This is a genomic window from Streptomyces venetus (genome assembly GCF_039540295.1).
Taxonomy (GTDB): domain Bacteria; phylum Actinomycetota; class Actinomycetes; order Streptomycetales; family Streptomycetaceae; genus Streptomyces; species Streptomyces venetus.
Genome location: NZ_BAABET010000004.1, coordinates 749723 through 800314, shown reverse-complemented (window position 1 = coordinate 800314; position 50592 = coordinate 749723). Strand labels below are relative to the sequence as shown.

Annotated in this window: 28 protein-coding genes and 1 pseudogene (1 of these 29 running past the window's edge); 11 read left to right on the top strand and 18 right to left on the bottom strand. The window is 72.2% G+C overall.

What is annotated here, in order from left to right; all coding sequences use genetic code 11:
- From ABEA82_RS17105 to ABEA82_RS17095, 3 genes are all read right to left on the bottom strand, one after another.
- Window positions 1-4765, bottom strand: a 4765-nt coding sequence (locus tag ABEA82_RS17105; RefSeq protein WP_345662346.1) for a beta-ketoacyl synthase N-terminal-like domain-containing protein, incomplete at its 3' end; no start/stop codon positions are given.
- Between the two features lie 6 nt (window positions 4766-4771).
- Complete coding sequence (locus ABEA82_RS17100) at window positions 4772-13636, bottom strand: type I polyketide synthase (RefSeq protein ID WP_345662345.1); 8865 nt, start codon at window positions 13634-13636, stop codon at window positions 4772-4774.
- Window positions 13637-13932: 296 nt separating this feature from the next.
- Window positions 13933-14928, bottom strand: coding sequence for an NADPH:quinone reductase (locus ABEA82_RS17095; protein WP_345662344.1), 996 nt, complete (start codon window positions 14926-14928; stop codon window positions 13933-13935).
- A 215-nt stretch (window positions 14929-15143) separates the two neighbouring features.
- On the opposite strand from ABEA82_RS17095, the gene ABEA82_RS17090 reads away from it, so the two are divergent.
- Window positions 15144-16709, top strand: coding sequence for a class I adenylate-forming enzyme family protein (locus ABEA82_RS17090; RefSeq protein WP_345662343.1), 1566 nt, complete (start codon window positions 15144-15146; stop codon window positions 16707-16709).
- A gap of 312 nt (window positions 16710-17021) precedes the next feature.
- Here the strand turns inward: ABEA82_RS17090 and ABEA82_RS17085 are convergent, their stop codons facing one another.
- From ABEA82_RS17085 to ABEA82_RS17060, 6 genes are all read right to left on the bottom strand, one after another.
- The gene (locus ABEA82_RS17085) at window positions 17022-18209 is read right to left on the bottom strand and encodes an NAD(P)/FAD-dependent oxidoreductase (protein WP_345662342.1); all 1188 of its coding nucleotides are present in this window, start codon (window positions 18207-18209) and stop codon (window positions 17022-17024) included.
- Complete coding sequence (locus ABEA82_RS17080) at window positions 18206-18388, bottom strand: hypothetical protein (RefSeq protein ID WP_345662340.1); 183 nt, start codon at window positions 18386-18388, stop codon at window positions 18206-18208. Before ABEA82_RS17080 ends, ABEA82_RS17085 begins: the two co-directional genes overlap by 4 nt.
- Window positions 18389-18799: 411 nt before the next feature.
- Window positions 18800-20842: a CocE/NonD family hydrolase gene (locus ABEA82_RS17075; protein WP_345662339.1), complete on the bottom strand. Its 2043-nt coding sequence runs from the start codon at window positions 20840-20842 to the stop codon at window positions 18800-18802.
- A gap of 63 nt (window positions 20843-20905) precedes the next feature.
- Entirely contained in the window at window positions 20906-22201 is a 1296-nt protein-coding gene (locus ABEA82_RS17070) for an ATP-grasp domain-containing protein (protein ID WP_345662338.1), read from the bottom strand.
- Window positions 22202-22413: 212 nt separating this feature from the next.
- Window positions 22414-24807: a SpoIIE family protein phosphatase gene (locus ABEA82_RS17065; RefSeq protein WP_345662337.1), complete on the bottom strand. Its 2394-nt coding sequence runs from the start codon at window positions 24805-24807 to the stop codon at window positions 22414-22416.
- A gap of 142 nt (window positions 24808-24949) precedes the next feature.
- The gene (locus ABEA82_RS17060; protein WP_345662336.1) at window positions 24950-25567 is read right to left on the bottom strand and encodes a LysE family translocator; all 618 of its coding nucleotides are present in this window, start codon (window positions 25565-25567) and stop codon (window positions 24950-24952) included.
- Window positions 25568-25678: 111 nt separating this feature from the next.
- Here ABEA82_RS17060 and ABEA82_RS17055 point away from each other — a divergent pair, with 111 nt between their 5' ends.
- From ABEA82_RS17055 to ABEA82_RS17040, 4 genes are all read left to right on the top strand, one after another.
- Window positions 25679-26131: an Lrp/AsnC family transcriptional regulator gene (locus ABEA82_RS17055; protein ID WP_345662335.1), complete on the top strand. Its 453-nt coding sequence runs from the start codon at window positions 25679-25681 to the stop codon at window positions 26129-26131.
- A gap of 137 nt (window positions 26132-26268) precedes the next feature.
- A complete protein-coding gene (locus ABEA82_RS17050) occupies window positions 26269-27105 on the top strand; it encodes an alpha/beta fold hydrolase (protein WP_345662334.1) in 837 nt (278 codons plus the stop codon).
- A gap of 105 nt (window positions 27106-27210) precedes the next feature.
- A complete protein-coding gene (locus tag ABEA82_RS17045) occupies window positions 27211-28182 on the top strand; it encodes a helix-turn-helix domain-containing protein (protein ID WP_345662333.1) in 972 nt (323 codons plus the stop codon).
- A 71-nt stretch (window positions 28183-28253) separates the two neighbouring features.
- A complete protein-coding gene (locus ABEA82_RS17040) occupies window positions 28254-28919 on the top strand; it encodes a DUF5701 family protein (protein ID WP_345662332.1) in 666 nt (221 codons plus the stop codon).
- A 46-nt stretch (window positions 28920-28965) separates the two neighbouring features.
- Here ABEA82_RS17040 and ABEA82_RS17035 read toward each other — a convergent pair whose 3' ends face one another.
- The 3 genes from ABEA82_RS17035 to proP form a co-directional block, all read right to left on the bottom strand.
- Window positions 28966-31302 carry a helix-turn-helix domain-containing protein gene (locus ABEA82_RS17035; protein WP_345662331.1) on the bottom strand — a complete coding sequence of 779 codons (2337 nt, stop codon included), beginning with the start codon at window positions 31300-31302 and terminating at the stop codon, window positions 28966-28968.
- Between the two features lie 56 nt (window positions 31303-31358).
- Window positions 31359-32021, bottom strand: coding sequence for a hydrolase (locus ABEA82_RS17030; RefSeq protein WP_345662330.1), 663 nt, complete (start codon window positions 32019-32021; stop codon window positions 31359-31361).
- Window positions 32022-32247: 226 nt separating this feature from the next.
- Window positions 32248-33744 (bottom strand): glycine betaine/L-proline transporter ProP, encoded by a 1497-nt coding sequence (gene proP / locus ABEA82_RS17025; RefSeq protein WP_345662329.1) that lies wholly within the window; start codon window positions 33742-33744, stop codon window positions 32248-32250.
- Window positions 33745-33960: 216 nt separating this feature from the next.
- Between proP and ABEA82_RS17020 the strand changes: the two genes are divergently transcribed.
- A complete protein-coding gene (locus ABEA82_RS17020; RefSeq protein ID WP_345662328.1) occupies window positions 33961-35472 on the top strand; it encodes an MFS transporter in 1512 nt (503 codons plus the stop codon).
- 33 nt (window positions 35473-35505) lie between these two features.
- Here ABEA82_RS17020 and ABEA82_RS17015 read toward each other — a convergent pair whose 3' ends face one another.
- Window positions 35506-36009 (bottom strand): ATP-binding protein, encoded by a 504-nt coding sequence (locus tag ABEA82_RS17015; RefSeq protein WP_345662327.1) that lies wholly within the window; start codon window positions 36007-36009, stop codon window positions 35506-35508.
- A 236-nt stretch (window positions 36010-36245) separates the two neighbouring features.
- On the opposite strand from ABEA82_RS17015, the gene ABEA82_RS17010 reads away from it, so the two are divergent.
- Both ABEA82_RS17010 and ABEA82_RS17005 read left to right on the top strand, forming a co-directional pair.
- Window positions 36246-38036 (top strand): SpoIIE family protein phosphatase, encoded by a 1791-nt coding sequence (locus ABEA82_RS17010; protein ID WP_345662326.1) that lies wholly within the window; start codon window positions 36246-36248, stop codon window positions 38034-38036.
- A gap of 131 nt (window positions 38037-38167) precedes the next feature.
- A complete protein-coding gene (locus ABEA82_RS17005) occupies window positions 38168-39883 on the top strand; it encodes an IlvD/Edd family dehydratase (protein WP_345662325.1) in 1716 nt (571 codons plus the stop codon).
- 21 nt (window positions 39884-39904) lie between these two features.
- Here ABEA82_RS17005 and ABEA82_RS17000 read toward each other — a convergent pair whose 3' ends face one another.
- Window positions 39905-41116, bottom strand: a complete 1212-nt coding sequence (locus ABEA82_RS17000) for a cytochrome P450 (RefSeq protein ID WP_345662324.1) — start codon at window positions 41114-41116, stop codon at window positions 39905-39907.
- Between the two features lie 137 nt (window positions 41117-41253).
- On the opposite strand from ABEA82_RS17000, the gene ABEA82_RS16995 reads away from it, so the two are divergent.
- Window positions 41254-41913: a TetR/AcrR family transcriptional regulator gene (locus ABEA82_RS16995; RefSeq protein ID WP_345662323.1), complete on the top strand. Its 660-nt coding sequence runs from the start codon at window positions 41254-41256 to the stop codon at window positions 41911-41913.
- Window positions 41914-42185: 272 nt separating this feature from the next.
- On the opposite strand, the gene ABEA82_RS16990 is transcribed toward ABEA82_RS16995, so the two are convergent.
- Window positions 42186-43223, bottom strand: coding sequence for a LacI family DNA-binding transcriptional regulator (locus ABEA82_RS16990; RefSeq protein WP_345662322.1), 1038 nt, complete (start codon window positions 43221-43223; stop codon window positions 42186-42188).
- A 402-nt stretch (window positions 43224-43625) separates the two neighbouring features.
- Here ABEA82_RS16990 and ABEA82_RS16985 point away from each other — a divergent pair, with 402 nt between their 5' ends.
- Window positions 43626-46694 carry an alpha-L-rhamnosidase gene (locus tag ABEA82_RS16985; protein ID WP_345662374.1) on the top strand — a complete coding sequence of 1023 codons (3069 nt, stop codon included), beginning with the start codon at window positions 43626-43628 and terminating at the stop codon, window positions 46692-46694.
- A gap of 36 nt (window positions 46695-46730) precedes the next feature.
- Here the strand turns inward: ABEA82_RS16985 and ABEA82_RS16980 are convergent.
- Window positions 46731-46913, bottom strand: a pseudogene (locus ABEA82_RS16980) (SDR family oxidoreductase); the annotation flags it as partial.
- Window positions 46914-46925: 12 nt separating this feature from the next.
- Window positions 46926-48239 (bottom strand): cellulase-like family protein, encoded by a 1314-nt coding sequence (locus ABEA82_RS16975; RefSeq protein ID WP_345662321.1) that lies wholly within the window; start codon window positions 48237-48239, stop codon window positions 46926-46928.
- 112 nt (window positions 48240-48351) lie between these two features.
- Between ABEA82_RS16975 and ABEA82_RS16970 the strand changes: the two genes are divergently transcribed.
- A complete protein-coding gene (locus ABEA82_RS16970; RefSeq protein WP_345662320.1) occupies window positions 48352-50385 on the top strand; it encodes a glycoside hydrolase family 2 protein in 2034 nt (677 codons plus the stop codon).
- A gap of 61 nt (window positions 50386-50446) precedes the next feature.
- Here ABEA82_RS16970 and ABEA82_RS16965 read toward each other — a convergent pair whose 3' ends face one another.
- Window positions 50447-50592: the 3' end of a carbohydrate ABC transporter permease gene (locus ABEA82_RS16965; protein WP_345662319.1), read on the bottom strand. The gene runs 784 nt beyond the window's last position; the window shows 146 of its 930 coding nt (coding positions 785-930); its start codon lies off the right edge, out of view — the gene reads right to left on this strand; its stop codon occupies window positions 50447-50449.

The window sequence follows — 50592 nt, the reverse complement described above, 5'->3', positions numbered from 1 at the left end:
CGGTGGTGCGTGAGGAGGCGATGTGGTCGGCGGGGATGCCGGCGGCTTTGAGGGTGTGCCATTTGGTGGGGTGGGCGGTGGTGTAGACGTCGGCGCCGAAGTGGCGGGCGAGCTGGGTGGCGGCCATGCCGACACCACCGGCGGCGGAATGGATCAGGACCCGCTGACCGGGCTTGATATGGGCGAGGTCGTGCAGGGCGTAGAACGCCGTCAAGAACACCGCGGGCACCGACGCCGCATCCTCAAAGGACCAGTCAGCCGGGATCGGTGCCAACGTCTGTTCGTCGGCGATGGTGCGGACGGCGAAGGCAGCGGGGAAGGTGCCCATCACCCGGTCCCCGACGGCGAAACGAGTCACGCCCGCTCCCGTCTCGGTCACCACTCCCGCGCCTTCGGCGCCCAGACCGTCGGAGCTGTCGACCATGCCGATCGCCACTGCCACGTCGTAGAAGTTGAGTCCTGCGGCGCGGACTTCGATGCGTACTTCGCCCGGGTTGAGGGGGCGGGTGGCTGCCTCGTGCGGGGTTTTGGCGAGGGCGTCGAGGGAGCCGGTGCCCTGGGGGGTGATGCGCCAGTTGTCTCCGGCGCCGAACCCGGACACGCCGTGAATCACGCCGCTGCCGCTGAGTGCCCGTACCAGTCGTGGCGCGTGGAGTTTGCCGTCGCGCCAGGCCAGTTGAGGCTCGCCGGTCACGGCGAGGGCCTGGAGGAGGGCAGAAGGATCCGGCTCGTCGGGGTCGAGGTCGAGGAGGGTGAAGCGGTCGGGGTGCTCGGTCTGGGCGGTGCGGACCATGCCCCATGTCCCGGAAGCCGACAGGTCGGTGACGTCCGCACCCGTGCCGGTGTCGACAGCCACAGCGCCCCGGGTGGTCACCACCAGCCGGGCCGAATGATCCCGGGCCAGCCACGCCTGCAACGCCTCCAGTACCTCGCAGGCGACATCTGCCAGGTCCTGGCCCCGGCCCGACACCGGCAACACCACCGCCCGCGCCGAAGCGGGGAGATCGTCGAGGTCGGTGATGCTGGGAAGGCCCCAGGTGTCTGCCATGTCGCTGTCGTGGGGTGTCCATACGACGGTGTCAGTGGCCGTCGGCTGGGGGCTGTTGGGTGTGGGCAGGGTGGGCCAGGCCAGGGCGAACAGGCCCCGCGCGCCCGCGGTGCTGGTGGGCTGGAGTTCGGCTGCGTCCAGGCGGCGGGCGGTCAGCTGCCCGACCACAGCGACGGGCTCGCCGGCCACGTCGTAGAGGTCCATACGCACACTGCCCTCACCCAGCGGTGTGATCCGCACCCGCAAGCGGGTGGCGCCGGTGGCCAGCAGCCGTACACCGTTCCACGCGAACGGCAGCCACACCCCGTCCTGGTCCAGCACCTCACTGAACTGCAGCAGATGCGCCGCCGCGTCACACAGGGCCGGATGCAGCCCGAACCGGGCCGCCTCTTCCACCGCCGACTCCGGCAGCTCGATCTCACCGTAGACGTCCGGGCCCTGCCGCCAGGCCGCCAGCACCCCCCGGAACACCGGCCCATAGGCATACCCCCGCCCCGCCAGCTCCTCATACAGACCGGACACATCGATGACCTCCGCACCCGACGGCGGCCATACACCCACAGGCGCCACGTCACCAGGTTCGCTGGGAGCCAAGACGGCCTGCGCGTGCCTCGTCCAGATGCTGTCGGTGCCGGAAGGGCGGGAGCAGATCACCGCTTGGTGGCGCTCGTCATCGTCGGCGGGTTCGATGACGATCTGTACGTCCACCTGTCCGGCGGTCGGCAGCACCAACGGAGCCTGCACGACCAGTTCCTCGACCATCTGGCAGCCGACCTGGTCCGCCGCCCGCAACACCAGATCCATGAACCCGGTCCCGGGGAACAACACCTGCCCGGACACGGAGTGATCGGCCAGCCATCGGTGAGTGGAGGTCGACAACCGGCCCGAGAGCACGACCGCGTCACGTGAGGAGACCTCGACCGCCACCGACACCACCGGGTGCTCCACCGCTGTCAGTCCGGCCTGTGTCACCTCTCCCGTTCCGGTGGTGCGTTCCAGCCAGAACCGTGACCGGTCGAAGGCATACGTCGGCAGTTCGACCGGTTCGGCTTCCGGCAGCAGGCAGCTCCAGTCGACATCCACTCCCGCCGTCCACAGGGTGCTCGTGCTGGTCAGGAAGCGTCGTAGGCCGCCGTCGTCGCGCCGCAGTGTCCCCGTCACCGTCACTTGCGCTCCGGGCACGGTGTCGACCGTTTCGCCGATGCCGGGTGTCAGGACGGGGTGGGCGCTGCACTCGACGAGGGTGGTGAACCCGTCGGCCAGCAGACCGCGCACGGCCTGCTCGAACTCCACCCGTCCGCGCAGGTTGGCGTACCAGTAACGGCCGTCCATCTCCGGCCCGGTCAGCACCTCACCGCGCAGTGTCGAGTACACCGGCACCTGCCCGGTGCGCGGCTGGACGGACGCCAATGCTTCCTCGATGCGCTGGCGGACTTGCTCGACGTGCACCGAGTGGGAGGCGTAGTCGACGTCGATCCGCCGCGCCCGCACCCCCGACGCGGTCAGCCCCGCCACAAGGCCGGCGATCTCCTCCGCACCCCCGGACACCACTGTGGAGTTCGGCCCGTTGACGGCGGCCACGCTCACCGACTCCAGGCCCGCGATGCGCTCCTGGACTTCCGCGCATCCGAGGGCGACGGAGGCCATGGCACCCTGCCCGCAGATCTCCACCAGCGCGCGGGAGCGGGCCACCACCACCCGCACCGCGTCCTCCAGCGAGAGCACCCCGGCCACATGCGCTGCCGCGATCTCGCCCTGGGAATGCCCGACGACGGCCGAGGGCACCACGCCCACCGACTCCCAGAGCCGGGCCAGGCCCACCATCACCGAGAACATCACCGGCTGCACCACATCCACCCGGTCGAAGCCAGGCGCCCCGGGCTCCCGCCGCAGAACCTCCAGCACAGACCAGCCGGCCAAGTCCTGCACCACGGCCGAGCACTCACCCACCACCCGCGCGAACACCTCACTGGCGGCGAGCAGTTCCACCCCCATCTCCACCCACTGCCACCCCTGCCCCGGAAACACGAAGGCGACCTTGGGACGTGCCTCGGCTATTCCTCGCACAGCGCCAGCAGGCGGTTCGTTGGTGAGGAACGCCTTGAGTGTGTTCGAGAGTTCGTCGACGGACTCACCCACCACGGCCAGGCGATGCCGTAATCCGTCGCGGTCCGCCAACGCAGTCGCGACCGATCCGGCACCCACCTCGGGCCGCTGATCCACGAACGACAGCAACCGCTCGGCCTGGCCCCGCAGCCCGCCCGCACTGGCCCCGGACAGCACCCACGAAACCAACCCCGGCTCAGCCACCGCGACTTCGGGCTGCTCTTCCTCCGGGGCTTCCTCCACGATGACGTGCGCGTTCGTCCCGCTCACGCCGAAGGACGACACACCGGCCCGGCGCACGCGTTCCCCGCGCGCCCAGGCGACCCCCTCAGCCAGCAACGACACCGACCCGGCCGACCAGTCCACCATCGGCGTCGGCTCACCCGCATACAACGACGGCGGCAACTCCCCCTGCCGCAACGCCATCACCATCTTGATCACACCCGCCACACCCGCAGCCGCCTGCGCGTGACCGATGTTCGACTTCACCGACCCCAACCACAACGCACGCCCCTCAGGACGCTCCCGCCCATACGTGGCGATCAGCGCCTGCGCCTCGATCGGATCACCCAGCTTCGTGCCCGTACCGTGCGCCTCCACCACATCCACATCCGCCGCGCGCAGGCCCGCGTTCTCCAACGCCGCCCGGATCACCCGCTGCTGCGACGGACCGTTCGGCGCGGTCAGCCCGTTACTCGCGCCGTCCTGGTTGACCGCTGAGCCACGCACCACACCCAGCACCCGATGCCCGAGACGCCTCGCGTCCGACAGCCGCTCCACCGCCAGCACACCGACACCTTCTCCGGCGCTGAAGCCGTCGGCTGCTGCGGAGAACGGCTTGCACCGGCCGTCCTCGGCCAGGCCCCGTTGCCGGGAGAACTCCACGAACGCGGCAGGGTTGGCCAGCACCATCACCCCGCCGGCGAGCGCGAGGGAGCACTCGCCCTGCCGCAGCGCCTGCACCGCCAGATGCAGAGCGACCAGCGACGACGAACACGCCGTGTCCACCGACACCGACGGCCCCTCGAAACCGAACGTGTACGACACCCGGCCGGACAGCACACTGGCGATGTTTCCCGTGAGCGAGTAGCCCTCGACACTCTCCGGCACCCGACCTGGTTCGGGTATGTAGCCGGAGGTCGAGGCCCCGACGAAGACGCCGGTACGGCTGCCCCGCAACTCCTGCGCCTTCAGCCCCGCCCGCTCCAGCGCCTCCCACGCCACCTCCAGCAGCAACCGCTGCTGCGGATCCATCGCCAACGCCTCACGCCGCGAGATCCCGAAGAAGTCCGCGTCAAAACCGGCCACGTCATCCAGGAATCCCCCACGCCGCACATACGACTTCCCCGACGCATCCGGATCCGGGTCGTACAAGTCCTCCGGCCACCCCCGGTCCGCCGGAAACTCCGAGGTAGCGTCCACACCTCCGGCCACCAGCCGCCACAAATCCTCCGGCGACGACACCCCACCCGGATAACGGCACGCCATCCCCACGATCGCGATCGGCTCCCGAGCCGTCTCGACCATGCGGTTGTTCTCCTGCTGCAACCGCTCGGTTTCCTTCAACGAGGCACGCAATGCCTCGACCAGCTCGTTGTTCGCAGCATTCATCGTGAGTTACTCGCTCTCCCCAACAGGGTCAGGACGGTCGCCGCGTGCCATGCGGATCATTTCTTCGATGCTCATGGAGTCGATCTGACTCGCGGCCGGCGGTTCGTGCCGGGCCGCCTGCGAGGCCGTTGCCGCGGCGCTGCTCCCCGGTTCGCGGTCGGGCTCTGTGAAGGGCGCCGGTTCCGCGACGAGTTCGTCGAGGAGGTGCTGTGCCAGCGCCTCCGACGTCGGGTGGTCGAAGATCGCGGTGGGGGACAGCCGCAGGCCGGTCGTCTTGTTGAGCCGGTTGCGCAGCTCGATCCCCATCACCGAGTCGAAGCCCAGCTCACGGAAGGCCTGGTCGGGCGCGACGCGTTCGGTCCTGGCGTAGCCGAGGACGGTCGACACCTCGGCGCACACCAGGTCCAGCAGCGCGTCCAGGCGTTGCTGTGGCGTGAGCGCGGAGAGCCGGGTCAGCAGGGCGGGCTGCTCGGTCGTGGCGGCGGTCGCCCGCACCGGACCGGTTCCGACCAGCTCGGACACCATGGGGTGGGGGCGTATGGCGTTGAGGTGCTTCCCGACGCGGGCCCAGTCGACGTTCGCGACCATCACGTCCGTGTCACCGTGATCGAGGGCCTGCTGAAGGGCGGTTGCCGCGAGGTGTGGGGTCATCAGGTCCATTCCGCGGTGGCTGATGAACCTGGCGAATTCCTCCTTGCCGGCCATTCCGCCGCCGGACCATGCTCCCCAGGCCACCGAGAGGGCCGGGATGCCTTCCGCGCGCAGGTTCGCCGCGAGGGCGCTGAGATAGGCGTTGCCCGCGGCGTAGGCGCCCTGTCCGACGTTCGGCAGCAGACTGCCCGCAGAGGAGAACAGCACGAACGCCGAGAGGTCGTGCGCGGCGGCCAGCTCACGGAGATGAGCCACGGCCCCGGACTTCGGGCGAAGCACCCGTTCCAGTTGGCCGGCGGTCAGCTCGTTCACCGGTGCGTCGTCCACGATGCCGGCCGTGTGCATCACGGCGGTGAGAGGGTGCTCTGCCGGAATGCCCTCGACCGCCCGGGTCAGCGCGTCCCGGTCGGCGGCGTCGCACACGGCGAGGGTGACCGAGGAGCCGAGTTGTTCGAGTTCCGCGACGAGTTCGGCGGCGCCCGGAGCGTTCTCGCCCGTACGGCTGACGAGGAGCAGGTGGGGGGCGCCGTGGTAGGCGAGCCACCGGGCGATGTGGCTGCCGAGAGCACCGGTGCCGCCGGTGACCAGCGTGGTGCCCTCCGGACGCCAGGGCACGGGCTGTGCGTCGTCCGGGAGCGGTGCGCGCTTCAGGCGGCGCAGCAGGACCCCGGTCCCGCGGACGGCGACCTGGTCCTCGTCGCCGGGGCCCGCGAGCACCCCGCAGAGCAGGGCGGCGGTGTGGTCCTCGGCCGTCGGCGGCAGATCGATCATTCCCGCCCGGAGCGGCGGGTTCTCCAGGCCGGCGGCCCTGCTGAGGCCCCAGACATGAGCCTGCGCGGGGTGGGCCGGGACCTCGTCGGGGGTGACGGAGAAGGCGCCGCAGGTCACCGACCACAGCCGGGCCTGGAACGGCGCGGAGTCCAGTGCCCGCACCAGATCGACGGTGGCCAGGAGGCCCGAGGGCACCACAGGGTGCCGTGCGTGCGGAGACTCGTCGAGTGGGAGGAACGACAGGACGCCCGCGACCTCGCCGTCCGCCGGGGTGTCGGCGCCACGGCGCAGGAGCTCCGCCAGCGACTCACGGTCGCCGTCCCGCGTGTCGACCAGCAGCGGCACCGGGTCGGCACCGTGCTGGGTGAGAGCCTTGAGGGAGCCGACGACCAGTTCGTCGTCCGCCAGGTGCCGTGGCACGACCACGAGCCAGGAACCGGACAGGACGGCGGTGCCGGGCGTCCGTGGGGCGGGGTCCCAGGTGATCCGGTACCGCCAGGACTCGGCGACCGTGCCTTCCCGGCGCTGCTGCCACCAGTGGGACAACGCGGGCAGCACCTGGTCGAGGGCGTCGGTCGCCCGGTCGTCCCGGAGACCGAGCAGCCCGGCCAGTTCCTCGGCCTGACCGTCCTTCACCAGACGCCAGAAGCGCCGCTCCAGCCTGTCGTCCGAGCCGCTGTCCGGAACGGTGCCCGTCGCCGTGACCGGCGCGTCGAGGGGAAGTTCGACCGGTTCGGCTTCCGGCAGCAGGCAGCTCCAGTCGACATCCACTCCCGCGGTCCACAGGGTGCTCGTGCTGGTCAGGAAGCGGCGCAGCCCGCCGTCATCGCGCCGCAGTGTCCCCGTCACCGTCACTTGCGCTCCGGGTACGGTGTCGACCGTCTCACCGATGCCGGGTGTCAGGACGGGGTGGGCGCTGCACTCGACCAGGGTGGTGAAGCCGTCGGCCAGCAGACCGCGTACCGCCTGCTCGAACTCCACCCGTCCGCGCAGGTTGGCATACCAGTAACGGCCGTCCATCTCCGGGCCGGTGAGCACCTCACCCCGCAAAGTGGAGTACACCGGCACCTGCCCGGTGCGCGGCTGGACGGACGCCAATGCTTCCTCGATGCGCTGCCGTACTTGCTCGACGTGCACCGAGTGGGAGGCGTAGTCGACGTCGATCCGCCGCGTCCGCACCCCCGACGCCGTCAGCCCCGCCACCAGAGCGGCGATCTCCTCCGCACCCCCGGACACCACTGTGGAGTTCGGTCCGTTCACGGCGGCCACGCTCACCGACTCCAGGTCCGTGATGCGCTCCTGAACCTCCGCACACCCCAAGGCCACGGAGGCCATGGCACCCTGCCCGCAGATCTCCACCAGCGCGCGGGAGCGGGCCACCACCACCCGCACCGCGTCCTCCAGCGACAGCACCCCGGCCACGTGCGCCGCCGCGATCTCGCCCTGGGAATGCCCGACGACGCCCGAGGGCACCACGCCCACCGACTCCCAGAGCCGGGCCAGGCCCACCATCACCGAGAACATCACCGGCTGCACCACATCCACCCGGTCGAAGCCAGGCGCCCCGGGCTCCCGCCGCAGAACCTCCAGCACAGACCAGCCGGCCAAGTCCTGCACCACGGCCGAGCACTTACCCACCACCCGGGCGAACACCTCACTGGCGGCGAGCAGTTCCACCCCCATCTCCACCCACTGCCACCCCTGCCCCGGAAACACGAAGACCACCTTCGAAGCGGCCTTAGCGCTGCCTTCGAGCACGCCCTTCGACGGGGCGCCGGACAGGAAGGACTCCAGCCCCTCCACAAGCTCGTCCGCCGACTCACCCACCACCGCGAGCCGCTGCGGCAACCCCGCTCGCCCGGCCAGCGCGCCCGCCACCGATGCCACGTCGGTCCCCGGCCCCTCACCCACGAACGACAGCAACCGCTCAACCGTGTCCCGGAGTTCATCGCCCGTGTCTCCGCAGAGCAGCCACGGAACGGGCCGGTTCGGAGTGAACTCCCGGTACCAGTAGGGGCGGTGCTCCCAGGGGTAGCCAGGGAGGCTCACCACCCGGCGTCCGGGCGGTGTGGCCTGGGGAGTGGGGCGGTATCCGGCCGCGTACAGTTCGGCGGCGACCAGATCGGGCCGGTCACTGTGGACGCCCGGGTGAGCCGGCGGCGCGTGGCCGAGCAGTACGTCCACGACAACCGTGTCAGGATCCGCGTCGGACGCGAGCAGGACCGGGAACCCTGCCGGTCGGGCGGAGTTCTCCGGGAGCTCGGAGCGGCCGCTCAACACCTGTCGCAGGCCCTCCTCCAGGGAGAGCTGCCCGGCGGCACAAGCGGCGGCGAGGCGGCCGGTGCCCGTTCCGACGACCGCGACGGGGGTGATGCCCAGCGCGTACCAGCCCCTCGTCGCGGCGTACTGATGGGCGAGGAGGAAGGCGTCGCGCAGCTCGGCGGGTGGCTCCGCGGTCAGGTCGCAGGGGGTGCCGAGCAGACGCTCCAGCACGGCCGCGCAGTGCGTGAGGGCGGCCTCGTGGCCGGGCACGGCGAGCGCGAACGCGCGGCGGGCCCCGGCGGGTGGGAGGTCCGCGCCGTAGGACAGGGCGACGGACGGTTCCTCGTCCTCGACCGCACGGCCGAGGCGGGCCTGCGGCGGTGTCCGGCCCGCGGCGACCTCGTCCAGCGCCTCGGCCAGCGCGGCGGCGTCCGGGCCGACGACGACGGCACGGTGTTCCAGCAGGGAGCGGCGGTGCCGGGCCGTGAAGACCACGTCGGCCACGTCGTGATCGCCGGTGCGCAGCGCGTCGGCCAGCAGCGCGGCGGCGGCGCGCAACGCGGCCGGGGTCGCCGCGGTCACCGGCAGTACGTACGGCGGAGTGCCGGGGGCGGCGGCCGGGGCGGGCTCGGGCTCGGCGAGGGCGGGCACGAACTGCTCGACGAGGACGTGCGCGTTGCTGCCCGTGAAACCGAACGCGCTGACGCCGGCCCGCGCCGGGCGGCCCTCGGCGGGCCACTTGCGGGGAGCGTCGACCAGTGCCACCGGCAGCCGGTCCCAGTCGATGTGGGACGTGGGGCGGTCGACGCGGTGCGGCGGGAGCTCGCCCGCGGACAGCGACAGTACGACCTTGAGCAGCCCCACGATGCCCGCCGCGGCGCCGAGGTGACCCACGTTCGCCTTGGCCGACCCGATGAGCAGCGGGCGTTCGGGTGCCCGCCCGGCACCCAGCGACTCGGCCAGGGCCCGCACCTCGATCGGGTCTCCCAGCGGCGTTCCGGTGCCGTGCGCCTCCACGTAGTCGACGTCGGCGGGGGACCAGCCGGCCCGGTCGAGGGCCTGCCGAACGACGTCGACCTGGGCGGAGGCGTTGGGCACGGTCAGGCCGCCGGTCGCGCCGTCCTGGTTGAGAGCACTGCCGCGCAGCACGGCGTACACGCGGTCGCCGTCGGCGACGGCGGTGCGCAGCGGCTTGAGGATCAGGGCGACGGCGCCCTCACCGCAGGCGAACCCGTCGGCGTCCTGGTCGAAGGCCTTGCACCGGCCGTCCTCGGAGAGCGCCCCGCCGCCCGCCATCGACGCCATGAGCGGGCTCGGCGCGACGATGGCGCTGACGCCACCGACGACGGCGACCTCGCACTCACCGGACCGCAGCGCCTGGCAGGCCAGGTGCACCGCGGTCAGCGACGAGGAGCAGGCGGTGTCGACGGCGAAACTCGGGCCGCTGAGGCCGAGGACGTACGACAGCCGGCCGGCCACGGCCGCGTACGAGGTGCCCGTGCCGTGGTGCAGGCCCAGGTCCGCGACCGTGAGGTGCCGGGCGATCAGATGCTGGTAGTCGGCGATCGAGATACCGGCGTACACGCCCACCGGCCGGGACGCCAGGGAGTGCGCGGGGCACCCGGCGTCCTCCAGTGCCTCCCAGGCGACTTCCAGGAACATGCGCTGCTGCGGATCGAGCAGCTTGGCCTCACGTGGCGAGATACGGAAGAACGGGGCGTCGAAGTCGGTGATGCCGTCGACGTACGAACCGCGGGTGGGGATGGCGGCGCCCAGTTCGTCCCACAGCGGGTCGGCCCGCCGCCCGGGCGGCGGCTCCGACGCGGTGTCACGTCGCTCCATGAGCAGCCGCCAGAAGGCCTCCGGGGACGCGGCGCCCGGCAGCCGGCAGCCGACGCCGATGACCGCGACGGCGTCCTCCTGCGTTCCGGCGTCCCCGACGGCGGGTGCGGTGGGCGCGGCGGCTGAAGTGGCAGGCGTCGCGGTGGCAGTGGCATCGGGGGCGGGAGCGGGAGCGGGCGGCACGGGGGCCACCTCCGAGAGGTAGGACGCGAGTGCCGCCACCGTCGGTCGTTCGAACACGATCGGCGTGGGCAGTTCGACGCCGAAGTCCTCCTCCATGCGCCGCCGCAGCGTGACCGCGGTCAGCGAGTCCAGCCCCTGCTCGAAGAGCCCCCGGCGGCGCCCCAGCCGGTGCCCGTCGCGCAGTCCGAGCACCTCCCGCACCAGAGCCTCCACGCGGTCTGCGGCGGAGCCCGTCGCGGAGCCCGAGGGCACGGGAGCTGTGGGAGCAACCGCTGCCGGCACGGGACGGGCGACCGCTCCCGCCTCGGAGGCGGGCGACGCGACCGGAACCCCGTCACCGGGTGCCGCGTACAGCTCCCCGGTCACCCGGTCGTCCTCGTCCAGCAGCGTGAGCCGGATACGCGCCGGGACGCCACCGGAAGCCCTGGCTCCGTCGGCCGGAGCGCTCTGCCGGCCGCGCGGCACCTCCGGCAGCCAGTGGCGGTCGCCTTCCCAGGAGGGCACCGGAAGTGAGCGGTAGCGGCGCGGTCGGCCGGTGACCCGCTCCCAGCGCACCGGAACACCCGCCACGTGCAGCCGCGCCAGGGCCTTGTGCACGGCGGCGGGGCCCGGCTCGTCACGGTTGAGCACCGGCAGGGCGGGTGACTGCCGGCCACGGCGGCGCAGGGCGTCGGCCAGCGGAGGCACCAGCACCGGGTGCGGTCCGATCTCGACCAGCGGATGGTCGTCACCGGCCAGCATCGTGTCCACCGCGGGCCACAGCAGCACCGGGCTGGTGAAGTTCCGTGCCCAGTACGCCGCGTCGAACCTGAGGTCCCGCGCCTCGGGGGCGACCGTCGAGACGAGCGGCACCACCGGGTCCTGCGCGGTGATCTCCGCCAGGGCTTTCTCCAGAGGCGGGCCGCAGTGCGCGACCAGCGGGCTGTGCGCGGCGGCGTCCACGCGCAGCAGTCGGCAGCCGAGACCGCGCACCTCCAGGGCGGCGGCGGTCTCCTTGACCGCTGTCGTCTCCCCGGCGACGACCAGCGACTCGGGGCCGTTGACGGCCACGACGGTCACCGGCAGCCCGATGCCGGCGAGCGCGTCCCGCACCCGGTCCTCGCTCCCGCGCACCGCGTACATCAGGCCGGTGCCGGCCGTCTCGCCGAGCAGCCGGGCCCGCCGCACGATCACCTTGACCGCGTCAGGGAGGCTGAGCGCGCCCGCGGTGTGGGCCGCGGCCACCTCGCCGAGGCTGTGCCCGACGATGGCGCCCGGGGTGACACCCCGCTCGCGCAGCCACCTGGCGAGCGCGACCTGAACGGAGAAGATCGCGGGCTGCACGATCTCCGTCTCGGCCAGCCGTGAGGTGCCCTTGGGGCGGCGGATCTCGTCCAGCAGCGACCACGCGCCCTCCGCGGCGATCAACTCGGCGCACTCGTCCAGGGTTTCGCGCACCGACCGGTCCGAGTCGTACAGGTCGGCGGCCATGCCGGCCCACTGGCCGCCCTGACCGGAGAACACGAACACCGGCGAGGGTGCGGTCTCCGGGTCCTCCACGGCGCCCGCGTAGGCGCCCTCCGGTGGATCCAGCGGGTCCTCCAGCGCCGCGACCAGACCCGCCCGGTCGTCGGCGACGACGGCGTAGCGGTACGCCTCGTGGGTGCGGCGGGTCGCCGCGGACGCCACCAGGTCGTCGAGCGGGGCGTCGTCCTCGGCGACGACCGCGCGCAGGCGCGTCACCTGCTCGGCCAGCGCCGCTTCGCCCGCGGCCGACACCAGCAGGACGTGCGGCGGGCCCTGCGGCGCCGTGCCCTGCGGCGCCGTGCCCTGCGGCGCCGACGCGGCCGGGTCGGTGCCCGAACCGGCCGCCGCCCGTTCCGGCACCGGCGGGGCCTCCACGACGACGTGTACGTTCGTGCCGCTGAGCCCGAAGGAGCTGACGCCCGCGCGCGGCGGTCGCTGCCGGTCGGACAGGTCCACCTCGGCGAGAGGTACGGCCACGGCGCCGCCGCGCCAGTCGACCGCGGGGTTCCGGCGCTCGACGCGGGGCTGCGCGGGGACCCGTCCGGAGGAGACCACCCAAATCGTCTTCAGCAGGCCGCCGATGCCGGCCGCCGCGTCCATGTGACCGAGCACCGCCTTGTGCGAGCCGACCAGGACGGGGGAGTGGGCCGTGCGGCCCGTCCCGTACACCTCGCCCAGCGCCTCCACCTCGATGAGGTCGCCGATGGGCGTGCCCGTGCCGTGCGCCTCCACGTAGTCCACCTCGTGCGGGGCGAGACCGGCCCGGTCCAGGGCACGCCGGAGCAGATCGCCCTGAGCGGCGGCGTTCGGCACGGTCAGTCCCAGACTGGCGCCGTCGTTGTTCACGGCCGAGCCGCGGATGAGGGCGTGGATCCGGTCCCCGGCCGCCACGGCGTCGGCGTACCGCTTGAGGACGACGACGCCGCACCCCTCACCGCGCACGATGCCGTCCGCCGAGGCGTCGAACGGCCGGCAGACCCCGGACGGGGACAACGCGCCGACGCTGCTGAGGAACACGCTCAGGTCCGGGGTGATGAGCAGGCTGACACCGCCGGCGAGGGCCGTGTCGCAGTCGCCGGTACGCAGGCTCTGCACGGCCTGGTGCACGGCCAGCAGCGACGAGGAGCAGGCCGAGTTGACCGTCGACACCGGCCCGTGGAGGTCGAAGGTGTAGGCGAGACGGCCGGCGGCGAAGCTGAACTCCGTGCCGCTGACGTGGTGCGGGCCGATACGGTCCAGGCCGAGGGTCCGGGCGTGCAGCAGTTCGTAGTCCTTGGCGAGCATGCCCAGCACCACGGCGGTACGCGAGCCGCGCCACTCCTCGCGGGGGCGGCCCGAGTCGGCCATCGCCTCCCACGCCACCTCCATCACCAGACGCTGCTGCGGGTCCAGGGCGTCCGCCTCGCGCGGTGTGATCCCGAAGAAGGCCGCGTCGAACCGGTCGATGTCCTCCAGGAAGGCGCCCACACCGTTGGAGACGGTGCCCGGCCCGCCGGCCGGGTCGGCGTACTCCGGCCCCCAGCGGTCCGCCGGCACCTCCGTGAACAGGTCGGGGGCACCGGTCAGCAGACGTCCGAAGGAGTCGAGGGACCGCACCCCGCCCGGGAAGCGGCAGCCGACGCCGACGACGGCTATGGCTCCGGACTCGGTCATCATTTCTGCCCCTCCGAAGAGTCGAAGTACTGCCGAACCACCGCGGCACCGGAAATCCGCGGTGCCGCATCTCTGTCGTCGGGAAGGCAGGCGAAACAACCCCCCGTGCGGATGTCCGCGTCGCCCCGCGGGAATTACACGACATGCCGTCGCGAATTCCGGGTCTTTTTCCTGAGAAGGCCGATTGGCGACATGAGATTACTGTCCGGTGACCCCCGGAGTCAGCCCCTATCCGTCCCCTACGGGCAGGCGCCCACGGCGCGGCACCCCTACGGGCAGGCGCCCACAGCGCCCCACCCCTACCGCAGTCCGACGGCTCCGGGCGGGGTGAGCAGGACGCGCCGTGCTGTCAGCTCGCCGCGCTCCATGCGCCGGTGCGTCTCCGCCGCGGCGGCCAGCGGGAGCGTCTCGGTGCGCCGCGGCCGCAACAGCCCCTGGGCGAGCAGGGTGTTGATGACCTCGGCCGCCTCCGCCAGCTCCGGCACCCGCGCCCGGGAGATGACGAAGCCGACGACCGAGGCGTCCTTCATGTACATCGCCCCGGCGGGCAGCGCGGGCCGGGACGCGGCCCCCGCGAGCACCACGACCCGGCCGCGCGGGGCCAGCAGCGGTATCGCCCGCTCCAGGTCGTTGCGGCCCGAGGTGTCCGTGTACAGGTCGACGCCGTCCGGCGCGGCGTCCCGCAGCCGTTCCCACTGGTCCCCCGCCCGGTGGTCCACGACCTCCGCGGCGCCCAGCCGGCGGCAGTACCCGGCGTCGCCGGCCCGGGCGGTGGCCACCACCCGGGCCCCGGCCCACGCCGCCATGGCCACCAGCGCGCTGCCGACGTTCCCGGCCCCGCCGGCCACGACGACCGTCTCGCCCCGCCGCAACCGGCCGTGCGTGAACAGCGCCAGATGGGCCGTCGCCGCCGGGTGGACCGTGGCGAGCGCGGCATAGGGGTCGACACGGTCGGGCAGCCGGTACAGCCGGTCGGCCGGCACCACCGCCTGCTCGGCCGCGGCGCCCTGCCGGCCGCCGTGGCCCAGGCTGTTGCACCACACGCGCTCGCCGACGGTGAAGCCGCGCACGCCGTCCCCCGTCGCGGCCACCGTGCCGACGAGGTCGCGGCTGATGACGAACGGAAAGTCCATGGGGGTGCGGAACAGGCCGGAGCGAACGAAGGTGTCCACCGGGTTGACCGTGGTGGCCGCGACGTCGACCAGGACGTCCGACGGCCCGGGGAGCGGGGCGGGTACCTCGCTGCACCGGATGACGTCCGGGGGGCCGAGCCGCTCGATGAAGGCTGCCTGCATGCCCCCAGCGTGTCGCCTCTGTCCCCGCCGGTCATGTACGGCCCTGATTTTCTGTCACCTTCCGGCAATGCGGAGCGAGCGACTTGACGCATTCACCGACCGCTTCTTGAGAGCCGGGGAAAACACTGCGACGCTCCCGGCCAAAGGAGCCGAGCCGCCGTGTGCGGACGATGCCGAAATACACCCCCGAATCTGATGGTTGGAAGCGTGACAGCATGATTCTGCAACGCATAGCGAACCGTGGTTTCCGGCTGGGGTCGTTGTTCGAGCGGGCGGCGGCCCGTCATCCTGCGAATGTCCTCATCCTCGACCACGATCTCGACGCCGCCCCGCGGCTCGGCCGCCGGGCCACGATCGCCGAGGTCGCCGAGACGGTCGCCGACCTGGCCTCGCGGCTGTGGGCGGCGAAGGTCCGGCCGGGCGAACGGGTCGTGATCTACAAGTCGGACGGCTTCGACATCGTGCTGCTCGCCTGCGCCGTGGCACGGTGCGGAGCGGTCCCCGTCCTGCTGTCGCCGAAGCTCGACGGCGACACCGTCACCACACTGGTCCGCCGGGCGAACCGGCCGCACCTCGTCACCGACCAGGCCAAACTGGAACAGGAACTGCCGGCGGACATCTTCGAGGCGAGCGAACGCGTCCTCCTCACCTCGGGCGCCTTCGCGGGAACCGTCGACCTGCACGCCCTGGCCGGCTGCGAGCCCTTCGACGGCCTCACCATGCCACCGGACCACCCCACGCTGATCACCCACACCTCCGGCACCACCGGCACACCCAAACTGGCCGTCCACACCGGACGCACCCTCCAGGCCCGCTACCGCCCCCAGGTGTCGGCGCTCGCACCGATCGTCCGAGGACGCGAGACGATCGCGGTGCACGTGTCCTTCGTGCACTCCCGGATCTTCACCGCACTGGCCATCTCCCTGTTCCGCGGCTTCCCGATCGTGATGATGGCCGACTCCGACCCGCGGCACGCCGCCGACCTGTTCGCGCGGCTGCGGCCCGGCATCCTGGAGGCGCACCCCAACTCGTTCATGCAGTGGGAGGAACTGGCCGACGATCCGCGCGGCCCGCTGCGCAACGTGAAGCTCTTCAGCAGCACGTTCGACGCCATCCACCCGCGGACGGTGCACCGCCTGCTGCGGGCGACGCACCGCCGCGCCCCGATGTTCGCGCAGCTGTACGGGCAGAGCGAGGTCGGCCCGGTGGTGGCCCGGTCCTTCTCCCCGCGCCGCGCACCGGGCGCCGACGGCCGCTGCGTCGGCATGGCGATCCCCGGCATGACCGAGGTGCGGGTGGTGAGCCGCAACGGCATGCCGCCGTCCCCGGAACACCCCGGCTACATCGAAGTGCGCAGCGACGGCAGGATCGTGACCTACCTGGGCGAGCAGGACCGCTACGACCAGCAGGTCACCGACGGCTGGTGGCGGATGGGTGACGTCGGCTACCGCACCCGTTGGGGATGCGTGCACCTGCTGGACCGCGAGGTCGACCTCATCGAGGACTTCGGCAGCACCCTGGCCGTGGAGGACCAGCTCTTCGGGAAGCTGGACAACCTCCTGGAGGTCGTCATCGTGCCGGGGAAGGGCAATGTGGCCACTCCCATCGTCTGCACCAAGGACGACGTCCCCCTGGACCCCGAGGCGTGGCGTTCGGCGGTCGCGGGACTGCCGAAGATGGCCGCGCCGGTGCAGTGGCGGCACGAGGACCTGCCGCAGACCGCCACCACCAAGATCAAGAGGCTGGAGCTGGCCCGCCTCCTCGCGGAACGGGCCGCCTGACCCCGAGAGGCGGGTGGCGGTCAGTCGACGACCCAGCCCTGCTGCGGGTGAATTCACCGCGCGGGAAGACGGCGCAGGTGTCGTCCGGCAGGGCCCCGGCGTCACGCTCCACGGACGCCGCGGGTGCCGCCGACGTGTCCGGCGCGCCCCTCGGCAGCGGGCCGCCGCCCGGCGGCGACGCGGCCCCGCCGTTCGTGCCGCGACCGCCGGTCGCCTGTGCCGGGCCGGCGAGCATCCGTCCCGGACGTGCCCGATGCGACGGACAGGGCGGGAGGGGCAGGCGTCCGCTCCCGCCCTGGTGGGGTGACCGCGTCAGGCCGCCCCGATGCCGGCGGCCCCCACCGCGTCACGCCACGCCGCCCCGCCCGCGACCGCCTGCCGCCAGCCACGCACCGCCTTGGGCGGCATGCCCACCGCCAGGGCGCCGGACAGCCGCTCGCCCGTGCGGTACGCGACGACGAACCTGCGCGCGGCCAAGTCGCCCTCCACGACGGCGACTTCGTCGTGCCCCCGCAGATGGCCGTACGCCTGGATCCTCATGTCGTACTGGTCGGACCAGAAATACGGCACGGGCGCGAACGGCCGGCGCGCGTCCGGCGGGGCGAGCAGGTTGCGGGCGGCGGCCATGCCCTGCTCGGCGGCGTTCGTACGGTGCTCGATCCGCATCGACGTCCCGAACAGCGGGTTGTCCCAACGGGCCACGTCCCCGGCCGCGTACACACCCGGCGCGGCTTCGCAGTACTCGTCGCAGAGCACCCCGTCGCCGAGGCGCAGTCCGCTGTCCGCCAGCCATTCGGTGTTGGGCGACGAGCCCACGGCGACCAGGACTTCGTCGGCCTCGACCAGCTCCCCGCCCGCGAGCCGCACGCCCCCGTCGGTCACCTCGGTCACGGTGACACCGGTGCGCAGCTCCACGCCGTGGTCGAGGTGGGCCTGCGAGAGCACCTGGCCGACCTCGGTGCCGACGGCGTGCGCCAGCGGCACGGGAGCCGGTTCGAGCAGCGTCACGTCGGCGCCCAGCCGCCAGGCCACCGCGGCGGCCTCGGCACCGAGGAACCCGGCCCCCACCACGACCAGCCGGCAGCCCGGTGTCAGCCTCTCGCGCAGCGCCAGAGCGTCGTCCACCGTGCGCAGCACATGCGCCCCGCCCCGGCCGGGCAGCCGCCGCGGGCGCACCCCCGTGGCCACGATCAGTCCGTCGTACGGCACCCGCGCCCCGTCGGCCAGACGCACCGTACGGTCCGTCATGTCCAGCCCCGTCGCCGCCGTTCCCAGCCGCAGATCGAGGTCGAGGGCCTCGACGTCGGCGTGCGGACGCAGCGTCAGCCGCTCCGCGGTCCACTCGCCGGAGAGGATCTGCTTGGACAGCGGGGGCCGGTCGTACGGGGCGTGCGGCTCGTCGCCGACGAGGGTGAGGGTGCCGTCGAACCCTTCCCGGCGCAGCGTCTCGACCGCCGCGAGCCCGGCGGCGCAGGCGCCGACGACCACGACCCGCCTCACCGCTCCACCAGCCGGTCGTCGACGATCTTCCGCACCGGCTCCCGCGTGACCGGCTTCCCGGACCGCAGTTCCGGCGCGGCCGGGGCCGGTGCCGGAGGGCACTCGGCGGCCCGGGGCAGCGGGTACTCGGGCGGCGGCCCGCAGGCCCCGGTGACGGGGCAGGACTGGAGATCGGACATGGCGTCTCCTCGAGGACGGTGGGGGAGCGGGCCCGGATCCGGAAGCCGGAAACGGTGGAAGAGCCACCGGTATGGAAGCGGAGCGGGCTGACAGCCACCCGTCTGCACCCTGACCTCAAGCTGACGTGACTCACGCCACAGGGGCAACTCGGCAACTGGAGCGGACGGGCCATGTGGTCCGCGTCCCCGGCGCGGACCACCGGCGCGCCTAACGGGTGCAGCTGACGGAGGCCGGTCTGCTCGCGGCGGCCCGCATGCGGCAGGTGCGCCGGCGGGGCATGGCGACGGCCCTGGCCGCCTGGTCCCCCGGAGACCTGCGGCAGCTCGCCGTGCACTTCCACCGGCTCGTCGACGACTTCGTCGCACACACCGAGAGCGACCTGCCCGTCCGCCCCGTGCAGCCGAGGTGCTCTACAACAGGTCGCGCGGCACCTCCTCGTTCCAGGTGCGGGAGAACACCCGGCGCCCGGCCTCGTACGCGTCGAGGGTCGCGTCCACGAAGAAGTCCGTCTCGTCGCACCTCAGCCGGGTGTGCGTCACCACCCGTACGTCCCAGTCGTCCCGCTGGAACGTCATGGTCCAGGTGGACTCACCGCCGGCCGAGGTGAAGTCGTCGGCGACCGCCGTGTAGCGCTCGTGGGCCCGGCGGCCGGCCTCGAGGTCGATGTGCTCGAAGCGGACCGTGCCCCGGTCCTTCACGATGTCCAGCTCCGCGTGGTAGCCGACCAGGTCCCGCTTGACCTCCCAGCGCTCCTCGGGGGGCGTCACCTGGGTCGTGGCGAGCGGGGGAGTGCCCTCGGGCTCGCCGAAGGGCGATGCCGGGACCTCGTCCGGTTCCTCGACCGGCCGCACCGGCAGGGTGAGCGTGCTGGAGTGCTCGTGCACGCTCAGCAGGGCCGGCTTCGGCGGCGGCCAGGCCAGCGGCCAGTAGGACGTGGAGAGGGAGAGCCGGATGCGGTGGCCCGGCGGGAACGCCTGCGCCACTCCGTTCAGCGGGATGGTGGCGCGGTACCGGCGGCCCGGCTCCAGCGGCTCGGGGGACTCCGTGCTGTCACGCCGGGTCAGGTTCAGAATGCCGTACGAGACGCGGGTCGCGGCGCCGTCGGGGCTCACGTCCGACAGCCGCGCGGCCACCATGGCGACCGGCTCGCTGACCGACAGGTCGAGTTCCACGGTCGGCGAGCCGAGGATCTCCAGCTGCTCCGTCAGGGGCTCGGTGTCGAACACGAGGGAACCGCCGTCCTCCTCGCGCTGGTCGTACGGCAGGTCCGGGGGCGCGTTGTAGGACGCCCACTTGCCCGCGAACTGGCCGACGGACAGGGGAGAGCGCACGGTCAGCGCCTCGCCGTCGGGTGTCCCGCCCAGGTCGGCCGGCTCCCGCGGCGGCTCGATCGTGTGCCGGGTGAGCGGGTGGACGACCTGCCGGACGTGCGGGGAGGGCCAGTCGGGCTCACCGACCCAGCGTCCCGGCCGCTCCTCGTACGCGGTGGAGGGCGGGACGCTCTCCTGCATCCACGCGCGCAGCATCGGGCCGTCCATCACGCCGTTGTCGACGCCCTTGAGCCAGTGGTCCCACCACCGCACGAGCTCCTGGAGGTAGCCGATGGCGGGGCCGGGCTCCCCGAGGTGGGGGAACTTGTGCGACCAGGGACCGATCAGGCCCTTGCGCGGCACGTCCAGATGGCCGAGCAGCCGGGTCACGGCGTTGGAGTAGCCGTCCGCCCAGCCGCTGGAGGCCAGGACCGGGCAGCGCACGGCCGCGTAGTCCTCGCACACCGAGGCGTGCCGCCAGTAGTCGTCGCGGCGCTGGTGGCGCAGCCACTCCAGCACCCAGGGCTCGGTGTTCTCCAGCCGTTCGTGCCACATCTCGCGCCAGCGGTCACCGACCACGGCCGGGTCCGGCGGGCAGGTGCCGTAGGCGAACATGGTGCCCGCCTCGGCCAGGTTGTCCGACAGCAGGGCGCCGCCCATGTAGTGCATGTCGTCGGCGTGCCGGTCGTCGGTGAAGGACGCGATGGCGATGGCCTTCAGGCTCGGCGGCCGGCGGGCCGCCACCTGGAGCGCCGCGAACGCGCCCCAGGAGATGCCCATCATGCCCGTGCCGCCGTCGCACCAGGGCTGTTCCGCCAGCCAGGCCAGCACCTCCTCGGCGTCCGCCTGCTCCCGCTCCAGGTACTCGTCGCGCAGGACACCCTCGGAGTCACCCGTGCCGCGCAGGTCGACACGGACGCAGGCGTAGCCGTGCCCGGCGAGATAGGGGTGGTGGACCGAGTCCCGCACGGCCGTCAGGTCGCGCTTGCGGTACGGGATGTACTCCAGCACCGCGGGCACCGGCTCCTGGTCCGAGGAGGTCGGGCGCCAGATGTGCGCGGAGAGCCGGACCCCGTCCGACATCGGGATCGTGACGTGCTCTTCTTCCTTCGTCGCGTACGGCAGATTGGTCACGTAACGCATGGAACCCACGTGCTCCTTACTTCTCGTGGGACTTCACTCCTGCGGGTTTCACCCCTGCCGGTTTCACTCCGGTGGGGCTTCGTCGAAGGCGAGGCCCAGGGCGGCCACGCAGTGGTCGTACTTCTCCCGCAGCTCTGCCTCGTCCGCCCCGCCGGTGAAGATGTGCGCCAGCTCGTAGCTGTAGCTGTCCTGTCCGGGGAGGTCCGAGAGCCTGTCGCCCTCTTCGGGGATCACCTCGATGCGCACGCCGGGGGTCTCCCGCTCGATGCGGGCGATCTCCTCGGGCCCGGGGACCCGGCGCACCACGCCGTCGGTGAACCAGCGGTGGTACCACTTCGCGGCCATCGCGTACGACCCCTCGCGGTGCGGCATGCGCGGGTCGCCGCCGAGGGCGAGGCTGATCATGCAGTGGTGGTTGGGCACGCCGTCGACGTACTGGAACAGCTCCGCGTGCGACTGGGAGTGCCGGGGGTTGATCTCCAGCAGGTTGATCTCTTCGGTCCGCGGGTCGTAGAAGTACTCGATGCTGAAGGTGGCCGAGTCCATGCCGATCTGCCGCATCACGCGCTCGCTGACGTCATGGAGCTGGGCGATCACCGGCGGCGGCAGGGTCGAGGGGTACTGGTGCCGCAGGAAGCAGGGGGAGTCCGGGTACTGGATGGAGTCCAGGACCCCGTAGACCGTCACCTCGCCCTGGTGGACATAGCCCTCCACGGCGACCTGGACGCCGGACATCGCTTCTTCCGCCAGACAGACCTGACCGCCCACCCCGTCCATCTCCGCCGGCAGGTCGATGCGTTCGAGGATGTGCTCGAAGGGCCGGCCGATGCGGGCGATGCCCTCGCGGATCTCGGTGACGGCCGTGCGGAACTCCTCCTCGTCATCGACTCCGAAGGCGAGTTCGGAGGAGTACGAGAGGGCCGGCTTGACCCACATCGGGAAGGTCACGTTCCGCGGCGGGCGGGGCGGCTCGGCCGACAGGTCCACACGGTCGAACCGCGGGTGCCGGTCGGTCGCCTTCTGCTGCTCCAGCCGGCTCCAGTACTTGTGCTCGCACTTGACCACCGACTCCAGGCTGGTGCTGCGGGTGCCGTACCGCTCGCTCAGCATGGGGACGAGGGTGCTGACCGGGAAGTCCCAGTAGCCGACGATCGCGTCGATGCTTCCGTCGAACGCGTCCAGCACGCCCGTGGCCTTGTCGAACAGCGTGGGCAGGTGGACCTCGCCCAACTGGAGTTCCTCGATGGTCAGCAACTGGTGAAAGCGCAGCCGATCGGCTCCGGGCACCTGCCGGAGCACCGGCAGGTTGGCCTCGTCGAGCCCGATCACGAACACGTTCTTCACCGACTCGTCAGGCATAACTCTCCTTGGTCACGGCTCTCCTCACGACGTACGGAGTCCGGCCGTCCGGCCGATCCCGCAAGGGCGGCGGAGTACCCCTCCCACGTGCAGTCATTCGGCTACGGCGGGTCGCCCGGCCATGACCTCCTCCACGGCGACAGGGAATCCGTGCGGCCCGAGCGGTGACAGCCCGCACTTCAGGTCGTGCGAGTCCCGGCTCAGAGAAACGTCTACTCGGGCAGTGACTGCTCGGCCCAGATGGTCTTGCCCGTGGAGGTCTGGCGGCTGCCCCACCGCTCGGACAGCTGGGCGACGAGGAGCAGACCGCGTCCGCCCTCGTCGAAGACGCGGGCCCGGCGCAGGTGCGGCGCGGTGTTGCTGCCGTCCGACACCTCGCAGATGAGGGTCGTGTCGCGGATCAGCCGCAGCTCGATGGGGGCACCGCCGTACCGCAGCGCGTTGGTGACCAGCTCGCTGACGATCAGTTCCGTGGTGAACGCCGCCTCCGTCAGGCCCCAGGCGGCCAGCTGTTCGCCCGCCGTCTTGCGGGCCCGGGCCACGGCCGCCGGATCCGGCGGCAGCTGCCAGGTGCGCACCCGCCCGCCGTCGAGCGCGGCGGTCCGGGCCAGCATCAGCACGACGTCGTCGGTGGGCCGGCCGACCAGCACCGTGCGCAGCACCTGGTCACACGCTTCCTCCAGCGTGTCGGCCGGGCTGCCCAACGCCCGGCGCAGCAAGCCGATCCCGACCCCGATGTCGTGGTCGGCCTCGATCAGCCCGTCGGTGTAGAGGGCGAGCAGGCTGTCCTCCTCCAGCTCCACCTCGACCGCTTCGAACGGCAGGCCGCCGAGGCCCAGTGGCGGCCCGGCCGGCAGATCGAGGAACCGGACGTCGCCGTCGGCCGTGACCAGGGCGGGCGGCGGATGCCCGGCGCGGGCCATGGTGCAGCGCCGGGACACCGGGTCGTACACCGCGTACAGGCAGGTGGCGCCGACCTGCCCCGACGGCTCGGCCGCCCGCCCGCGCGCCTCCGGGCCCTCTTCCCGGTCGAGCCGGATGACGAGGTCGTCCAGCTGGGTGAGCAGCTCGTCGGGGGCGAGATCGACGTCCGCCAGCGTCCGTACGGCGGTCCGCAGACGGCCCATCGTGGCCGACGCGTGGATGCCGTGGCCCACCACGTCCCCCACGACCAGCGCGACCCGGGCGCCGGACAGCGGGATCACGTCGAACCAGTCGCCTCCGATGTCCGCTCCCGAACCGGTCGGCAGGTAGCGGTAGGCGACCTCCATCGCCGCGAGGTCCGGGGGCCGGTCGGGGAGGAGGCTGCGCTGGAGCGCCAGCGCCGTCCGGCGTTCACGGGTGTAGCGGCGGGCGTTGTCCACGCTCACCGCCGCCCTCGCGACGATCTCCTCCGCGAGCAGCAGGTCGTCCTCGCTGAAGGCCTCCGGTGTGCGGTGCCGCAGGAAGTGCACCAGCCCCAGGGTCACCCCCCGGGCGCGCAGCGGCACCAGCATCACCGAGTGGATCATGTGCCGGGCCACGGTCTCGGCACGGGCCGGTGAGGAACTGATCCACTCCCGCAGCCCCGGGTCCCCCGGCCGGTGCCGGGTGCCCCGCCCGGCGGCCAGCGTCCGCGCGGGCAGCGTGCCCACGGGGTAGAGCGTGGTGTCGCCGGTGGCGACCACCGACTCCGGGCAGCGCGGAAGCACCGATCGTTGCGCGGTGCGGCGCACGGTGACCGGCGCGTCCACCGGTACCGGTCGTGGCTCGTCGCCCAGGGCGACGGACTCCAGCAGGTCCACGGTGACGAAGTCCGCGAAGCCGGCCACGGCCACCTCCGCCAGCTCGTCGGCCGTCCGGGCCACGTCCAGCGTGCTCCCGATGCGCAGGGCGGCGTCGTTGAGCACCGCCAGCCGGCGGCGGGCCCAGTACTGCTCCGTGGTGTCGAAGACGGTCGCGGACATGCCCTGCACCGCACCGGTCTCGTCCTTCAGCGGCGACATGAACATCGACCAGGCGTGCGGCCGGATCTCGCCCGGGGCCTTGCCGTGTTCCTCGTGGAAGATCATCTCGCCGGTGCGCAGGACCTGCCGCTGGAGGCGGTCGTACTCGTCGAAGGGCGGGTTGGGCTCGATCTCCCACAGGGTCAGGCCCTTCATCTCCTCCTCGGACCTGCCCATCACCTCGGTCATGATGTCGTTGGCGGCGACCAGCCTCGCGTCCCGGTCGTAGACCGCCACCGGTACCGGGAGCTGGGAGAGCGTGAGGTCCCACAGGGGCACGGTCCGCCGGGCCGGCCGCCCGGCCGTGGGTACCGGCACGGTGCCGGTCACGAGCCAGAGCCGCCGGCCGGCCGCGTCGAACAGCGGAGTTCCCTGCAACCGGACCACCACGCGGTCGCCGTCGCGGTGCCGGAGCGCCACCTCACCGGCCCACCGCTGCCCGTCGGCGACGTGCCGCCTCGTGGACTCCGGGAGGGCTGCGGCGAGCAGCCCGGTGACGGCCCTGCCGACGATCTCGGCGGGTTCGTATCCGAGCAGCCTGCGAGCGCCGTCGCTCCACACCGTGATCGCTCCACCGGCGTCGACGACGACCGCCAGGTCCTCCGGTACGCGTCCCTCCACGGTGCCTCCGGATGTGACGCCCTTACGGCCTCCCCGGCCATCATGTCAGGGACAGGCGCCGGGCACCCCCCGCGGGCTTCCCCACCGCCCCCTCGGTCACCGCATGACGAGGGCGCCCGTGGGGAAGCAGCCGTGCTGCTGTTCAGGCGGCCAGGCGTTCCACCAGCAGGAACCCGCCGATGACGATCATCATCACGCCGGAGACGCGGGTCACCGCCCGGGCCGCCGAGGGCCTGGTCCTCAGGACGGTACGGGCCAGGACCCCGATGGCGAGGTAGACCATCGCGCAGACGGTCATGTGCAGGACGCCGAGCAGGCCGGTCTGGGTGGCCACCGGCCAGCCGCCCGCGGGGTCGATGAACTGCGGGAACAGCGAGAAGTACAGCAGCAGCGCCTTCGGGTTGAGCCCGCTGGTACCGGCTCCCTTGAGCACGATCCGCAACCGCGAGGAGCCCACCTGCGCCGTCGAGGCCGTGAGCGCGGCCGGTGCCCTCAGCACGCCCCAGCCGAGCCACACCAGGTAGCCGGCCCCGGCCACGGTCAGGGCGGTGAGCAGGGTCGCCGAGCTCGCCACGATCACCACCAGGCCCGCGACCGCGAGCAGGGTGTAGCCCGCGTAGCCGGCTGTCAGCCCGGCGACCGCCGGGACCACCGAGCGGTCCCTGAGGCCCGCCGCGATCGCGTACGCCCAGTCCGCGCCCGGAGTGAACACCAGCAGCAGGTCCACTGCCAGAAACGCCGCCAGTGTCGTCAATTCCATGGATCGGTCCCTCTCACGTGCTCTGTTCCGCGAGGAAGGCTAGGCCGAATCAGCCCGTAAGTGTTCCTTTCTTTTCTCCTTGATCGCGGAATCTGGGGCAGAATCTTCTCCATGGATGCCCTGGACCGGAAAATCCTTACCGAGCTGCAGTTGGACGGCCGTCTCACGGTCACCGAGCTGGCCGCCCGCGTGAAACTGAGCGTCTCGCCCTGCCACCGACGGCTGCGCGACCTCGAACGCGAGGGCGCGATCCGCGGGTACCGGGCGATCGTGGACCCGGCCGCCGTGGGCCTCACCTTCGAAGCGCTCGTCTTCGTCACCCTGCGCTGGGAGGACGCCGACACCGTCTCCGCCTTCGAGGAGGGCGTGGCCGCCGTTCCGCACGTGCTCCAGGCCCAGCGGCTCTTCGGCGACCCCGACTACCTGCTGCGCGTCGCCACCACCGACCTGGCCGCCTTCCAGCAGCTCTACGACCAGCGGCTCGCCCGGCTGCCCGGCGTCCAGCGCCTGAACTCCACCCTGGTCATGAAGCACGTCGTCGACGACCGGCCGCTGCCCGAGTGACCAGGGCCTCGGACCGGGGGCGAGCCTGTGCGCCCCCGGTCAACTGCCGGTGCGCTGCCCGGCAAAAGGCGGCACGGCACCCGACCTAGCGTGTCGCCGTCCCCTCCGCCAGCCACCCGGAAACGAGGAAACAGCGCATGCCGTACATCACCGTGGGCCAGGAGAACTCCACCCCCGTCGACCTCTACTACGAGGACCACGGATCCGGGCAGCCGGTCGTCCTCATCCACGGCTTCCCGCTCGACGGGCACTCCTGGGAGCGGCAGACCGCGGCGCTGCTCGACGCCGGCCACCGCGTGATCACGTACGACCGGCGCGGTTTCGGCCAGTCCTCCCAGCCGACGACCGGCTACGACTACGACACCTTCGCGGCCGACCTGAACACCGTGATGGAGACCCTCGACCTGCGGGACACCGTGCTCGTCGGGTTCTCGATGGGCACCGGCGAGGTCGCCCGGTACGTGTCCAGGTACGGCTCCGCCCGGGTCGCCAAGGTCGCCTTCCTCGCCTCGCTGGAGCCCTGCCTGCTCAAGTCCGACGACAACCCGCAAGGGGTCGCCCCGAAGGAGTTCTTCGACGGGGTCGTCGCGGCCGTCAAGGCGGACCGCTACGCGTACTACACCGCCTTCTACGAGGACTTCTACAACCTCGACGAGAACCTCGGCAGCCGGATCAGCGAGGAGGCCGTCCGCAACAGCTGGAACGTCGCCGCCGGCGGCGGCTTCCACGCGGCGGCCGCCGCCCCGTCGACCTGGTACACCGACTTCCGGGCCGACATCCCGGCGATCGACGTGCCGGCCCTGATCCTGCACGGCACCGGCGACCGCATCCTGCCCGTGGAAGGCACCGCGAGGCCGTTCCACCAGGCTCTGCCCGCCGCGGACTACGTGGAGATCGAGGGTGCCCCGCACGGTCTGCTGTGGACCCACGCGGAGGAGGTCAACTCGGCGCTGCTCGCCTTCCTGGCGAAGTGAATTCTTCCTCCGATTCTTCCTGGACCCGGCAGGTCCGGGATGGTGACATCGTTCAGGGCCGGCAACTGACCACCGGCCCTGAACGATGTCCAGGGGGAGAACCAGGTGTCCGTCGTCCTTTCCACCGCGTCACTGCCGGCCGCCGAACGGGGCGAGCGATGGCACCACGCGGTGTCCCGGACCTTCATACCGCTGGACGTGCGGCTCCTCGAGGACGCCCCGTCACCCGGGCGGATCGTCACCGACAAGCTGGGGTCCTTACAAGTGGCGCAGGTCCAGGCCGGCCCGCAGGTCGTGACGCGCAGCAGGCGGCTGGTCCGGGACGGGAAGCAGTTCCTCATCCTGACCCTCCAGCAGCGGGGCACCGCGCTCAAGGAACAGGACGGCAGACAGGCGCTGATCGAGCCCGGCGACTTCTCCCTCTCCGACTCCTCACGGCTGTTCAGGAAGAGGGTGCAGAGCAGGTTCTGCTTCACCTCCTTCCACTTCCCCCGCGAGGATCTCCGCGTCCGGGACGAGGACCTGCGGGCACTGACCGCCACCGCGTTCTCGGGCCGGGACGGCGGCGCCGCACTGGTGGCGACCTACTTCGCGCGCCTGGCCCGCGAGGCGGGGAGCCTCGACGCCCTCGTCGGCCGGCAGTTCGCCGCCACCGCGCTCGACCTGCTGGCGCTGCTGATCAACGACAGACGCGGTCGCTTCGCGCCCCAGGCTCCGGAGACGGCCGCCGCCACCCTCGTCCGCGTGAAGGACCACATCCTGCGCCACCTCTCCGACCCCGAGCTGTCACCGCCCGGGATCGCCGCCGCGCACTTCATGTCGGTCCGCTACCTCCACAAACTGTTCCAGCTGGAGGGCGCGACGGTGGGGGAGTGGATCCGCACCCAGCGGCTGGAGCGGTGCCGCCAGGACCTGCTGAGGGCGGCGGCCCTCGGGCAGGGCGTCGCGACGGTGGCCCGGCGCTGGGGCTTCGTGAGCCCCAGCCACTTCAGCCGTGCCTTCCGCGCCGCCTACGGTGTGACGCCCCGCGAATGGCAGACGCAGGGCCTGACCGGCGCGGGGCACAAGCACAGGTGAGACGGAAGGAACGCCTCCGCGAACCGACTCGTTGCACAGGAGTTCGCCACGCCGCCGACCAGAGGAGCATCGTGCCCGACACCACGCAGGACACGTCCACCGTCCTGCCGGAACTCCCGGACCTGAGCGCCCAGGCCGAGCGGCTGATCGAGCTGGGAGTGCACGAGACGGCCGGGCTGTCCGCGGCCGAGATCCGCGACTTCGCCGCCGCGGCCGGCGGGGAGGGCGCACTGCTGGCCGTGCACCCGGACAGAGCCCCCGCCTCCGCCCTCGCGCCACTGCTGCGCCGCGACGGCAAACCGGGCTTCGTCGTCGTCGACACGCCGGACGTCGACGAGTTCACGCCCGAGGCCGTCGAACTGCCCCACGCCCCCCTCTACGTCGTCACCGGCGTCGACCGCGGCGACCACCTGTCCAACTGGAGCCCCGAGGAGGCACTGCCCGCCCTCACGAAGGAGGACCGCACCCCGCTGCTGCTCACCGAGGGCATCCACTGGGTGCTTCAGCAGCCCCGGGCGCTGGAGCGCAACCGCTGCTTCATGACCATCGGCTCCCGGCTGCGCAAGCCGAACGGCAAGCTGGACGCCCGCACCCCGGCGATCTGGATCAGCAACGGCACCGGCCGTGACGGCGGCGAGCGCCGCCACGCCCCGAAGGTCGGCTGGTGCTGGTGGAACAACCGGCACACCTGGCTGGGCTTCGCCTCCGGCACGGGCCGCGGGACGGATGCCGCCTAGCGAACCGTCCCACGGCGCCCCGCCCCACGACGCCCCGCTCCCCGTGTCACAGCGTGAAACGGGGCGGTGGCGCCGGCCGTCCCCCGCTCAGAGCGGCGAGGCCGGCCCGGGCGTCCTCCCGGACCTCCGCTGGCACGAGGCCCTCCAGCCAGAGCACGGCGCGGTACTCGGCGGCGGCCTCGGCCCGCTCCCCGAGGTGGGTCAGCGCGTGGGCCAGGTGGAGGTGGACCTTGCTCGCCTGCTTGTGCCAGCCGCACGCGTCGAACTGCCCGCGAATGCCGCGCAGGGCGTCGGCCGCCTCCTGCCAGTCGCCCCGGTCGAGATGGACGAACGACACCGAGTAGACGGCGGACAAGGTGGTGAAGTCCCGCACGTTGGGCGGGATCCGGTCGCGGTGGCGGGGGTCCGCGAGCGTCTCCACGATGCCGTGGTAGGTCTCGACGGCTTCCTGCGGGCGGCCCGTCGCACGCATCAGCCTGATCACCCCGCAGGAGACCTGGAGATACCCGTTGACGTCGTCCGCCGCCGTGAACAACCGCATGGCGCGCCGGTAGTGGTCGGCGGCGGGCGGCAGGTCGTCGAGGGCGTCCCGCAGCCAGCCGAGATAGGCGTGCGCCCAGGCCTGCTGGAGGGTGTCTCCGGCACCCTCCGCCAGACGCAGCGCGCACAGGGCCGCGTCGACCGCCTCGTCGTGACGACGGGCGCAGGCCCAGTACGCCCAGGCGAGGTAGTTGCGGTGGGTCGCCTCCAGCCCCGCGTCCCCGAGCGCGGCGCCGGCCGCGGCGGCACGCTCGTAGACCTCGACCCAGTGGCCCCAGGACACCCAGTGGTCGGAGAACCAGTGCATGGCCTCCGCGACCTCGGCGACCCTGGTGTGCTCGCCCTCCTCCGCCGTCTCGCGGAACGCGGCCAGCCAGGAGTCGTCCTCGATCCTGATCCAGCGCGCCGCCTGCTCCCGGTCGTCGAGGGCGACCAGCCGGCCGGGATCCGCCGGCGGCATGCCGTAGTCCGGTTCGTACCAGCGGCCCGCGAGGACGGCCGTGTCCAGCAGCCAGTGCCGCAGCCGCGACCGGGCGGCGAGCGACCCTGCCGCTGCGTCCTCCGCGCGGTGCCGGGACGCAGCGTACAGCCGCAGCAGATCGTGCAGCCGGTAGCGGTCCTGACGGGCTGTCATCAGCAGGCCCGCCTCCAGCAGTTCCTCCAGGAGGTCCTCGGCCTCGGCCAGGGAGACTCCCGCGAGCACGGCGGCCGGCGGGACACCGAAGTCCCCGCCCGGCACGAGCGACAGCAGCCGGAACATGCGGGCGGCCTCGGGCGCGAGACGCGAGTAGGACAGTGCGAAGGCGGAGTTGACCCGCAGGTCTCCCGCGCTCAGCGCGTCCAGCCGGCGGTCCTCGTCGGCCAGCCGGTCGGCGAGCCGGCGAAGGCTCCAACTGGTCCGGGTCGCGGCCCAGTTCGCGGCCACCCGCAGGGCCAGGGGGAGATGACCGCACAGCTCGGTCACGACGTTCGCGGCCGCAGGCTCGGCGTCCACCCGCCCCGTGCCCACGACGGCACGCAGCAGCGCGGCGGACTCCTGCCGGGTCAGCGCCCCGAGCTCGACGCGCCGCACGCCCTCCAGACCGGCGAGGGTACGGCGGCTCGTCACCACCACGAGCAGGCGCCCCTCGCGCGGGAGCAACGGCCTGATCTGGTCCTCGCTGCCGGCGTTGTCCAGCACCAGGACCGCGCGGAGCCGGGCGGAGAGCTCGCGGTAGCGGGCGAGAAGCTCCTCGGCGCCGAGTCCGGCCAGCTCGGCGTCCGGCACGCCCCAGGAGCCGAGCAGACCCGACAGCACCTGGTCGGCCGGGAGCGGACGTTCGTCCAGGCCCCGCATGTCCACCAGGAACGCCCCGTCGGGGCACGAGGACGCCAGCCCCTCGGCCAGCCGGACCGCCAGTGTGGTCTTGCCGCTTCCGGGCGGGCCGTGCACGACGGCGGCCGGGGGAGCGGGGGCGTCCCGTCCCTCCTCGTCCTCGGCGGCCTCCCGCGCGAGGGCGCGCAGCTCCGCCAGTTCCCCCTGCCGGCCGACGAAGTCCCGCACGCCCCTCGGCAGCGTGTGGGGCGAGACCTTGACGGCCTCCGGCCGCTGCGGACCGGGCCGGGCGGCGCGGGCCGCGGCCAGCAGCCGCGCGTGCGCCGGTTCGTCCAGCTCCAAGCCCTGGGCGAGCGCGGTGACCGTGCCGCGGTGCGGACGCCGGCTCCGGCCCCGCTCCATGTCCCCGATGGCCCGCCCCGAGACCCCCGACGCCTCGGCCAGCTCCTCGATCGTCAGCCGCCGGTCCTGCCGCAACTCCCGCAGCAACCGCCCGAACGGTCCCGCGAGGCCCCCACCACTGCCCACCGCGCGATCATACGTCGGTCGGCCGGACCCCCCCTTCCCGCCGCCCTGAAGGGGGATCAGCCCGCGGTGTGTCCGCCGATCACGGCGTGGGCGTAGACGATGCCGAGGCCGTAGGCGCCGCCGTGCCGGGTCACCACGTCCGTCACCGCTTCGTAGGTGTCGGACCGGGCCCAGTCGCGCTGGAGTTCCAGCAGCACCTGCACCCAGGTGACCGGGACCGCCCCGGCCTGGACCATGCGCTGGATCGCGTGCTCGTGGGCCTGCGGGCTGACACCGCCGGACGCGTCGGTGACGACGTACACCTCGTAGCCCTGGGCGAGTGCGGAGAGCGCGGGCAGGACGACACAGACCTCGGTCCACAGGCCCGCGATGACGAGCTTCTCGCGGCCGGTGGCCTTGACCGCCTCGACGAAGTTCACGTCCTCCCAGGCGTTCATCGAGGTCCGGTCGACGGCCTTCTGCTCCGGGAACACCTCGGCCAGCTGCGGCAGCAGCGGACCGGAGAACGACTCGGCGGCCACGGTGCTCAGCACGACCGGCACGTCGAAGGCCCGGGCGGCTCTGGCCAGGCCCACGGTGGAGTTGATGATGGCGGTGCGGTCGCCGCTGCCGGTGCCGAAGAACATCTGCGGCTGGTGGTCCACGAACAGCACCGCGCAGTTGTCCGGGGTGAGCAGGTCCGGGCTGGGGGCGGCGGTGACCTCGGCGATGTCGACCATGCGGGTGAGCCTCTCTTCGGTGAGCGGAGACCGGGGTTGGTCCGGTTCGCTCATCACGCTAGGCAGCCCGCGTGGGCACCGGCGGGCTTCGGCTCCTGCCGTGCGCGGTGGGGACAGCAGCGGTGCGCCGAGGGGCAACGGCCCTGCCGGCGCCACCCGCCGGACAAGCCGGCGGCCGCCTCCGCTTCCGCGTCGGCGGCCGAACCGGTCGTCACTGTCGAAGCGTTCAGAACTTCGGGCGAGGCGCCTGCGCCTCCACCAGTTCCGTCGCCTCCGCTTCCGTCTCGACCGACGGGGGAGAGCCCGCCAGGGGCTTGTTCGCGGTCTCCCGCATGCACAGCACGGCGATGACGCCGATGACCGCGGCGCCGGTGGCGTAGTAGGCGGGCATGAGGGTCGTGTCGAACGTGCTGATCAGGGCGGTGATCACCAGGGGTGTCGTGCCGCCGAACACCGAGGTGGCCAGGTTGTAGGCGACCGAGAGCGATCCGTACCGCACATGGGTGGGGAAGATCGCCGGGAGCGCCGCCGACATCGTGCCGAGCATCGTCACCAGCGACAGCCCGAGCATCAGCAGGCCCAGGGTGATGAGGACGACGCTGCCCTGCCGGATGAGCAGGAAGGACGGCAGCGACAGGACGAGGAACCCGAGCATCCCCGTCATCAGCAGCGGCTTGCGCCCAAAGCGGTCCGAGAGCCGCCCGACCTGGTTGATGACGCACATCTGGAGCACCATCACGATGAGCAGGATCAGCAGCCCGTGGTTGGTGCCGTAGCCCAGCTCGTCGGACAGGTACGTCGGCATGTACGACAGCAGCATGTAGTCGGTGATGTTGTACGCCGCGACGAGCGCGAGGCACAGCAGCAGCGGACGCCAGTAGCGGGTGAAGATCCTGCCGAGGTCGCCGGTGGCCGAGGTCTCCACGGCCTCGGCGGCCTCGCTCGCCTTGACCTGGCCGCCCTCCAGCTTCTGGAAGGCGGGCGTCTCGTCCAGCTTGAGCCGCAGGTACAGGCCGATGAGGCCGAGCGGGGCCGCGACCAGGAACGGGATGCGCCAGCCCCACTGGAGCATCTGGTCCGCGCTGAGGAGGCTGTTGAGGACGACGACGAGGCCGGAGGCCCCGACGTAGCCGGCGAGCGTGCCCAGCTCCAGGAAGCTGCCGAAGTAACCGCGCCGCTTGTCGGGCGCGTACTCCGCGATGAACGTCGACGCGCCGCCGTACTCCCCACCGGTCGAGAAGCCCTGCACCAGCCGGAAGAAGATCAGCAGTGCCGGGGCCCAGAGACCGATGACGGCGTGCGAGGGCACGAGTCCGATGGCGAAGGTCCCCACCGCCATCATGATCATGGTGAGGGAGAGGATGCGCTTGCGCCCGACCTTGTCGCCGAGCGGTCCGAACACCATCCCGCCGAGCGGACGCACCAGGAAGGCCACCGCGAACGTCGCGAACGAACTGAGCAGCTGGGCGGTGTCGTTGCCCGAGGGGAAGAACACCTTCCCGATGGTCGACGCCAGATAGCTGTAGATGCCGAAGTCGTACCACTCCATCGCGTTGCCGAGGGCGGCGGCCTTCGTGGCGCGTTTGACCGCCGCCTCGTCGGTCACGGTGATGTCGCTGCGGCGCAGCTTGGGGTGCCGTCGCTTCTCGATCGCCCGGAACAGCATCCGGTGTCGTCTCACGGCTGCGGGATCCACCGACTCTTCGTTGTCGGGCGCCGCCATCAGTCGTTCCTTTCGCCGGTCATCTCTCCCAAGCACAACGCCTGCACAGATCTCGCGCGCTCAAACTGACCCCTTCACGCGGCGCCCGGATGACCACGGAGGGTGACGGACGGGCGCTGTGGGTGAGAGCCGCCGCCGGCCGCCGGCCGTGGTGTGGCCCGTGTCCCGCGGGGGAACTTGGTTCGCCGTGGTGCGCGCCTTGTGAGAGGAGCCCATGTGACAGCGTCAGCGGCGGGCGGCCGGGACCAGGGTGCGCAGGAGGCCGGGTACGAGCCGGATCCGCGCCGGTGGCGTGCCCTGTGGGTCACCCTGGTGGCCGGCTTCATGAGCCTGCTGGACGTCTCGATCGTGGTGGTGGCCCTGCCCTCCGTGCAGCGCGGCCTGCACGCCTCACCCGCGCAGGTGCAGTGGGTGGTCTCCGGATACGCCCTCGCCTTCGCCCTCGCGCTCGTCACCGCCGGCCGCCTCGGGGACGCGCTCGACCGACGCCGCATCTTCCTGCTCGCCCTCAGCGGCTTCGTGCTCTTCAGCGCGGCCTGCGGGGCCGCTTCGAGCATCACGCTGCTGGTGGTGGCCCGGCTCGCCCAGGGACTGGCGGCCGGCTTCATGGCGCCGCAGAACTCCGCGCTCATCCAGCAACTTTTCCGGGGCGCCGAGCGCGGTCGCGCCTTCGGCTTCTTCGGCGCCACCGTCGGCATCTCCTCCGCCGTCGGGCCGCTGGCCGGCGGCGTCATCCTCGCCCTGGCCCCGGGCACCGAGGGCTGGCGGTGGGTCTTCTACGTCAACGTCCCCATCGGCATCCTCGCCGTCCTCCTCGGCCGCCGCCTGCTGCCCCGCACCCGGCCGTCCGGGCGGCAGCACGTGGACCTGCCGGGCGTGCTGCTCCTCGGCCTCGGCGTCCTGGCGCTCATGTACCCGCTGGTCCAGGCGGGCGCGGGCGGCATCGGCCGGCTGTGGTGGCTGTTCCCGGCGGGCGCCGCGATCCTCGCCGTCTTCACCTGGTGGCAGCGCCGCCTCGTCACCCGGGGCGCCCAGCCGCTGCTCGACCCGCGTCTGTTCACCACGGTGCGCGGCTACGCCGTCGGCGCCGGCGTCGGCACGCTCTACTTCGTCGGCTTCAGCGGCGTCTGGCTGGTCTTCGCGCTCTTCTACCAGGACGGCCTGGGCTTCTCCCCACTCCGGTCCGGCCTGGCCGTGACGCCCTTCGCCCTCGGTTCGGCCGTCGCGGCCGCGGTAGCCGGCCGGCTGGTGGACCGTCTCGGCCGCGTCCTCACCGTGGGCGGACTCGTGGCCGTGATCGTCGGCCTGGGCGGCACCGCGCTGCTGCTGCGCCTCGCCCCCCTCGACATCGCGCCCTGGGCCGCCGCCCCCGCGATGTTCCTCGGCGGCCTCGGCAGCGGCTGCGTGATCTCCCCCAACATCACCATGACCCTGCGCGACGTACCGGTCCGCATGGCGGGCGCGGCCGGCGGCGCCCTGCAGACCGGGCAGCGGCTCGGCGCCGCGGTGGGCACCGCCGCCCTGCCCGGCCTCTTCTACCTCGTGCTCGGCGGCGGCGGCGACTACCGCGGCGCCCTCGTCACCGCGCTCGGCGCCGGGCTCGTCGGCATGGCGGCGTCCCTCGCCCTCGCGACCTCCGACTGGAAACGCGACCGACGGACGCGCCGGGCACACGCGAAGTGCCCGGACGATGTGGCCAACAACCCCATACACGCCCGGCAGAACTGATCCCCCGCGCTCCCGCCGAGCGCGGAACGGAGGTCAGCCGGCCGCCAGAACGACCGCCTCCTCCTTGCCGCCGTCCGCGCTGACGCTCGGGGTCAGGGGCAGGTAGGCGGTGATCTGCTTCCCCTTCGCGCGGGGTGCGACAGCGACCCGGTCGCTGACGGTGTGCACGAGGCGCAGGCCGTGTCCGCCGACGCGGTACCGGTCCCCCTTGCGCACCGTGGGCTGCTCCGCCGATGTGTCCCACACGGTGATGGCCAGCCTTCCTCGGAACAGTCGCAGGATCAGCTCACAGGGGCCGGGCGCGTGCCGGATGGCATTGGTGACCAGTTCGCTGACGACGAGTTCTGCGTCCACGGCCAGAGAGGCCGGAATCGGTTCGGGGTCGGTGTGCGGACCGTGGGCGAGAAAGGCGTGCAGGGCGAGGCGGGCGTCGAAGGCGCTTGCCGCGCCGTCGTCCCACGCCGCGCCGAAGCGCAGCATGGCGTGCTCGTCCGGGCCCTGCCGATCTGCCGCCTGCTTCCCAAGCGGAGTGACCATGCGGAGGCTCTTTCGTTGTGTTCGCCCCTTCCGGGGCAGCTTTCGACGTGCGTTTACCCGGGTGCGTACCACGCATACCCGGGCAGGCTCCGGCCGCACGCGAAAACTGCTGCGAGTGGTAGCAGTCACACGGGGCTGGTTTCGGCCACAGAGGGCACACGGGAACCGCCGGAGTGCGTCCCGCGGGGACGCGACGACAGCCGGCAGGGGCGGTCGACCAGCGAGGAGGCGACGACATGGCAGGGCCGGAGCGTACGGAGACCGCCGCGCGGCAATCCCCGGCCGTACCTGACGCCTCACTGCACCGCAGGCTGGAGGCCATCGGAACCGCGGCCTACGTCGTGGACGAGGAGGGACGCATCCTCGCCGCCAACGTCCGCGCCCGGGATGTGCTGGCCCTGACCGCCGACGACATGCTCGGCCATGACGCGCACGACCTGCTGCACCGGGACTCCCACGGGCAGCCGCTGCCGAGGACCCGGTGCAGAATGCGGCAGGCCTTCCACGCCGGGCGGACCGCACAGGCCGCGGAGGACCACTTCGCCCGCGGAGACGGTTCCCTGCTGCCCATCTCCTGGCTGATCACCCCCTACGAGATCGGCGAAGACGGAGCCGGCACCCTCGTGCTCTTCCACGTAGCCGACCCCGCCCAGGCGACCGACCCCGGGCCGGAACCGGCGGCCAGGCCGCTGCCCGAGCTCGAGAGGCTCGCCCTGCTGGCCGAGGCCACCGCGCAGTTGACCTCCACGCTCGACGTGGACGAGGCACTGGAACGGCTGGTGAATCTGGTGGTGCCCCGGCTGGCGGACTGGGTGGTCATCGACCTGATCACCGAGCGGGACGAGGTGTGGCGCACCGCCGTCGTCCATGCCGAAGACGGTGCCCTCGTGCACCGCGACGACCTCCAGGGCCCCATGCCGCCCGTCCCGGAGGAATCGCCGATGCCCCTGTCGAGAGCCCTGCGCGGCGTGGCCTCCACGGTGGCCGGGCCCGGCACCTACCGGCGGACCCCGGACTCCGGCATCGCGGTCGAGCAACGCCGGCTGTTCGACATGACGGGGATGCACTCCGCGGCCATCGCGCCCATCCGCAGCACCCGCGCGGTCCTGGGCGCCCTGACCCTGGGCCGCGCCGACGACCCGGTCGCCTTCACCCCCGCCGACCTCCCCCTGGTCGAGGACATCGCGCGCCGGGCCGGCCTCGCCCTGGACAACGCCCGCCTCTACCAGCGTCAGCGCAAGGTCGCCGAGACCATGCAGAACCATCTGCTGCCCCAGATGCCCGGGGTCCCGGACCTGCAGATGACCGTCCGCTACCTGCCCGCACCCGACGCCTCACAGGTCGGTGGCGACTGGTACGACGCCTTCCCCCTGTCCGACGGGTCCACCGCCCTGGCCGTCGGGGACGTCGTCGGACACGACCTGGAGGCGGCGGCCGGCATGGCGCAGGTGCGCAACATGCTCCGCGCCTACGCCTGGTCCCAGCACGAACCGCCCAGCCGGATCGTCACACGGCTGGACGAAGCGCTCCAGCACATCACGGACGTCGACATGGCCACGATGGTCTTCGCCCGGATCGAGCCGGCGGACGACGGCCAGTGGCAGCTGTCCTGGACCAACGCGGGCCACCCCCCGCCCCTGCTGATCAGCCGCGACGGCCTGGCGAGCTATCTCACCGACGGACACGGCATCGTCCTGGGCGCCGGAGCCGGCACCCCGCGCCCGGACGCCGTGACCCTGCTTCCGCCCGGATCCACCCTCGTGCTGTACACCGACGGCCTCATCGAAGAGCCCGGACACATCCTCGACAAGGGCCTGAACCGGCTGAGCCGGCACGCGGCCGCCCTCGCCCACCGCCCCCTCGCCTCCTTCACCGACCACCTGCTGCGCCGCGTCCGACCCGCCGACAACGACGACGACGTCGCCCTGCTGGCCCTGCGCACCCCCAGCGTCATCTCGCCGAGCGGGCCGAGCAGTTCGCGGATCTCGTCGAGCGCGTCGACGAGCAAGGACAGGGGCGTGCGGTAGGCGAGCGCGCTGACGCTCACGGCTCCGGAAGGCGTGCTCGGCGACGCGAGGTAGACGGGCAGGGCGAGCCCTTATGCTGCTGCATGGCGTTCCAGAATGTAGACCCCTGTACCGTCTACCGGAAGGGCTTCATGGAGAGGCTCCGCAGCGCTCAGTGGTACGAGGGACAGGACCGCAACGCCTACATACACCGCGCGTGGATGCGCCGCGGAGTGCCGGACGACGCCTTCACCGGCAGGCCGCAGATCGCCATCGCCAACACCGCCTCGGACCTGACCCCGTGCAACGCGCACCTGAACGAGGTCGCGGCCTCAGTGCGTAACGGCGTGTACGAGGCGGGCGGCATCCCGCTGGACCTGCCCGTGGTGTCCCTCGGCGAGACACAGGTGCGGCCGACGGCCATGCTGTGGCGGAACATGGCCGCCATGGCCACGGAGGAGATGCTGCGGGCCAACCCGATCGACGGCGTGGTCCTGCTCGGCGGCTGCGACAAGACGATCCCGTCGCTGCTCATGGCCGCGGCCTCGGTGGATCTCCCCGCGGTCGTGGTCCCCGGCGGGCCGATGCTCAACGGCACGTTCCGCGGCGGCCTGCTGGGCTGCGGCACCGGGGTGTGGAAGCTGTCGGAGGAGGTCCGCGCGGGCACGCTCTCCGAGGAGCAGTTCACCCGCTCCGAGTCGGCGATGATCCGCAGCCGCGGCCACTGCAACACGATGGGCACCGCCTCGACGATGGCCCTGGTGGCCGAGGCCCTCGGCACGGTCCTCCCCGGGACCGCCGGCACCCCCGCCCCCGACAGCCGCCTGCTGGAGGCCGCCCACCACACCGGCCGGCTGGCGGTGGAGATGGTGGGCGCCGACCGGCGACCGGGGACGTTCCTCACCGAGGCGTCCTTCCGGAACGCGATCGTCGCGCTGGCCGCGATCGGCGGCTCGACCAACGCCGTGGTCCATCTCCTGGCCGTCGCGGGCCGGTTGGGCATCGACCTGACGCTGGACGACTTCGACCGCATCGGCTCCCGGGTGCCGGTCCTGGTGGACCTCCAGCCGGCCGGCCGCTTCCTCATGGAGGACTTCCACCGCGCCGGCGGACTGCTCGCCGTCCTGCGCGAGGTGCGCGACCTGCTGGACCCCGAGGCGCTGACCGTCACCGGCAGACCGCTGGCCGACTACCTGGACGACGCCGGGATCTGGGACGGCGAGGTCATCCGCACCCGCACCGCACCGCTGGTCGCCGAGGGCGGTATCGCCGTCCTGCGCGGCAACCTCGCGCCCGACGGCGCGCTCGTCAAACCCGCCGCCGCCTCCCCGCACCTGCTGCGGCACCGGGGCCGGGCCGTCGTCTTCGACTCCGTCGAGGACTTCCACGCCCGCATCGACGACCCCGGGCTCGACGTCGACGCCGACTCCGTCCTCGTGCTGCGCGGCTGCGGCCCCAAGGGCTACCCGGGCATGCCCGAGGTGGCGAACATGCCCCTGCCGAGGAAGCTCCTCGTCCGTGGCGTCCGCGACATGGTCCGCGTCTGCGACGGCCGCATGAGCGGCACCGCGTACGGCACGGTCGTCCTGCACGTGGCCCCGGAGGCCGCGGCGGGCGGCCCCCTCGCCCTCGTACGGACCGGGGACTTCATCACCCTCGACGTCGAGGCCCGCCGCATCGACGTCGACGTCCCCGCCGACGAACTCGCCCGCCGCACCCCGGCCGAGGCCGGCGTGGGCGGGTACGCCGCTCCTCGCCGCGGCTGGGAACGTCTCTACGTCGACCACGTCCTCCAGGCCGACACCGGCGCCGACCTCGACTTCCTCGTCGGCTCCAGCGGTTCCGAGGTGACCCGCGAGTCGCACTGACACCCGGTCACCCCGGCTGGTTCACCAGGTCACGGGCAACTCCGTGACGCCCCCGGTGAGGGTGGTCCGCACCTCCAGCTCGTCCAGTCCCTTGGCGAGCCGCAGACCGGGCAGACGGCGGGCCAGCGTGGCGAAGACGATGCGCAGCTCGACGCGGGCCAGGCTCGCGCCGATGCAGAAGTGCACACCGTGGCCGAAACCGAGGTGGGTGCGTTCGGAGCGGTCGGGATCGAAGGTCTCGGCGTCGCGGTAGACCGAGGCGTCGCGGTTGGCGGAGTTGATCGACAGGACCACGGCGTCACCGCGCCGGATGGTGACACCGGCGACGTCGACGTCGGTGTGGGCGTACCGCAGCAGACCGAGGTCGCCGGGCGCGCCCAGGCGCATGATCTCCTCGACGGTGGCGTTGACCCGGCCGTCGGGGTCGGCGGTCAGCGCCTCCCACTGGTCGAGGCGGGTGAGCAGGAAGAGCGTGCCGAGACCGATGCGGTTGACCGTGGTCTCGTGCCCGGCGAAGAGCAGGCCGACACAGAGCTGGATCATGTCGGCGTAGTCGTAGTCCGCGTCGGCGCTCTGAGCCTGCACCAGGTCGGAGATGACGTCCTCACCCGGCCGCGCCCGCTTGGTCTCGGCCAGAGCGGTCATGTACTCGTTGAACTCGTCCCGCGCCTGGTGGGCCGCGTCGCCGATGGCATAGTTCGACATCCGCTCCGACAGCGAGGCGAAGCGCTCGCGGTCGCTCTCGGGAACCCCGAGCAGCTTGCAGATGACCGCGACCGGCAGCGGGAAGGCCAGCCCGGACTGCAGGTCGACGAGCCGGTCGGGCGCGGTAGCGTGCCCGGCGATCAGTTCGTCCACACAGCGGTCGACCAGGTGCTGGACGTGATCGGAGAGCATCCGCATCCGCTTGGCCGAGAACGCCGGCGTCAGCAGCCGGCGCATCCGCGTGTGGTCGGCCTCCTCGGTCTCGTAGTTGCCCGTGGGCCCGTCCAGGACGGCGGCGCTGGTCAGGCGTGAGGCACGGTCCGGCTCGGGGTGGGAGCGGCCGAAGCGCCTGTCGCCGAGCAGGTCGCGCACCTCCTCGAAGCGGGTGACCAGCCAGGCGGGGTCTCCGGCCGGTGTGGTGACCGGGGTGACGGGCGCCTCCCGGCGCAGCACGTCGTAGAAGGGGGCGAGGTCGAGCACGTTCGGCCTCGGGAAGGGCAGCTGCTGACGCTCGGTGGCAACGCTCATGGCGTTCCTCCTGGGATCTCCGCATGCGATCTTCGAGCCGTCCCGACCGTAGCAGTTTGTTGGCAGTAACTGTCATTAAAGTTTCGGACAGTCGGCCGGTCTCGTCGGCATGGTTGGATCGCCTGATGGAGGACTCCGTGACGGACAGCGGACCCGTGCCCCGCCGGGGGCGGCCGCCGGTGAGTGACGAGCAACGGCGAAGACAGCGCCTCGACATCTCCCGGCACGCGGTCCGGCTCTTCGCCGAGCAGGGTGTGGCCGCCACCTCCGGCGAACAGATCGCGCGGGCGGCCGGGGTCTCCGAACGCACGCTGTGGCGCTACTTCCCCGGCAAGGAGAGCTGCGTCGAGCCGCTGCTCACGAAGATGATCGACGCCTTCCGCGCGGTGCTGCACGCCTGGCCGGCCGAGCTGGGCCTGACCGAGCATCTGCGCGCGGCCTACCAGCCGGTCCTCGACTCGTCGTCCGCCGAGGACATCGAAGCGGTTCTGGCCGTGGTCCGGATGACCCATGACGAACCCGCGCTGCGCGCCGCCTACCTCGTCCTCCGGGAACGCGCGGAGGAGACGTTCGCCGAGGTGCTCGCCGAACGCCTGGGCACCTCGCCCGACGCGCTGGACGTCCGGGTGCAGGCCGCCGCCATCAGCGCCGTACTCAAGGTCGCGGCCGACGACTTCGCCCGCGAGACGGCCGGCCGGGGCCTCACCCCCGACGTGCTGACGGACCATCGCGAACAACTCGCCCACGCCCTCGCCCTGGTGACCTCGGGCCTCCCGGACGGCGGCACCGGCGCCTGACCGCCACGCGAGCCGCGCAGCACGCCTGCAAGGATCGTATTGAATCGATTCACATCCCCTTCGGCTGCTCTCCGCCCCGCTGTCGAGCCCCGGGCCCCCTTCTCCGGCCCCAGCTCCCCGTTCCGCGCCCTCCTCGACAGCACCCCCGGACGGTTTCCCTCCGTGCAGAACGTTTCCCGCCGGACGACCTTGCGCTCGAGAGGGCCAAGTACCGCCTGCGGCTCGCCGGGACGCACGTCGGGTGGAGGACCTCCGGACCCGGGCCCGGCGGCCTACGCCGGTGGCGGGGCGGTGGTCCGGCGCGGCACGAGCGTGGGGGAGAGCATGACGCGGGTCGCGGGCCGGTGCCGGTCCGCGATCCGTTCCAGCAGGAGGCGCACGGCGTTCCTGCCCATCTCGTGCCCCGCCTGGTCGACGCTGGTCAGGGAGATCGGGCCGAACGCGGCGAACGTGGTGTTGTCGTATCCGGCCACGGAGAGGTCACCGGGGACGGACAGCCCGGCTTCGGCGACCGCTTCCAGTACGCCCATGGCGACGATGTCGGCCCCGGCGAAGACGGCCGTGGGCCGGTGCGGCCGGCTCAGCAGGAGCTTCGCGCCCTCGTGGCCGCCCTGCTGGGTGTAGCTGGTGGAGACGACGTCGATCCGGTCCTCCAGACCGTGCGCCCGCATGGCCAGCCGGTATCCGTCGGCCCGCCGGGCGTTGGGCATCTCCGCGAGGCGGGCGGGGTCGGTCTCGTGGTGCTCGATGTGCGCGATGCGGTGGTGCCCGAGGCCCGCGAGGTGGCCGACGACCAGGGACGCGCCCTCGATGTCGTCGTCGGCCACGGTGTCGTACCGGGCGGACGAGCCGTGCCGCCCGATGACGACGGTCGGCACGGCGGAGGCGACGTGTTCGAGGCGGGTGCGTGACGAGACGGGGGCGACCAGGACGATGCCGTCCATGCCGCGGTCGATCATCGCCTCGGTGACCTGGGCCTCCGCCTTCTCGCCGTTGCAGCCCGGGCCGAGGAACACCTGGTAGTCGGTGCCCTGGAGCGAGTCGGTGATGCCGTCGAGGATCTCGGGGAAGAAGGGGTTGCGGATGTCGGGCAGCATCACGCCGATGGTGTACGTCTGCCCGCGCATGCCCCTGGCGCCGGTGTGCGGCCGGTAGCCGAGTTCGTCGATCGCGCGGCGCACCTTGGCACGCATCTCGGGGCTCGCGCCGTAGGCGTTGCGCAGCACCTTGGACACGGCCGTGGTGGACACCTGGGCGTGCCGCGCGACATCGACGATGGTGACTCTGCGACGCGGTGCTGGTGGCTCCATCCGGCCTCTTGCCTCTCCGGGAATCGATGTCCGCCGAGTGTATGCCGCATGTCTTGACGCCACGCGGGGCGCTCTCTAGGGTCTGGCCACGCCCTCTTGGGCAACGTTACCCACGGCCGCCCCACGATTTCTCCGGCCTCACCCCGACCGCATCACCCGCGACACGGACGACAGCGCGAGCCTCCCGCGCCATGCCGAGCCAGGGACTCGGACGGCAGTGTTTTTGAATCGATTCAATGCATTTCTCCCGGCCAGTACCCATGACAGTGAAAGGACGCAGGTGTGACTCAGGAACAGCACGGTGCGGACGGCGCCACCCCGAACGCCGGCGAAGCGACACCACCCGGCGCGCAGCACGCGGCGGTACGCCGCCGGACCGTGCTCGCGGTGACGGCCGGCGCCATGTCGCTCGGAGCCGGGGTCGCGGGCGGTGGCATCGGTGCCGCGGCGGAAGCGTCCCGCCGCCCGGACACCCGCGCGGTGTGGGGCCTGACCGTCGAACACCGCACCGACCCCCTCGGCACGGACGCGAGCAGGCCCCGCTTCGGGTGGCGCATGCGATCGGCCGTCCGCGGCCGGAGCCAAGGGTCGTACCAGATCCTCGTGGCCAGCTCGCCCGACCGGCTCTCGGGCGCCCGCGCGGACGTCTGGAACAGCGGACGCGTCCGCTCCGCCGATTCCGTGGCCGTCCGGTACGCGGGCAGGGCGCTCAGCGCCTCGACCCGCTACCACTGGACCGTCACCGTCTGGGACACCGAGGGCCGCCTCGTCGGAGTCGCTTCCCCGGCCGCCTTCGAGACCGGCCTCATGAGCACCGACGGAGTGGCCGGCTGGGACGGGGCCCAGTGGATCGGGATGAAGGGCAAAGCCCCCCGTTCGGCCGGTGCACCGCTGCTGCGGAAGGAGACACCCCTCAGGGCCGACAGCCCACGGAAGGTGCGCGAGGCGCGGCTGTACGTCTCGGCCCTCGGAGTCCACGACACCTACGTCAACGGACAGCACGTCATCGTCCCGCAGGACGGCGGCACCACGATCGAGCTGCTGCCCCCGGGCTGGACCAACTACGACCGGCGCGTCAACTACACGACGTACGACGTCACGGACCTGGTGCGGCGGCAGCGCGGGATCACCCTCGCCTTCGTCCTGGGCAACGGCTGGTACAACGGCCGGATCTCCGAGGGCAGTACGTACTGGTCGAAGGACGGCAACGCCCTCGCGGTCAAGGCCAAACTCCTGCTGAGGTACGCCGACGGCACCTCGCAGACGGTCGTCACCGAGCCGGACGGGTCCTGGAAGGCCACCGACACCGGCCCCTGGCGGGCCGACGACATCTACGACGGCCAGACCTACGACGCCCGAAGGGAACTGCCGGGCTGGACGTTGCACGGGTTCGACGACTCCGCCTGGGCGGACGTGGAACGCGTCGCCTTCGAGGACAGGTACCCGGACGTGCGACTCCTCGCCTATCCGGCCGAGACGGCCCGCCTGATGCCGAAGTGGGACCGCCGGCCGCGGTCGATCACCGTCGCCACCGGGGTGAGCGGCCAGGACGGCAGCCCCAACGGCAAGGGCCGCATCGTCGTCGACCCCGCCCGGACGGTGACCGACCCGGAGCGGGCCGCCTCCGCCTCCGTCACGATCGGCAGCGGCGAGACGGCGATCTTCGACCTCGGCCAGAACATGGTCGGCGTCGCCCGCTACGGCCTGCGCGGCCCGGCCGGCGCCCGGGTCGAGTTCCGGTTCGGCGAGATGCTGAACGACGACAGCGCCGGCGCGGACGGCCCCGAGGGCTCCGTCTACCGGGCCAACCTCCGCAGCGCCAAGGCCACCAGCACGTACATCCTGAAGGGAGACCGGCACGGCGAGACCCATCAGGACTCCCTGACCTTCTACGGCTTCCGCCACGTCTCCGTCACCGCGACCGACACCGTCACGATCACCGGCCTGACCGGCAAGGTCGCCACGTCCGCGATCCGCGAGACCGGCACCCTCACCACCGACGACCCCGACGTCGACCGCCTGGCGAGCAACATCCGGTGGGGTCAGCGTGGCAACTACCTCTGGGTGCCCACCGACTGCCCTCAGCGCGACGAACGCCTCGGCTGGACCGGTGACACCCAGGTCTTCGCCACCACCGGCCTGTACAACGCCGACGCCGGTGCCTTCCTCAGCCACTTCCAGGACACCGTCGCCGACTCCCAGACCGTCTACGGCACGGACAAGGCCCAGTTCACCGGAGTGGCTCCGGGCGGGCGGTACAACTTCCCCGACGGAGGCAGCGGTTGGGCCGACTGCGGTGTCATCCTCCCGTGGACCGTGTGGCAGATGACCGGCGACGCCACCGTTCTGCACGCCAACTGGCCGGCCATGACCCGCTACATGGACTGGATCCGCGAGCAGACCGGTGACACCTACGCCGGTCAGGGCTCCCTCACCGGCGACTGGCTGGCACCGCAGAAGACCAGCGCCCAGCTCATGAGCGACGTCTACTACGGGTATGCCGCGCGGCTGATGGCGCGGATGGCGCACGCGATCGGCCGCACCGCCGAGGCCGAGGAGTACCAGCGCCTCTTCACCCGCATCAGGCAGGCGTTCATCACCAAGTACCTCAGCACCGGCGACGGCCGGGTCACGGTGAAGTCCAGCCTGGGCGACGCCTCCCCGATCGAACCGGGCGCCGACCCCTCCCAGAAGACCGAGGACAACAGTCAGACAGCGCTGCTGTGGGTCCTCAAACTCGGGTTCTACGAGACGGAGGCACAACGCCGCGCGCTGGTCGGCCTGCTGGCGGACAACATCGGCAACGACGCGGCCTACAAGGCGGCCCACCCCGACAGCAGCCGGGTCCGGTACGACGAGAACACGCTGTCCGTCGGCTTCCTGGGCGTCAACGTCCTCGCGCCCGTCCTCACCGACGAGGGCCGCGCGGACCTGGCGTACGAGCTGCTGCACCAGGACGCGTTGCCGTCCTGGCTGTACTCGGTGAAGAACGGCGCCACCACCGTCTGGGAGCGCTGGAACTCGTACTCCGAGGACGCCGGCTTCGGTCCGGTCAGCATGAACTCCTTCAACCACTACGCCTATGGCGCGATCATGGAGTGGATGTACACGCACATGGCCGGTATCGCCCGCGACCCGGACAGCCCCGGCTTCAAACGCTTCCTGCTCCAGCCCCACCTCGATCCCACGGGCCGGATCACACGGGTGTCGGGCACGTACGAGTCGCCGTACGGGGAGATCGTGAGTGCGTGGCAGGTCGTCGAGGCGGGCCGGGCCCTCACGTACGAGGCCGTCGTGCCCGCCAACAGCGAGGCGACGCTGCGTCTTCCGGCCATCTCCGCCGACGCCGTCCGCGAGGGACGCACCCCGCTGGGCCGGGTGCCCGGAGTGCGCTTCCTCGGATTCGCGGACGGAGTCTCCTCGTACCGCCTGCCGTCCGGCCGGTACCGGCTGACCGCCGCGTTGCGCTGAGCCGGCCCGGCGGGATCGCCCCGGGCCGGCGGGTCGTCAGCGTGCGACGCAGCCGCCCTCGACGGGCGGGGCGACGCCCACGACGAAGCCGGCTCCCGGGCTTCACAGCCACAGGACGGCCTGGGCGATCTCGTCGGCGGTGCCGAGCCGGTTGACGGGCTGGTTGGCCTCTGCCTCGGCGCGGTCGAGCTCCCCCTTGGCGATCATGTCGCTGACCAGAAGCTGTCCCCCTCACAGCCGATCGACTGACGGCACCGCCGGGAGGGTGTGGTGGTCCCCGGTGACACGGGCGTTGACCCGCCGCATCCAGTCCCGGTCGGTGTGCCACATGGGGTGGTGGGGCGCCGCGTTGGACGTCAGGACGACGCCGTGGAAACCCGCGGCCAGACAGCGGTCGACGACGAACTCCGCGATGTCCTTGCCGACGGCGTCCTCCTCGAAGCGCGCCAGGAGAGGGGTGTACCCCACCACGCCCTCACCGAGCACGGCGGGGACGCCGCGGTCGCGGGCGAACGCGGCCACGGCGTCCACCCACTCGGCCAGCGTCTCGCGCATGGCCTGCCGGTGCGCCGCGTAGTTCTCGTAGAGCCACAGGTCCCAGCGGTCGGGGTCCACCCAGTCGTGCGCGTAGAACAGTTCCCGCGGGATCCCGGTGGCCGCGAGCCGCCAGGCTTCGTCCGGCTGGTGGTCGGCGAAGGCGGGCGCGTCGGGGCGCAGCATGCCGGCCAGTTCGGGGGTGGGCCAGGTGGCCGTCCGGGGCGCCGGCTCCGTGCCGTGGCCCAGGCCCACCGTCCGGTACAGCGCGCCGAGCACACCGTAGACGTAGAAGTGGAAGTGCGCGATCTGTGCCTGCTCCGGCAGGTCGTCGAGCTCGTGCGGCCAGGGCTCGCCGAGCGAGTAGGTCATGGGGATGCCGGGGTGACGCGCCCGCAGCAGCCGCACGGCACGGTCCAGGGGACCGCGCAGCCGGGCGTAGTGCGTGGCGCCGTCGTCCGGCACGAGGGAGCAGTTGTCGACCTCGTTGTGCACCTCGACGTAGGCGACACGGTCGGCCAGTCCGCGCTCGGTGAGGAAGTCCAGCAGGTTGGCGAGCGCCTCGGCCACCACCTCGGCACGCTCCGGGCCGGGAACGGCGGCCAGGGCGCGGTGCCAGGCGTCGGTGTCGGCGAAGCTCGGGGACTGCTGGTACTCCCAGGAGGAGACGATCACCCGGCAGTCGTGGCGGGCGGCCGCCTCGAACAACTCGACGAGCCGTCGGCGGCCGTCCAGCTCGTAGCCGCCGCGCACGTTGTACCAGCGGGTGCGCTGCCCGAACCGCTCACCCAGACCGCGGACCCGCACCGACTCCGGAGCGGGGACCCGGCCGGAGAACAGCAGGAACGGCATGGCGCACACACGCACGGTGTTGAAACCCCGCTCCACGGCCTCGGCGAAGGCGTGATCGAGGTCGGCGAAGGGCTCGCCGGGTCCTGCCTGGGTGTACCAGCTGAAGTCCCAGAGGGAGATGGCGAGTCGGCCGCCGGCGGCCTGCTGAGGTGAGGTCATGAGACCACGCTAGCTCAATTTCCATTAATTATGAATAATCCTTGACAGGGGTGAGGGGGCTGTCCAGGCTCTGGGGCGAACGAACGTCCGCGCGCCTTGAGGAGCCGCCGCCATGAACCCACCCATCCACCCGACCCGGCGCACCGTCGTCACGGCACTCGCCGTGGCGAGCACCGTCGCCCTGCCGGCCTGGCCGGGCACGGCGCATGCCGCGGACAACACCGTGGACAGCCCGGTGCTCGACCCCCACCCGGCCACCGAGCCCTCCGGAACCCATGTACGAGACGTCGGTGGCACCAACGTCGTCTTCCAGTACGGCGCGGTACTCCCCGCCTTCGACGGCTGGCGCACCCATGAGCCCACCCGCGAGTACCTGTCCCTGGACAAGCGGTGGCGCTTCCGCTTCGACCCCGGCAACAAGGGGCTCGGCGAGGGCTGGCAGTCCCCGCGCTTCGACGACACGTCCTGGGGCCGCATCGACGTCCCCTCGGCCTGGGACCTGCTGGGCACCCCCGGATTCGCCTCGGAGACCGCCCCCTTCGGCAAGGGCACCGCGTTCACCGACGGTTACGCCTGGTACCGCACCACCGTCGACATTCCCGGCTCCTGGCGGGCCCGCCATGTGCGCATCGCCTTCCTGGCAGCCGGCTACAGCGCCGAGGTCTGGCTCGACGGCACGTACCTGGGCAAGCACGAGGGCGCCAACTCCCCCTTCGCGCTTCCGGCGGCGAAGGCGCTCAGGCCTGGTGCACGCCAGACGATCGCGGTGCGCGTGTTCCGCAGGGCGTCCTACACCGACTACACGGCCTCGTCCCCGCAGCCGGTGACCGACGACCACGAGATCCCGTACAAGCCGGTCGACTACTGGCCCTACGCGGGTCTGACCAGGTCCGTCTGGGTCGAGGCGGTTCCGCCGGTCACCGTCGCCAAGCTGCTCGTGTCCGGCGCGGACGGGAGACTCGAGGCGCGGGCCGTGGTCGAGAACCACGGATCCTCGGACTTCGAGGGCTTCCTCACGCTGGACCCCGGCCCGGGCAGTCGCGCCCGGCCCACGGTGGTCGAGGCCAGGATCGCGGCCCGGTCGGCCGGCGTCGTACGCGTCTCGGTCCCCGTGCCCCGTGCGCCGCGGTGGAGCCCGGCCGCGCCGCACACGCACACCGCCCGCGCCACGCTGACCGCCGCGAAGCCCGGCGGCCCACGCGTGGACACCCTGTCCACGCGCTACGGCGTGCGTGACCTCTCCGTGGCCGACGCCCAACTGCGGCTGAACGGCAAGGCCCTGTTCCTCAAGGGCCTCAACTGGCACGAGGAGACCGGCGCCCACGGCAGGGCGATGACACCGGGGGAGTACGACAGGGAACTGGGCCACATCAAGGCGGTGGGCGCCAACTTCATCCGCAACTGCGTCTACAACCGTCACCCGTACGTCTACGACTGGGCGGACGAGCACGGTGTGCTGGTGATGGACGACATCGACACCATGTGGCTCAACACCGCCCAGGAGAAGCTCCAGACCGAGCGCTACGGCCTCGCCCGCGCCCTGGCCCTGACCATGGCGTGGAACCAGCACAACCACCCGTCGGTGATCCTGTGGGGCCTGCAGAACGAGTCGGAGATCGACCCTGAGGGCGCGCCGGTCTACCGCGCCTGGCTCGCCGACATGAAGGCGGCGGTGAAGGCCGTCGACCTCACCGCCCGGCCCGTGACCTGGGCCTCCAACACGAGCAACGACCCGGCCTTCGACCTCGCGGACGTGATCGGGTTCAACGAGTACTTCGGCTACTTCTACGGCAAGGACGCCGACCTCGGCCCGACGCTGGACGCGGTGCACGCCAAGTATCCCGGCAAGCCCATCCTGATCACGGAGAACGGCACCTGGTCGGAGGCCGGCACCCACGGCCCGAGCACCACCCAGGGCACCGAGGAATGGCAGGCGGCCTGCTTCACCGCGCACTGGGACCAGGTGGCCGCGCGCAGCGCGTTCGTCGCCGGCTTCACCTACTGGGTCCTGAAGGACTACAAGCAGCGGGCCGGGTACAACCAGGACCACAACGGCATCTCCGTCATGGGGCTGCTCACCTTCGCCGAGGAGCGGCCCAAGCTCGTCCACGAGGCGTTCCGGAAGGCGGCCAACCCCAGGCCGTAGGCGCCTGACACGCACGGTGGCCCGTGGCCGGCGCCGAGCCGGCCACGGGCCACCGTGCGTGTCAGCCCTTGACGCTGCCCTGCGTCAGGCCCGACCGCCAGTAGCGCTGCAGCACGAGCATCGCCGCCGCCAGCGGAAGGACCGAGAGGAACGCTCCGCCCACCGTGAGCTGGTTGAGCTCGGGAATGCGGTTGGCCGCCGCCTGCC

Bases quoted from the DNA above. Each gene is read 5' to 3' on its own strand.
- ABEA82_RS17100 (WP_345662345.1), bottom strand. From the start codon at position 13,636: ATGATGACCGAGTCCGGAGCCATAGCCGTCGTCGGCGTCGGCTGCCGC.
- ABEA82_RS17095 (WP_345662344.1), bottom strand. From the start codon at position 14,928: ATGCAGGCAGCCTTCATCGAGCGGCTCGGCCCCCCGGACGTCATCCGG.
- ABEA82_RS17090 (WP_345662343.1), top strand. From the start codon at position 15,144: ATGATTCTGCAACGCATAGCGAACCGTGGTTTCCGGCTGGGGTCGTTG.
- ABEA82_RS17080 (WP_345662340.1), bottom strand. From the start codon at position 18,388: ATGTCCGATCTCCAGTCCTGCCCCGTCACCGGGGCCTGCGGGCCGCCG.
- ABEA82_RS17075 (WP_345662339.1), bottom strand. From the start codon at position 20,842: ATGCGTTACGTGACCAATCTGCCGTACGCGACGAAGGAAGAAGAGCAC.
- ABEA82_RS17070 (WP_345662338.1), bottom strand. From the start codon at position 22,201: ATGCCTGACGAGTCGGTGAAGAACGTGTTCGTGATCGGGCTCGACGAG.
- ABEA82_RS17060 (WP_345662336.1), bottom strand. From the start codon at position 25,567: ATGGAATTGACGACACTGGCGGCGTTTCTGGCAGTGGACCTGCTGCTG.
- ABEA82_RS17055 (WP_345662335.1), top strand. From the start codon at position 25,679: ATGGATGCCCTGGACCGGAAAATCCTTACCGAGCTGCAGTTGGACGGC.
- ABEA82_RS17050 (WP_345662334.1), top strand. From the start codon at position 26,269: ATGCCGTACATCACCGTGGGCCAGGAGAACTCCACCCCCGTCGACCTC.
- ABEA82_RS17030 (WP_345662330.1), bottom strand. From the start codon at position 32,021: ATGGTCGACATCGCCGAGGTCACCGCCGCCCCCAGCCCGGACCTGCTC.
- proP (WP_345662329.1), bottom strand. From the start codon at position 33,744: ATGGCGGCGCCCGACAACGAAGAGTCGGTGGATCCCGCAGCCGTGAGA.
- ABEA82_RS17015 (WP_345662327.1), bottom strand. From the start codon at position 36,009: ATGGTCACTCCGCTTGGGAAGCAGGCGGCAGATCGGCAGGGCCCGGAC.
- ABEA82_RS17010 (WP_345662326.1), top strand. From the start codon at position 36,246: ATGGCAGGGCCGGAGCGTACGGAGACCGCCGCGCGGCAATCCCCGGCC.
- ABEA82_RS17005 (WP_345662325.1), top strand. From the start codon at position 38,168: ATGGAGAGGCTCCGCAGCGCTCAGTGGTACGAGGGACAGGACCGCAAC.
- ABEA82_RS17000 (WP_345662324.1), bottom strand. From the start codon at position 41,116: ATGAGCGTTGCCACCGAGCGTCAGCAGCTGCCCTTCCCGAGGCCGAAC.
- ABEA82_RS16990 (WP_345662322.1), bottom strand. From the start codon at position 43,223: ATGGAGCCACCAGCACCGCGTCGCAGAGTCACCATCGTCGATGTCGCG.
- ABEA82_RS16985 (WP_345662374.1), top strand. From the start codon at position 43,626: ATGTCGCTCGGAGCCGGGGTCGCGGGCGGTGGCATCGGTGCCGCGGCG.
- ABEA82_RS16975 (WP_345662321.1), bottom strand. From the start codon at position 48,239: ATGACCTCACCTCAGCAGGCCGCCGGCGGCCGACTCGCCATCTCCCTC.
- ABEA82_RS16970 (WP_345662320.1), top strand. From the start codon at position 48,352: ATGAACCCACCCATCCACCCGACCCGGCGCACCGTCGTCACGGCACTC.